Source organism: Pseudomonas sp. 7P_10.2_Bac1 (assembly GCF_025465935.1).
Lineage (GTDB): Bacteria > Pseudomonadota > Gammaproteobacteria > Pseudomonadales > Pseudomonadaceae > Aquipseudomonas.
The window spans coordinates 1-57,671 of sequence record NZ_JANLNV010000075.1 but is presented as its reverse complement, the minus strand read 5'-3'; the positions used below and the strand labels follow the sequence as shown (position 1 = coordinate 57,671).

Here is a 57,671-nt window from a genome sequence, read left to right as displayed (position 1 = left end):
ATTGGTTTTTTCGCTGATAGTCGGTGCGTAACCGACGATCTCGTAATCGGTCTTGTCGTTCACTCCGTACAAACGCGCTGCAAGACTCAGCCATTGGTCAGGAGCAACGATCAGCGGGTGGCTGATGCCGATTGAAAAGCGGTCATTCTCGCGGTGCGGTTTGAGTACGAATCCATCACTGGTGGCAATGCGGGTAGCCGGGTCACTGCGATACCGCGTGCCATACAGGCTCAACTGCGTGCCTTCGGCATTCAGGTACTGGCTGTAATCAAGACGGTAGTAGTGTTCCTTGTCATGACCCGGCGGGAACAACCCGCTCAAGGTCAGTTGTTCGGCCATAGCGGTTTGCGAGTTGCTGCTCACGCCGAGCAACGCCTGAGTGCTGTCGCGACTGCTTTCAACGAGGCTCATGCTGGTGGTGAACGGTTTGCGGCTGGCCGTTATGTGCATGGTTGCCGCACCATCGGTGGTGCCCGGAGGCGGTACTTGCGCCTGCAATGTCACACCCGGAATCCGGCTCATCAAGGTGGCATAGCGGTCAAAGGTTTTACGGGTCAACGGGCGCTCGCCTTTGAGTTTGTCGACCAGCTCATCAATAAACCCTTTGACCCGTCCGACATCACCGTCGACGTGATAATCACGGATATACCCTTCAACCAGCACCACACGCACCAGGCCTTGATCGAACTTCTGCGGGGGCAAAAAGGCATACGACAACAAGTAGCCATCGGCCTGGTAGCGCTGAGTGATTTTTCGCGTCGCTTCAATCAACTCACTGAGGGTGATTTCACGCCCCAGCAACGGTTGGTACGCCGCGCCCAATGTTTGCAACGGGTACACCGTGCCGCCTTCAACCTGCAATTTGCGGATGGTCAACCGGGTGCTCATCAATAGAGGCTGGGGCTGTGCTGCCCCCGGTTTGGGCAGTTGCAGCGCCGGGGTTGAGGGTCGATAGGCATCCACCGGCAAGTTGGGCGCAGGCAGCGATTGCAGAGTTTCGTTGCTGTTGAGATAGCGCGGTAGAGGCTCGGCACTGACATAAGGGGTCAAGGCCAATAACAACAGAGGGATATAGGTTCTCATAGGGCACTCCGTGTTCAACGACAGCGAGTTAACGGCCTGGCCATGCCCTCTCGCGATCAACACGGCGCTAACAGCAGCCCTACAATCTGAACCTGTAGAAAACGAGAGATTGAAGCCAATCTCTCGTTCCAACCCAGCGTAGGTGTTGTTGGTAAGGCCATCGTGCCGGCCAGGTGCAGTATCGTCAGTTTTTCTTGCCTACGTTGCCCAGCCCACCAATCACACCTCCCACCAGCCCCGCTCCCGAACTAGCGCCCGCGCCTGCATTTGCGCCTGCTCCAGCACTGGGGGTGACGATGCCCGCCCCCACTCCGACACCCGCTCCAACTCCCACTGCGCCACCGAGCAAGCCCCCGCCTTCTGCGTTACCTGAACTGGCGCCGGTCACTGTCCCCACGACACCACCGACCGTGCTGGCAACGCCGCCCACCAGGCCGCCCACACCTCCCGCGGCGGCGCCGGTACCTGCGCCAGTTGCCGGGTTCACATAACCGCCCGCCTTGTCGGCCACTCCTCCCACACCCACCAGCGCGCCACCGACCAGCGTGGTCACCGGATTTTGATCACCAGCCGTAGTCACTTTGTTGCCGACACCTGTGACTACGCCACCCACCTTATTCAGAAGGCCGTCTACCGGCGCCCCCAGACCAGCAGCTGTTCCCACTTGCCCCGTGGTTTTTTCCACCAGCGAAATAACCGGCACCAGGGCCTTGTCATTGACCCCTCCTGTCACTTTGCCCAACTGGCCAGAAGTGACATTGGTGGTCAAGGTGTTGCCCAGCATGGTGACCGTCGTCCCGACCTTGTCGACCAGACCGCCCGCCACATCGGTGACCTTGCCGGCGACGCCCCCCGCAATCGGGATCTGGCTGATCGGCGTGTTATCCAGCAACCCGCTGGCGCCCTGTCCCAAAGAGGACACACCTTTACCGACATCCGACACCGCGTTAGTTGCACCCGCCACGGTGATACCCAAGGAGTTCTTATCGGTACCGAGGGTACCCAGGCCATGGGTCAAACCATCGCTGACGGACGTCACGGCATCACCGGTATGGATTACCAGACCGCCCGCGGCCCCTACCACGGGAACGGTTGTGAGTGTGGTTCCCAGATCACTGACTGCGGAACCTGCGCCGCCAACCGCCGTACCGACCTGACTGATGACCTGGCCAGTGACCAGAGGCGTATTGCTCGCCCCGTTGTTGCCACCACCGTTGTTGCCACCGCCGTTATTACCGCCGCCGTTGTTGCCGCCACCGTTATTGCCACCGCCGTTGTTACCACCGTTGTCGCCACCGCCGTTATTACCACCGCCATCCGCACCGCCCGAGGCTGCGTCTGGCGTACTCGCTTGCACATGACTTTTAGAACCTCCACCGCCGCTATGGCAGCCGGCCAGGCTGACGGTCATTACCAACAAAAGGGCTGTACTGGTTTTCAACCACAATTGAGTGTTCATGATTCATTACCTTGCACCTGATTCGCCTGAGTTCGAACGCTCCCTGATCTCAGGTCAGAAATGCGTTCAGTCGTGGCTTACATCACAACGCCGGACCCGGTATTGAACCATTCACCACTTGGTATTAAGCCCTTGTATAAACAGGATTTGATGCGAATAAATAACTCTTAAAATCAATTAGTTAATTAAAACAAATTGGCACACTTACTAAAGTTTTAAGCCTAATTAACAGCAGGAGTGCTTATTCCACGACACTGAATTCAACCCGTGCGGTTTGCCCGCTTTCGTCAAGTACGCTCAATTCATAGCGACCCGAGTGTTCAAGCGTGGCAGTGAGCACTTCCCGGTGCGCGCTGTCGCCCAGCGGTGCGCCATTGAGGAACCACCAGCGCCGACCGTCGCCGCCCAACGCCGACAGTGTCAGGCGCAGTGAAGCCTGACTCGCCGCCGGGCGTTGCAGACGATCCCCTTCTCGAACACCCACAATCGACAATGCCGTGACCGAATTCGATGCCGGTGGCGGGCAGTTCGTTGAGGCCGCCGGCAAGCGCGCTTCACGTCGTTCGGCCCGTGGCAACCAAGGCTCAAGCGGGGCGGGCCACAAAGCGATTTCACGCGGTTGCGCACCGGGGCATTGCGGGCTCACACGCAGACCTTGCGCATCCACCCAAAAAGTTTCGCGCAAACCCACGCCCAACGGTTGATCGGCTGCGAGCAAGGTCGGCGGTGTCGTGTGGTCCAGGGTCCAGGCAAAACGCTGACGTCGGCAATTGGGGTCGTTCTTGTTCAACGGTTGCCCCAGAGGCCAACAAATCGCCGCCACCCCAACAGTGCTCGGCACCGGCGGTACGGGGGCGACAATCGCGCGCTGACTGTCGCGGTTACTCAATACGTCATGGACTTGCAGCATCAGTGGCGCCGCCGAGGCCAGCCCGAACTGCCCCGGCACAGGGGTGCCGTCCGGGCGACCGATCCACACGCCGATCAAGTACCGCGGCCCCACGCCAATCGCCAACGCATCACGAAAGCCATAACTGGTGCCGGTCTTCCACGCCAAAGCTGGACGCTGCACCAGCTCGGCCGAGGGGTCGCGGTCCGGGCGCGCCTGACCACTCAAGATGCGCCGGATAATCCACGCGGCGCCCGGCGAGAGCATGCGCCGTTCGACTAACTCATCCTGGGGTTGCAGGCGTAAATTGGCACTGTTGCCACCCCGCGCCAGCGCGCTGTAACCGCTGACCAAGTCTTCCAAGCGGCTGCCGGCGCCCCCCAGGATCAATGCCAGGTTGGGCTCGGCCAATGCCGGCAAGATCAGCGGGATGCCGCCATTGCGCAGGTCAGCGGCAAAGCGCTTCGGACCGTAGGCTTCGAGCAGTTGCACGGCGGGCAAATTCAGCGACAGCGCCAATGCCGAACTGGCCGACACCGCCCCGCTAAAGCCCATCGAGAAATTGCCCGGCCGGTAATCGCCATACCGCCGCGGTACGTCTTGCAGCAGCGACTCGGAATGGATCAGCCCGGCGTCCAGCGCCATGCCATACAAAAACGGTTTGAGGGTCGACCCCGGCGAGCGTATGGCACTGATCATGTCGACGTGGCCAAAGCGGCGGGCATCGTTAATGTCCACCGAGCCGAGGTAGGCGCGTACGGCCATGTTTTCGGTCTCAACCACAATGATCGCCGCCGAAGTATGCTCGGGCAGGCGCGCCCTCCAGCCCAGCAGCAAGTCTTCCAGGCGTCGTTGCAGATTGGCGTCCAAGGTGGTGCGGATCAGCGGCGGGCTGTGCGGGCGATTCAAGCGGCGCGCGAGCAACGGCGCCAGGCTCGGTTCCAGTCGCGGCGCGAGCAACAGCGGTTCTTCCAGCGCTTCATCCACAGCCCCTTGCGGCCACACCTGATACTCGGCCAGGCGCCGCAATACTTTGTCACGCGCAAACTGAGCGCGTTCGGGGTGGCGATCAGGCCGTAGCCGACTCGGCGCCTGCGGCAGCACGGCCAACAGCGCCGCTTCAGAACGCGTGAGGTGCTGCGGCGACTTGCCCAGGTACGCCCAACTGGCCGCCGCCACACCTTGCAACGTCCCGCCAAAAGGCGCGCGATTGAGGTAAAGACTCAGGATCTGGTCTTTCGACAGATGCCATTCAAGCTGCGCCGTGCGCCACAACTGGCGCACTTTGCCGGGCAATGTGCGTTCATGTGGATCAAGTAAACGGGCAACCTGCATCGACAAGGTGCTGCCCCCCGACAACACTCGCCCGCCACTGAGGTTTTGCCAGGCCGCCCGCCCCAGCGCCAGCGGGTTAACCCCCGGATGCCGGAAAAACCAGCGGTCTTCGTAGGTCAGCAACGCTTCAAGGTAATACGGCGACACCTCGTCCTTTTGCACGGGGTAACGCCACACGCCATTGGCATCGGCAAATCGCCACAATGGCGTGCCATCCTCGGCCAATACCACACGCGCCAGGTCATCCTTGGGCAGCGGCAACGGCCAGAGCCGGTCGGCCAGCCACAGCAACGCGATCACCAGCACCAGGCCGCAGGTGGCCCACAGCAAGCTTTTTCTAACCATTACTTATTACGCAACTTTGCACTCTGTCTGGTTGCCTAAGGGAGATCTCTGGCACAGTGGCCATCTTATTGATCGGGACATCCCCATGCACGTCGAAAGCTTTATTGGAAATCTGGGCCTGTGGTTGGGCACTGTCGTTCGCTGGATCGTCGAAAGCCTGAACGGCCTGTTCACCCTGATTACTCAAGCGGGCAGCAACTTTATCGATGGCATGGCGCGCGCCTTGGGCATGGACACCTCCATCGTCAGCATCGCTGTGCTGGTGCTCGGGCTGCTGTTTTTGTACAACGCCGTGCGCGCGTTTATGCGCGCCTCAATCATCGGCGGTGTGATCTGGCTACTGCTCGGGCTGTGGGTGTTGAGCTGGATCATTCATTAACTACACGCCATTCATATCCTGTGGGGGCGGGCTTGCTCGCGATGAGGTCACCGCGGCCTGCCTGATACACCTCGGCGGCTGTATCGCGAGCAAGACCGCTCCCACGAATATTCTTCGCTCTAGCGCCCTTTTATCACCATCTCACCCTGGGACTCGCCCACGGCCTGCCAGTTTGGTCGGTACATCGACTCCACTTGCGGCGGCGGCACACGGTAGGTGCCCGGCGTGACGGCACGCGCCAGGTACAGCAGATGCGTGGTGCCGTAGCCGTTGAGTTTCACTGCCGCTACGTAACGGTCATCGCGGTATTCCTGATGCTGCACGCTGGCGTATTGCATTGCGTCACGCCATTGCTTGACCTGTGAACTGGCGTTTTCAAGGCTGGCAGCACTCTGCCCCAGGTTCTGGTTTTCCAGTTCCAGGCCGGCTGGCAACAGATCGACCACCAATGCATCCGGCACCGCCTGTTTAGCCGTCACGGCCACGTGGACCAACACCAGATCACCGCTTTTCAGGGCCTTAATGTTCAGTGGCTCGCCATTCATGCCCAGGTAATCGCGGCGAATGGTCATGTTCTCGCCACCGGGCGCTGGCGCCTGCTGTGGATAACCCGAGAGGGTCAGCTGTTGATACACCGCGTCGCTGCCTTCATTGCGCAGCGTCAGCGGCGGAGTCAGCAGCGCACCATCGAGTTTGAGCCCAGACTGACGGTTGTTCAGCTGGCGGGTTTGATCGCCGCTGGTGAGCTGGGCCGTCCAGTTGCTTTCGGGCTGGATCAGCACATCACGCCCGGCCAGGAACAGCGAATTACGCTCCTGAGTCGACAACCAGCGGGTGCCCGCCAACAGATCCGACAGTTCAAACAGACGCTGCTCACGTTGACCTGCCATTAAGTTGTTTTCTTCCAGCAACGCCAGAATCAATGCCTGATCGCGCAGCGGGCTGCCGTAATCGCCCAACCATTGATTGCTCTGACGCTTGGCCGCCAACCCGGCCAACAGCGCCTGATCGGCACGCGGCTGGTCGCCCATCTTCTGCAGCGCAATCGACAGTTGCACCAGCGGCAAACCGGAACGCGCATCACTGCGACGCTCGAAAATGCTGCGCAAAGCTCCCAGTGGCGCTTGTTGGCTGCGAGCCAGAACCAACGCCGCATAGGCCTGCACGGCAAAGCGGGTGTGGTCGAGGTTATCGCTGTAATCGGCTTCGATCAGGTTGCGCTCCTGCACATAACGCAGCAGTCGCTCGTTGGCCTTTTTCAACGCATCGGCCGGCACGGCATAGCCTTGGTCACGAGCGCGCAACAGGAAGTCGGTGATATAGGCCGTCAGCCAATACTCTTCCTGCCCGTCTGCGCCCCACAAGCCGAAGCTGCCGTTGTAACGCTGCATGCCCAGCAGACGCTCGATACCGAGTTCGATTTTGCGTTTGCGCTCGGCATCCGGTTCTCCTTCAAGCCCCAAACGCTTGAGCAACGCGGCATCGGCATACAGCGCCGGATACAGGCCGCTGGTGGTTTGCTCGGAGCAACCATACGGATACGCCTTGAGCGCACGAATCTGTTCACCCAGGTTCAACGGCGGGCGGCTCGACAGGCTCAGCAAGGCTTCGCGCCCGGCCGGTTCAAAGGCCTGCAACTCGCCTTCCGGCAGGCTCCATGGCTGATCCTTGAGCACGGCGCGGTACTGCCTGAGCATCGCCGGATACGCCGGGCGTACGCCCAACGTCCACTCGCGGCTGAACGGCGGCAGGGTTTCGCCCGGCAGGTCCAGGCCGTTGACCGTGACCTTCACCACACCTGTGCCAAAACCGCCCAAGGCCTTGACCGGAATCTGCAAGGTGCTGCGCTGGCCGGGGCTCAGCGTGACGTGCTGGGCAGCATCGCCGAGCAGGCTGAGCTGGCCATCAACGTTGAGAGTGACGTCGAGTTTTTGCGGTTTGTCGGTCAGGTTGGACACGTCCAGCGCCAACCGTGTCTCGTCACCGCCAGCCAAAAAGCGCGGTGCCGCCAACTCGGCCACCAGCGGTGCGGCGACCACGGTTTTGGCCTGGGCCATGCCGTAGCGATCATCGGTCCAGGCTTGCGCCATCAAGCGCAGTTCGCCGTTGAAGTCCGGAATGTTGACGCTGATTTCACCTTGGCCCTGCTCATTCAAGGTGACCGGCGCACTTTGCAGCGCGACGATGTTGACGCTGGTGGCCGGGCGTTTACCGCCTTTTGCCAAGGCCGCGTCACCACCGAATGCCAGGCTGGCCAGGCGGCCCTGCCCGCCCTCGATCAATTGCCCGTAGATATCCAACTGATCAGCGCCGTAGGCCTTGCGCCCAAACAGGCTGGCGTATGGGTCCGGGGTCGCATAGTCAGTGATATTCAGCACCCCGACGTCCACCGCTGCCAGCAAGACGTGAGCCTGCTGGGGAATGCTGCCGTCGGCGTTTTTAGCCGTGACCTTCACCGTCAGCGGCTGCTTGGGGCGCATTTTTTCAGGCGCATCAAGGGTCAGGGCCAGCTTGCGCTGGGTGCGATCCAGCGGCAGGTGCAGCACGCCGACCGCACGTTTTGGCGTGATATTGGTTTTGCGCTCGCCGGGACGAATCACCAGCGCGCTGACATACAGATCGTGTCGCGCCCAGTTCGGGTCAAGTTTGAAATCGAAGGTTTTACCTTCTGCCGGGACTTCAATTTCTTCCCACCACAATGGGCCGTCGCTGCCTTCGACCAACAAGTAGCCTTTGCCCGCTGCGGGGGGTGTGACCGTGACTTTGGCGGTATCGCCGTCTTTATACGCCGCCTTGTCCAGCGCCAACTTGACCTGGTCCGGTCGCACAGCGCCACCCTCGGCGTTGTCCTGCGCACGATAACCGGCCCAGAAACGCAGGCTGCTGACCAACCCGGTTTGCGGGTCTTCGACTTCAACGCGGTAAGGGCCCCACTCCACCGGGAAGCTGACCTTGGCGGTTTCTCCGGCCTTGACGTTGACCGTTTCTTCGTTGAGGTTCAGAAACTTCTCGTTGTAGTGATAGCTCCAGCCGTCGCTGTCCGAGTAGTTCCAGTAGTAGTCGCGGCGCTCACGTACCAGGCGAACCTTGAGGTTTTGCGCCGCCAGTTTGTGGCCCTGATTGTCCGCCACCAGCAGTTCGAATTCGGCCGGCGCATCGCCGTCGGTTTCAGTGCCGTTGAACAGCCCGCGCACACCGGGCAAGCGGTCAGCAGGCCATACCGGTTGCACCAGACGCCGGGTAATCGGGCGACCGCCCGATTCCTGCAAGCTGGCCTGCACGATCAATTGCAGCGGCGACCGGGCTTCGCTCCACTGGCTCTCAATGCTGAGTGTTTCTTTGCCATTGGCGTTGAGCACGCTCTCGTCCAGTTCCAGGTCCTGGGTCAATTCCGGCTCGGTAACGGAACCGAACTGGTAGCCCGGCAAGGCACTCACGGCCTCACGCAACGGGCGCACATAGACCTGACCGCTCAAGCGATTACCCGCCGCCGGGGCGCCATACAGGTAACGACCATTGACCTGAATCTCGGCGGTTTGGTCCGGACGCAGCGGCTTGTCACTGCCTTTGAGTTCGAGCGCCATGCGCTCGGGTAAAAAGTCTTCAACCGAAAACTCATACAACTGCGGCTTGCCGTCACCCAGGTCGAAGACTAACTGCCAGCGACCGGTGGGGGCTTCGCTCGCCAATGGCAGGGCGTACTGATAGAAGCCCGAAGCATCCGGCTCCCAGACAATTTTGCGGCTGACTTGATCGTCCGGGCGGCGCACTTCTACGCTGACCGGCTGCGGCTTGACCGGCTTGCCGTCGCGATCACGCAGCAAGGCATTGAGCAGCACGGTTTCGCCCGGGCGGTACAGGTCACGCGGGCCGAACACAAAGAATTGCAACGGGTGCGCTTGCGGGCCACCGATGTCGAACTCGGCCAAATCCAGCGCAGCAGTGTTCAAACGCAACAAGCTGGTCTGATCGCCCTGGCGTGCTACCAACACATCAGCCTTGGGCGGCAAGGCCAGTTCGGCGTGGCCCTCTTTATCGGTTTTACCCTGGACCAGCATTTTGCCTTTACCGTCGAGCACCTGTAGCTCGACGTTGGCCAAGGCACTGCCGCCCTCCAACGCTTGGGTGAACACATCCAGGCGCTTCTGATAACGGTGTACGGAAAGGCCGATGTCACTGAGGGTGAATAAAGTGGCCGGGGTCGAATAGTTGTAGCTGCCTGACGCGGTCATCACCGCCAGGTACACGCCCGGCTGCTGCAACGGTTTGATTCCCGAGGTGGGCAAAATCACGGTTTCACGGGTGTTGCGTGCCGGGTTCAGGTCAAAGCGCCCGCCATAGACCAGTTCGGCCATACTCAACAGCTCTTTGGACTCGTAGCTTTGCAGGCTGCTGCTGGCGCCCCATTGGCTCAGAAAAGCCGGCAAGGATTCGGGCTTGATCCGAAAGAACTCCACGTCAACCTTATCGACGTTCAACGCGATAACCGGCAAGCCTTCGGCCAGACGCGTGGGCAGCAAGCTACCCCGGCTGGCAAAACCAACGGTCGGCTGCAGGTCACGGGTTTCCAGACGGCTGACGAACTCGCCAGCCAGGGTTGCGTCGGTGACGGCACGCAGGCCAGGGTCGACGGTCAGGATCAATTTGCGTTGCGGTTCCAGATGGCGCAGGTGCAGTTCCATCAGGTTATCGGACAGCTCCCAGGCGCCATCGACCTTGCCGGTCTTGGCATCGACCAGGTGCAGTTTTTCAGCGAAATTTTGCTTGGGGTCCAGCGGCACCGAGAAACTCACCGACAAAGTGCTGGCACCGTCCAACTGCACTTCAGAGACATCCACCACGTTCAACTCACGACCGGCATAGCGCTCAGCCAGCACCTTGGGGTCTTGCACTGGCTTGGCGGCCTGGGTGGCGGCGGCCGGCTTGGGCGTCTCGGGCTTGGAGGACGAAGAGGAATCACAAGCACTCAGCAGCGCCAGCGCGCAGGCCAGGAACAGTCCTTTGTTAAGCATGGTGTACTCATTGTTGTGGCAGTGAAGGGGCAACTATATAACAGCGTGGCGTTAACGGCAGACGCGCTGGTCGTAAAGGACCATTTTCCTAGGGCATAGTTCCTTTAGTCGCTACCAAATAATGAGGCTGCGACTACAGGTTTTGGCAAGGCGCAAGGAGGGTGAAGGCTGCTTCCGTTACAATGCCGGTCCCCAAAGGAGCCTGCATGTCTTTTCTGTTAGCCGACTGGCGCGACCGCCCGACCCATCGCCGGGTGTGGGCGCTGGCTGCGCCGATGATTTTGTCGAATATTTCCGTGCCGTTGGTGGCGCTGGTCGACAGCACCGTGATCGGTCATTTGCCCCACGCTCATCAATTGGGCGCGGTGGCGGTCGGCGCCAGCCTGTATATCTACCTGGCCTGGATGATGGGCTTTCTGCGCATGGGCACCACGGGCTTTTCCGCACAAGCCGCCGGGCGTAACGATGGCGCAGCGCTGCGGCAAATCCTGCTGCAAGGATTACTGTTGGCGCTCGGGCTTTCATTGTTTCTGGCTGTCATTGCGATCCCGTTCAGCGGCGTGGCGCTGAGTGTCATGCAGCCTTCTGCCGAGCTGCATGACATGACGCTGGCGTTCTTCCACAACCGTCTGTTTGGCCTGCCCGCCTCCCTGGCCAGTTATGCGCTGGTGGGCTGGTTTCTGGGCGCACAAAACGCGCGGGCACCGCTGGCGATTTTGCTCACTACCAACCTGATGAACATCGCCCTCAACCTGTGGTTTGTCCTCGGTCTGGACTGGGGCGTGGTCGGCTCCGCGCGGGCCTCGGTGATTGCCGAGTGGAGCGGCGCCCTGCTCGGTTTGTGGCTGACACGCGGCGCATTGCGGGCGTATCCGGGCAAGATGGCCTGGGCCGCGCTGCGCGTGTGGCACAACTGGAAACCGCTGCTGGGGGTTAACCGCGATATTTTTATCCGCAGCCTGCTGCTGCAATCGGTATTTTTTGCTATCACCGTGCAAGGTGCGCGTTTGGGCGATGCCACCGTGGCGGCAAACGCGCTGCTGCTCAATGGTCTGCTGCTGACAGCCCACGCGCTGGACGGTCTGGCCCACGCGGTCGAAGCGTTGTGCGGGCATGCCATCGGCGCCCGTGATCGAACGGCTTTGCGTCGCTCGATGGTGGTGGCGTGTGGTTGGTCGTTACTGGCCAGCGCGCTGTTTGCGTTGCTGTTTCTGTTCGGCGGGCATCTGTTTGTCGAGATGCAGACCGACATCCCAAGCGTGCGCGAAACAGCCTTCCAGTACTTGCCGTACCTGGCCGTGCTGCCGCTGATTGCGGTGTGGAGCTACTTGCTGGACGGTTTGTTTATCGGCGCCACCCGCGCCCTGGAAATGCGCAATGCAATGCTGGTGAGCGTAGTCATCGCCTTTCCCGTCGCCTGGGCCTTGCATGGTTACGGCAACCACGGGCTGTGGATAAGTTTCTTGCTGTTTATGGTGCTGCGCAGCGCGATTTTGGGGCTATACGCCACGCGAATCCGCTGGTTTACCCCATAACCCTGTAGGAGCGAGCTTGCCTCGCGATCTTTTAAAGGGTCAAAAGATCGCGAGACAAGATCGCTCCTGCAGGTCAGTTGAGTCTTATGAGGACAAGTAAGACGAACGCGTCAGCCCCAGGCGCAAGGCGTCGAGGAACTGGGTACGCTCTTTGGCGCTGATCTTGGCGCTGGCCACTTTGTCACGGTAGTGAGTCATCAACTCCTCGGGCGACAAGTGTACGTAGCGCAGCATGTCTTCGATGGTGTCGTGGGTCTCGATACCGGCGTGGTACACGCTGCCATCGGCTTTCTGGTAGATGTTCACCGAGTCGGTGTCACCGAACAGGTTGTGCATGTCACCCAGGATTTCCTGATAAGCACCCACCAGGAAGATACCCAGCAGGTAATCTTCGCCTTCGTTGAGCGCGTGTACCGGCAGGCTGGTTTCGATGCTCTGCTCGTCGACGTATTGCTTGATCTTGCCGTCGGAGTCGCAGGTCAGGTCTTGCAGCACAGCGCGGCGCAGCGGCTCTTCGTCAAGACGATGCAGCGGCAGGATCGGCAGCACTTGGCCAATCGCCCAGGTGTCCGGCAGGCTCTGGAAGACCGAGAAGTTGCAGATGTACTTGTCGGCCAGTTTGTCGTTGAGTTCGTCCAGCACCTGGCGGTGCGAACGCTGACGCGCTTTCAAGGAGTTGTGCAGGCGACGGCACACGGCGAAGTAGCACTGTTCGGCCAGGGCTTTTTCCGACAGGCTGATTTTGCCATCGGCGTACTGGGCCGCCACGTCGCTCATGTAGTGCGTCGCGCGCCAGTAGGTTTCGGTGACCATCTCGATGTCGGTCGGGCCCAGCAGATCCACCAGCCACTGCACAGTCTCGGGCAGGCTTTCTTTGTTTTCGATCTCTGGCACGTCGTCGTTGTGCTTCTCGACGTCGGTCACTTGCACCACCAGCATGGCGTGGTGTGCGGTCAGGGAACGGCCGCTTTCAGAGAAAATGTGCGGGTGCGGCAGGCCTTGTGCGTCGCAGAACTCTTTGAGCATGCCGACCACGACACCGGCGTAATCGTCCATGTCGTAGTTGATCGAACTGGCGTTGCGCGAGTGTGTGCCGTCGTAGTCAACGCCCAGACCGCCGCCCACGTCGATGTGGTCGACCGGCAGGCCGAGGTTGCGCAGTTCGCCGTAGTAGCGAATCGCTTCTTTGAAGCCGTGCTGGTAGTCCGCCAGGTTGGCGATCTGCGAGCCCATGTGGAAGTGCAGCAGGCGAATGCCCTGGTCCAGGCCGGCGCCACGGAAGCGCTCCACAACCGACAGCAGCTGCGCCGCCGACAAGCCGAACTTGGATTTCTCACCCCCGGTGTCAGCCCATTTGCTCGACGCCAGCGACGACAGGCGCACGCGCAGGCCAACCTGTGGCTTGACCTTGAGCGAGGCCGCTTCTTCGATCACCAGGTCTACTTCGGACTCTTTCTCGATCACGATGAACACGTTGTGACCGAGCTTCTGGCCCATCAAGGCCAGGCGAATGAATTCACGGTCCTTGTAACCGTTGCAGACGATGGTGCCGCCTTTGGGGGCCAGCGCCAGCACGGCCAGCAGCTCGGGCTTGGAGCCGGCTTCAAGGCCAATCGACACGTTCTGCGTGGCGATGATGTTTTCGATCACGGCTTCTTGCTGGTTCACCTTGATCGGGTACAACGCGGTGTACTGGCTCTGGTACTCCAGGCGCTCGATGTTGGCATCAAAAGCACCGGTCAGTTGGCGTACACGGTCCTGCAAAATATCTGGAAAACGCACCAGCAATGGCAAGGACAAGCCACTTTGGCGCAGTTCGTCGACTTGCTCGTACAGATCGATGGGCGAGCTGTTCGGGCCGTTCGGACGGACTTCTACGCGACCGGCTTCATTGATCGCGAAATACCCGGCCCCCCAATGGCGAATCCCGTAAACACTGCGGCTGTCCGCAACTGTCCATTGGCTGCCATCGTCTTTGCGTGTGCGTCGTACGGACATCGAAGTCCCCTATATAAGTCAAGTAGCCAAACCTGTGACCAGGTCGGCGCAGTCTAATGAGTAAAAATGACGATTAGTCTGCTCAGGGTAGACCCTGACAACAGCGCCGAGTTTAGAAACCCGCAATAACAGGCTCTGTGAAAACCATGGCGAGCAGCACTTGCCCGGCCCTTGGAGGCGGCAAGACAACTCAACGGTGGTTTTGACAGAGGCTGCTAGCCGCCGGACTTCTTGGCTTTGAAACCGTGCTTGACCAGTTCAGCCAGTAACAGCTCAACGTGGTCGCCCTGGATCTCGATGACGCCGTCTTTCAACGCTCCACCTGTGCCACAGCGTTTTTTCAACGTGGTGGCCAGTTCCTTGAGTGCGTCTTCGGCTAACGGCACGCCCGTGATGGTCGTCACCGTCTTGCCGCCACGGCCTTTGCTTTCGCGGCGCACGCGAGCAATGCCATCACCGGCAGGGATCAGGGTTTGTTTGCAGGTACAGGCGTCCACTGGCTGACGACAGTCTGGACAGTGACGACCTGCGTCGGTGGAAAATACCAGGCCACCCAGGGCGGCGAAGGATGCGGCTTTTTTGGCCACCGGCAATCCTCATATGGAGGACAAAAAATTGGCCGGTGCATGACGCGCTTGCGCCAAGGTGTACCGACCGCGAAGCCCCACTCTGGCAGGGGCAGCGCAACTCAAGCGCAAAAGCACCTGAGCCTGAAAAGGTCGCGCAGTGTAACGACAAAATCGCTGAGGCCCAATAGCCAATTGGCGCAATTTTTAAAGGTTTTTCCTGCTGCCATTGCAACCTCTGCGCAAGCGGGCCTGCTCGCGATGGCATCAGCGTCATTCGGGCTACTGGCCGCGTAGTTCGCATCGCGAGCAAGCCCGCCCCCACCTGTCAGGCGTGCGCCAGATAACGCCTCAACGCATCCAGTGAATCTGGGCAAAAAGGCTGCTGTTCACTCAGGCGCAAGGCCTCGGCCACCGGCATGAACAACGCCTGCTGAACCTCTTCGGGCTGCACCTGCAAAGGGCCATCCCAGACGCCAGAAAACACCCCGCACCACAGGTGGTTTTGCGGAGCCTCAAAGTAGAAGCGTTCGTGCGCCGTCAGCTCGATACCGCTGACGCCCAGCTCTTCGGCCAATTCACGGGTGGCGGACTGCGCGTAGGTTTCGTTCGCGCCGACCATGCCACCCGCTGCCACATCCCAGAACCCCGGATACAGCGCCTTGCTGAGGGTGCGTTGATGCACGCACAACTCACCGGCCGAGTTGAACAATAGAATGAACGTGCCACGCCCGATCAAGTTGCGCTCGCGCAATTGCTGGCGCGGCAAAGCGCCGAGCACGCGGTCGTCGCGGTCCACCCAGACCACCTGTTCGATATCAGAGGCTGCACGGTGCGCAGCCTCTAAAGTGGAGATTGCCATCCCTTAGCCCTGCGACAGCAATTGACGAAGGTCCATGACCGCCGCATTCGCCCGCGAGATGTAGTTGGCCATGACCAGCGAGTGGTTGGCCAGAATGCCAAAGCCGCTACCGTTGAGGATCATCGGGCTCCAGACCGGCTCTTGAGCGGCCTCCAGCTCACGAATAATCTGGCGCACGCTGACTGTGGCGTTCTTTTTCGCCAGCACATCGGCAAAATCGACTTCGATGGCGCGCAGCAGGTGCGACAGCGCCCAGGCCTGACCACGGGCTTCATAGAACACGTTGTCGATTTGCAGCCATGGGGTTTCAACGATTTCTTCATCCACCACCGGTACCTGGCCCGGCTCCAGGCTTTCGGTTTTCAGTGTGGTGTTGAGCTTGACCCGACCCACACTGGCCGACAAGCGCTGCGACAGCGAGCCCAGACGCGTCCCCACATCACCCAACCAGTTGTTCAGGTTGTCGGCACGGGCATAGAACAGGGCATTTTTCTGATTTGGATCGGACAAGCGCGCCTGATAGCGGCTCAGGGATTTGATCCCTTCCTGGTATTCAGACTCACTGGACGGCAGCATCCAGCTCTTGTTGTCGAAGTTGAAACGCGGCTCGGCCTTGGCCAGATCGGCGTCTTCGGCAGACTGCGACTGCGAACGTGCAAAGTCTTTGCGCAAGGCACGGGTCAAGTCACGTACCTGCACCAGCACGCCGTATTCCCAACTCGGGATGTTGTCCAGCAACACACCCGGCGGGAAGCGGTCGTTGGACAAGTAGCCGCCCGGCTTGTTGAGCAAGGTGCCGGCGACTGTCTTGAGGGTTTCAACGGTGGTGAAGCCCGGAACCATTTGCTGGCCGGTTTTTTCAGCCGCCAACTGAGCGTTTTTCTGCACCGGGAACAAGTCGGGTTCACGGCTCCAGTACCAGCCCAGCGCCAGGCAGACCACCACGTAAATACCCACCAGCATGGCGATCGAGCGGCTCAGCAGGATGCTTTTGAAATAGCCACGCGGCTTGGCTTGAGTGTCCCTGACCGTCTCGCGGGCGCTCTCGCCCTCTCGTTTTTTCCAGTCCAGCATGGCTATGTCCTTTCAGATGCTTGATTCAACGGTTCGACCACAACCCTACCTCATCGTGCCTTATTGCACGATTTTTAATCACGACTAAGCTGACTTGCTCCATCGCCGGGCCTTACTTGAGTTTCGGCACTATAAAACATGCGTGAAGCCACGCCTATGCAGGGGCGGCCAATGGCTAATATCGGTGTGGGCGAGCTTATTTCAAGGTGGGACAGGTTCAAGCCGGACACGCAGTGATAGCATGGAGCCAGCACTCGACTCCAGCATGCCCCTAACCCAGCGGCCAGGATATGACCGAGCAAGAAGACCTCAGCCACGAACGCCTGAAGCACCACTTTGCCCAGCGCGTTACGCATCAGGCCCACCAGATTCTGGAAATCTGGCAGCGCTTGCAGACTCAGGAATGGTCGGCCTCGGGGCTCGCCGAATTCAGCGAGGCCAACGGGCGCCTGCAGCGCTTTGCCGAGCGCTTCGAGCAACCCGAGCACCGCGAACTGGCCCAGGCCACCGACGAGGTGCTGCAACAGATCGCCGATAATCGCGGGCGCCTGAGCAGCCCGCTGATCAGTGATCTCAACCGGCTGATGCAACGTCTGTCACGCACCGGCCTGCGTCAGGGTGATCAACTGGCACACACTGCGCTGCCGCCACTGCGCAAGCCGGTCTACATCCTCCTGCAAGACCTGGAGCGCGCCCAGCGCCTGACCACGCAATTGGAGTTTTTTGAACTTCATGCCGTCGCCCTTTCCAGTCCCACCGCCTTTTATCGGGCCATGGCTGAGCGCCATCCGGCAGCCATCGTGATGGAGGTGGATTTCGCCGGCCCCAACCAGGGCCTGGCGTTGGCTGCAGAGGTCCAGGTCGGGCTTGAACAGAAACTGCCACTCTTGTTCTTCAGCCAGCATGAAACCGACACCCCCACCCGACTGGCCGCCGTGCGTGCCGGTGGTCAGGCATTTCTGACCGGCACCCTTGAAGTCTCCAGCCTCATGGAGAAGATCGAGGTACTGACCTGCGTGGCGCACTACGACCCTTACAAGGTGCTGATCATTGACGATTCACGGGCTCAGGCGTTGCACACCGAACGCCTGCTCAACACGGCGGGGATCATCACCCGCACGCTGACTAATCCGATCCAGACCATGGCTGAACTGGCGGATTTCCAGCCCGACCTGATCATCCTCGACATGTACATGCCCAGCTGTGTCGGCACCGAATTGGCCAAGGTCATCCGCCACAACGATCGCTATGTCAGCGTGCCGATCATTTATTTGTCGGCCGAAGACGATATGGACAAACAGCTTGATGCCATGAGCGAAGGCGGTGACGACTTCCTGACCAAGCCCATCCAACCACGCCACCTCATTACCACGGTGCGCAACCGCGCCGCCCGCGCCCGGCATTTAAAAGCGCGCATGGTGCGCGACAGCCTGACCGGCCTGTACAACCACACGCACATTCTGCAATTGCTCGAAGACTGCACCTTCCGCGCCCGCCGCGAAAATCGCCCTTTGAGCTTTGCGATGCTCGACCTCGACCATTTCAAACGGGTCAATGATTGCTACGGCCACCCCATGGGTGACCGCGTGATCAAAAGCTTGGCGTTGTACCTCAAGCAGCGCCTGCGCAAGACCGACTTTATAGGCCGCTATGGTGGCGAAGAGTTCGCGATTGTCATGCCCGACACTGACCTGGAGTCAGCCTTCCAGATCCTCAACCTGATACGTGAGCGCTTTTGCGAGATCCAGTACCCCGCCCAGCCGACCGATCTGTGCTGCACTTTCAGCGCTGGCGTGGTGCAACTGCACAGTGATTCCGACAACCTGAAGATGGCCTCACAGGCTGATGAAGCGTTGTACTTCGCGAAGAACAACGGCCGCAACCAGGTGCAGCGCTTCGCTCGATAAAGGCTAATAGCCACTATTTTAGTCGGGGCACTCCCGCTCGTCACATCGCTGTAACTTAAGTGCAATAACTTCAGCCGCTTCTCACTGCGTAGTAGGCAGAATCTCTTATGCGCCTGAAGTTGCTCACCAACCTCAACACCGTGCTGCTGGTCGCCGTGTGTCTCGCGTTAGGCGCTACCCTGTGGTGGTCGCAACAGGCCCTGGAACGCCCGTACCTGTTGATGGAGCGCTACTTGAGCCTCTCCCAGCACTTTCAGAATCAGGTGGCGCGCAACATTGAGGACTACCTGGCCAGCGGTGATGCCGTGCGTTTAAGCGAGGCCAACAGCGCGCTGGAGACCCTCAAACAGCAACTCGCTCCGTTGCCGCCCACGCTGGCAGACGCCGTGCGCCCCAGCCTTGAGAACCTCGACACCTTCAGTAATACCGAGCTGCTGGCAGCCGGCAAATTGGCAGGTGACCCGCAAGCCTTGCTGCTGCAAGCCGAACGCGAACTGGCGGCCAACCTGGAGCAACTCGGCCAATACGCCAGCGAAGCCAACACGGCTGATGCCGCCCACTATTTACCGCCCCTGCTCACTGCTTCTCTGCACCTGGCCAAGCTCTCGCTGAACCGCGACAAACTGGTCAGCAGTGGGCGCAGTGAGTTGGCGGGCGATGTCGAGCGCGAACTGGCCAGCATCCAGGCTCAAGCTCAACAGATCGACACCTTGCCGCTGCTCGGCGTCAGCAGCAAAAGCACTTCGGGCAATGACGATTTCGCAGCAATGATGGGGCTCGAAGCCAGCCAGAACACCCAGACCGAAGATGCCGGGGTCAATCTCAAGCGCGAACTGAACAACCTGCTAAGCCGTTATCCGGCCGAACTCAAACGCACCCAGGTGCAAATCGAACAACGCACCCAACTGAGCACCACTACGCACCGCAAACTCGACGCGGTGCAACAAGCCATTGCCGAGCTTGAGCCCGTGGTCCGCGCCCAGCACGGGCAGATTCAGGACGAAGTTCGGCTGATTCAAGGCCTGATGATTGCCTTGATCCTGCTGATTGCCCTGTTGATCGACACGCTGCAACGCAAGCTGGCGCGGGTCCTGACTTACCTGGCGCCGATGCTGTCGACTTGGGCTGAAGGCGACTTCAGTCGCGACATTGAACTGGGTAAAACCAATCGCGAACTGCATGACATCGAGGCGTCTTTGAATCGCCTGCGCGCTTACCTGGTGAACCTGGTGGGCACCATCCGCCTTAACGCGGAGCAAGTCGCGGGCAGCAGCCAGACCCTGGCGCAATTGAGCACCGACTTGCACGGCGGCGCCGAGCGCCAGGCAAGCGACACCGGACAAATCCGTGATGCACTGGGCGAATTGGAAGCGACCATTTCCCAAGTGGCGGGCGATGCCAGCCAGGCCGCCGACGCCAGTCGCAGCGCTGGCGCGGCAGTTGCCCAGGGCCAATTGGTGATCGGGCAAAGCCTCACCGGGCTGCACGCGCTGGTGGGCGAAGTGCAAGGCAACGCCCAGACAGTCGAGCGTCTGGCCGAAGAGTCGGCCACCATTGGCGGGGTTCTTACGGTGATTCGCTCCATCGCTGATCAAACCAACCTGTTAGCCCTGAACGCCGCCATTGAAGCTGCACGGGCCGGTGAAATGGGCCGGGGCTTTGCCGTGGTCGCCGAAGAGGTACGCTCCCTGGCGCAACGCACCGCAGGCGCGACCAGCGAAATCCAGAACCTGATTGCCGGGTTGCAACTGGCGGCGCGCCAATCGGTTGAAGGCATGCGCGCGCAAGTGGAACACGCTCAAGCCACCGCTCAGCAAGCCCAGGATGCCGACGGCGCGCTGGATGAAATTGTCGGCGCCATTACCACCATCTCCGACACGGCGGTGCGTATTGCTGATGTCACTGCACAACAAAGCGCGGCGGTGAGTGAGATCCGCGACCACAGTGAACGTATTCATCTGCTGGGCGACGATAACTTGCAACGTATCGGTATTGCCCGCAATCAAAGTCAGCAATTATTGGAACTGGGTGCAGAACTTAATACGGCGGTGCAAGCGTTCAGGGTATAAACCGTCAATAAAACCGCGTACCTGTTACTTCTGACAGTATCTATTGCTGTCGAGAGTGATATTAAATTCATGTCGTATTAAACAGACCTCATCGGCCTGTTTCCGATATGACATGAACAGGTGCGCCATGAGACAAACCATTCTTATATTGTTTGTTCTTTACTTGCCGCTCAGTGAAAGCGCAACACTGCAGATTGAAAACCAGTCGAGCTTTATTGCCGTCATAGTCGACTACCCTTCGGGTTACCCCTGTGCACCCGACCAGCAAAAAGTACGACCGTGCCTGATACCGCCGCTCTCAAGCACCGCATATGAAATGCCGGACTCGGATGCGTTGAACGCTGCCCTGCGTTTTATTTCCATGCCGGCAACGTTGGATGTGCCACTCAGCGAGTTGAAAAAACATGCGTTCAAAAGTACCAGTGATTTCACTTACCAACCCATTGGCCCGTTGAAATATGAACAAGTGCGGTGCGAGACACCTTTTAACGAAGGCATCAGCATTAACATCATTTTGGTCGGTGTCATGGACATGACGTGTGATAAAGGCACTGATCGACGCCTTTCATGGGTCTACAAACGTAACGACGTGGATTTGAAATTCATCATCAAAGACCTGCCTGCCAAACCACGTCTTCATCCTCTGTAGGCGAAATCGTGCTCGCAATCCATTGACGGTTGCGAGCAAAACATCGCCCTCTGCACGCTTGGCTTGCTCACTCCGATATCATGCCCGCAGGTTTTATCCGCGAGATCCTTATGCGCCGCCTGCTCTTGATGTTTTGCTTGCTCTTTACCCTACCGGCCATGGCCACGGGCCTGCTGGACGCCCGCCCCAGCGCAACCCTGGGGGCGATCAACAACAGTGCCGACTTTTTGCCGGTGCGCGAAGCCTTCAAGCTGAACCTGATCGACAGCACCCCCGAGACGATCAAACTGCGTTTCGTCCCAACCGAAGGGTATTACCTGTATCGGCATCGCTTTGCGTTCAAGGCCGAACCAGCGGATATCGCGCTGGGTACGCCGCAACTGCCGGCGGGTGAGCAAAAACACGATGAGTACTTTGGCGACGTAGAGGTCTATCACGGCATTCTGGACGTCGACATCCCGCGCCCGGCCAACGATCAACGCCCGTTTACCCTGGTGGTCAGCTATCAAGGCTGCGCCGACAAAGGGCTGTGCTACCCGCCTGAAACCGAGCGTTTTAACATCGACGGCATATCGGGGGCTGTCGCGGCCGCGAGTCCGAACACACCAGAAACACCGTGGAACTGGCGCGACCTGGCGCTGTTCTTTCTCGCCGGGCTGGGCCTGACCTTTACCCCTTGCGTACTGCCGATGCTGCCGATTCTGTCGGGCGTGGTGTTACGCGGCCAGGTCGGCGGCCTGCGCGGCTTTAGCCTGTCGCTGGCCTATGTGTTGCCGATGGCCGCATGCTTTGCGCTGTTGGGCGCGTTGATGGGGATGTTCGGCGCACAACTGAATTTGCAGGCCCGCCTGCAATCGGTCTGGGTGCTGGTGCCCTTTGCGCTGTTCTTCGCCATTTTTGCCCTGGCAATGTTTGGCGTCTTCGAACTCAAATTGCCGCAGGCCATCAGCAACCGCCTGGACCGTGTCGCCCATCGCACCCAGGGCGGTTCGTTGTGGGGCGCTGCGGTGTTGGGCGTAGTCTCCAGCCTGTTGGTATCGCCGTGTGTTTCGGCCCCGCTCGCCGGGGCATTGCTGTACATCAGCGCCAGCGGCGACGCGTTGGGCGGCGGCTTGAAGCTGTTCGCCCTCGGCCTGGGCATGGGGGCACCGCTATTGCTGGTAGCCACCGGCGGCGCGGCCTGGCTGCCGAAAAGCGGCCCGTGGCTGGTCACGGTGAAAAACGCCATCGGCGTGCTCTTGCTAGGGCTGGCGATCGGCTTGCTTAGCCGGGTCCTGCCGGGTCAGGTGACGTTGCTGCTGATCGGTGCACTGGCGGCGGGGGTCAGCCTGTTTCTCGGCACTCTGGAGTTTGTCTACAAAGCGCCTCGCCAACGGCTGGTGCAACTGCTGGGGCTGTTTTTGCTGGTGTATGCGCTGGCCTGCTGGTTCGGCGCATTAAGCGGCCAGAGTGATCCGTTCAACCCCATCGGCCGGTTACCGGCGACGCAGCCGACCGTCACGGGTGCCACTCAACCCTCAGCGCAATGGCAAACCGTCAGCACTGCGGCGCAACTCAACAGCGCCCTGGCCCAGGCCAAGGCCGCTGGCCAGCCGCTGTTGCTGGACTGGTACGCCGACTGGTGCATCAGTTGCAAAGTGCTTGAGCACGAGGTGCTGAACAACCCGCAAGTGCTGGACCGGCTCAAGGATTATCGGCTGGTACGCTTCGACATGACGGCCAGCAACGCCGAGCAACGCGCCCTGCTCGATCACTACCATTTGTTCGGCCCTCCGGCGCTGATGTTCTTCGACAAAAATGGCCTGGAAAAAAGTGACCAACGGGTCATTGGAGAGATCAACGCAGCGGACTTCGCCGAACGTGTCGCGAACGCGAATGACCAGATCTAGAGCCTTGGTCACAAACTTTTCGCGAACATCGGTCATCGTGTTGGCTTTTGCACACAACTGGACACTGATTCAGCTTTTCGGCATAGTCGCCCGGCACTGATGACTGCACACACATTACAAGGAACAGCAGATGGCGACTTTTCTGGTTCTGCACGGCCCCAACCTGAACCTGCTAGGCACCCGTGAACCGGGGGTTTACGGCGCGACTACCCTGGCGCAAATCAATCAGGATCTGGAACAACGGGCCCGCGAAGCCGGTCACCATTTGCTCTACCTGCAAAGTAATGCCGAGTATGAATTGATTGATCGAATCCATGCGGCCCGCGATGAAGGCGTGGATTTTATTCTGATCAATCCGGCGGCTTTTACCCACACCAGCGTGGCATTACGTGACGCGCTGCTGGCGGTGAGCATCCCATTCATCGAAGTGCATTTGTCCAACGTGCACAAACGCGAACCTTTCCGCCATCACTCCTACTTCTCCGACGTTGCGGTAGGTGTGATCTGCGGCCTTGGCGCCAGCGGTTATCGACTGGCCTTGGAGGCCGCCCTGGAACAGCTTGAACTGCAAGCTAAACGCCCCTGACCAACCCATTGGGAGTTGACGATTCATGGATATCCGTAAAGTTAAGAAACTGATCGAATTGCTGGAAGAGTCCGGCATCGACGAGCTGGAAATCAAAGAAGGCGAAGAGTCGGTACGCATCAGCCGCCACAGCAAGACCCCTGCTCAACAGTTCTACGCTCAAGCACCTGTCCAGCAAGCGCCTGCCGCGGCTCCAGTGGCTGTTGCACCGGTTGCCACCGTGACTGAAGCACCTGCTGCTGCAAAACTGAACGGCTTTGTGGTCAAGTCGCCAATGGTTGGCACCTTCTACCGCACCCCGGCTCCGACCTCGCCTGCCTTCGTTGAAGTGGGCCAGAGCGTTAAAGTCGGCGATACCATTTGCATCGTTGAAGCGATGAAAATGATGAACCACATCACCGCTGAAAAAGCCGGTGTCATTGAATCCATCCTGGTAGAAAACGGTCAGCCGGTTGAGTTCGACCAACCGCTGTTCACCATCGTTTGAACCACGGGGAGCCAACGATGTTGAAGCCTCAGAAGCTGGAAAAAGTCCTGATCGCCAACCGTGGCGAGATCGCCTTGCGCATCCTGCGGGCGTGCAAGGAACTGGGCATCAAGACCGTCGCGGTGTACTCCACTGCCGACAAGGAACTGATGCACCTGGGCCTGGCAGACGAAACCGTCTGCATTGGTCCAGCACCAGCCAACCTGTCTTATCTGCACATCCCGGCGATCATCGCGGCAGCCGAAGTGACTGGCGCCACGGCGATTCACCCGGGCTACGGCTTCTTGGCTGAAAACGCCGATTTCGCCGAACAAGTCGAGAAATCCGGTTTTGCCTTCATCGGCCCGAAAGCTGACACCATTCGCCTGATGGGCGACAAGGTATCGGCCAAGCACGCCATGATCGCAGCGGGCGTACCGACTGTTCCAGGTTCTGACGGCCCGCTGCCGGAAGACCCTGAAACCGCACTGCGTATTGGCCGTGAAGTCGGCTACCCGGTGATCATCAAGGCCGCTGGCGGCGGTGGTGGTCGTGGCATGCGCGTTGTGCACCGCGAAGAAGACCTGGTCGAAGCGGCCAAGCAGACCCGCGAAGAAGCCGGCGCCTGGTTCAGCAACCCGATGGTCTACCTGGAAAAATACCTGACCAACCCACGTCACGTGGAAGTTCAGGTTATTTCCGACGGCCAGGGTAACGCGATTCACTTGGGCGACCGCGATTGCTCGCTGCAACGTCGTCACCAGAAGGTTCTGGAAGAAGCGCCAGCACCGGGTATCGACGAAAAGGCTCGCCAGGAAGTTCTGGCACGCTGCGTTCAAGCGTGCGTCGACATCAACTACCGTGGTGCGGGTACTTTCGAGTTCCTGTACGAAAATGGTCGCTTCTACTTCATCGAGATGAACACTCGTGTGCAAGTGGAGCACCCGGTGTCCGAAATGGTCACTGGCATCGACATCGTTAAAGAGATGTTGAGCATCGCGGCAGGCAACAAGTTGTCCTTCACCCAGGCTGACGTGAACATTCACGGTCACTCGCTGGAATGCCGGATCAACGCTGAAGACCCGGCGACCTTCATGCCGAGCCCAGGCCTGGTCAAGCACTTCCACGCACCGGGCGGCAACGGCGTTCGTGTGGATTCGCACCTGTACAGCGGCTACAAGGTTCCGGCCAACTACGACTCGCTGATCGGCAAGCTGATCACCTGGGGCGCGACCCGTGATGAAGCCATGGCTCGCATGCGTAACGCGCTGGACGAAATCGTGGTCGACGGGATCAAAACCAACATCCCGCTGCACCGTGACCTGGTGAATGACGAAGGCTTCTGCGAAGGCGGCGTCAACATTCACTACCTGGAACACAAACTGGCTAACAAGTAAGTTTGTTTTCTGTACAACAAAGCCGCTTTCGAGCGGCTTTGTTGTGTCTGGGGTGCCAGTTTTTTGGGTACCTACTAAATTGATTCAGGCCGGGTAATAACCCCACCATGGAAACCACGCAGGGAAATTAACGCCATTAACATCAGGCGCACGATGAAAGATATTCGGAAGAACCCAATAAAAAGGGCCATCTTTTAGACGCAGTACTAGCTGCCCGTGAAGACTCAACGTAAATGCAGCCTCCACCTGGATCAGCACCCGATCTTCGGTCCAGGTGCCCAGGTATTGAAGACCATTGAAGTCGTAATGGTCACGGATATAGAAGCCAACCTTTTCTACATGAAACAGATGACGAACGTGTTTGGTGATTGGATTTACCTCAGTAAACGCCTCACCCACTACTCCGACTTTCAGGCTTGCACTGAGCTCCATACATGTCATCCAGAACATCCCACGAGCCGCCAAAAACCGTGAAGTTCACTCATAGAATGCAATCGGGAAGAGAATGGCCAGAATGCCGCTCTAGATATGTGGGAAATATCCACAAATTGGTTAAGACCCATATCAAAAACACGTGCGAGCGGACCTAAGACGCTCTGCGCATAAAACCTTTATGCGGTACACAAACCCGGTAGGAACTATGTGAGTACTCCGCGGGCTCGTTTGTGTCTACTTAAGTGCCCGGTCTATGCAGATGCGGGTCCTTACTCACCAGTCCAGTGAGTAACTGACGCTCAGCGTTCGCCCTTGGGCATTGGCATAAGGCGCTCGGGCATTGGCTTGGGCGAAGGCATTTTGGTAGGTGCGGTTGCTCAGGTTGTAAATACCGCCTTCCAGTCGCCCCACGGGCAGTTCGACCGAGCCCAGCAGGTCGACCAGGGTGTAGCCATCGATCTCACGGCCATTGCGGTCTTTGGCCGCCGCATCGTAGCTGGCCAGGCGCATGGCCTGCAGACGCAACGTGTAGACATCTTCGGTATAGCCCACAAACACGGTGGTCTTGGCTGGCGATACACGGGTTGCCGGCAAGTCGATCCATTTACCATTTTGCCGGGTTTCACCTTTGGCCCAGGCATAGGTGCCGCCCAGTGACCATCGGTCGGTCATGCGCCAGGTCAAATTGTTTTCGATGCCGCGTACACGTTCCTTCTGATTGATCAAGCGCAAGACACGGTCGTTGACATCGTAGAACTGCGTCACATCGGAGGTGTTTTCATAAATCGTGGTGTCGGCCTGCCATTTATCCCAATGACCCCGCCAGCCTAACTCGTAGCTGTTGACCTTGATCGCCTGGGCGTTAAGGCTCTGGATATTGAAGTTGCTCTGCACGTCACGCATAAAGCGTTGCAGGTCCGGCAGTGAAAAGCCCTGACTGAAGTTGGCGAACACGTCCTGATTACCACTCAAGTGGTAAACCGCGCCGAGGTTGTAGAGCGTAGCGCCATAGTTAAGCGTATCGCCGGGCAATACCGCACGTCTGCCGGTTTGCACTATTTCGCCATAGGCGATGCTGTCGGCAACTTTGCTCTCGACCCATTCACGGCGCACGCCCCCGCGCAGTGTCCAGTCGCCTATGTCCCAGGACATCTGCCCGAAAAGAGCCTTGGTGGTGGTGTTGATGTCCGGCCCCAGCTCAAACGTCTCGCCGGTTTTGCTGTAGACCAGGCCGTTGACGGCGTACTGATCGCCACGCTGGCGTGAGCGCTCATTGTCATAGTCAGCGCCCCACACCAGGTTGCCGGTCGCACTGCCGATAGATGGCAGTGCGCTGTCGATGGCCGCGCGCAAGCCATATACATCCTGCACGCTGTTGTTGTTCGAAATCCCGGCCTTGCCGCGCGACAGATCAGGAAAGAACAGCGCGTCGGAACGCCGCCAATAGCTTTCTATCTGCAAACCCTGACCATAAAAATCAGCATCTTGATAGTTGAGGTTGGCCGCCTGGGTGTGGGTGTAAGGCTGATCATCAAGTTCCAGGCCTTTAAGTGCGACAGCGTGCTGCCTGTTGCCCGGGTCCTTGGTGTACGCAGTGTCTTGCTGGTCTTTATAGTCCTGCAAAGACAGGTTTATTTTTTATCGGCATCCAGCGCATAACCGAAACGCCCCTGGAGGTTATAGGTTTCGGTGTCCATATTGCTGCCCTGGGAAGTGTCTTGCGGGATGCGCTTGCCATTACCATCGAACTGATCGTTACGCTGCACACCACCGGCCGAGACATACCAGTCCAGTGCATCCTTGCGCCCGGTGGCACTTTGAATAAGCTCGTAGGCGAAGCCCTTGGCATTGAGGTTATTGCCTGTGGTCATCCCCAGACGACTAGTGAAGGCGATGTCCTGCCCTGATTGCGCTTGGTAATGATGTTGATAATGCCGCCCGAAGCACCAGCGCCGTACACACTGCTAGCCCCCGACACCACCTCGATGCGCTCGATGCTGGAAGGTGAAATGCTGTTGAGTTGGCGAAAGTTGTCCCGCGTGGCGTTTTGCGAAACGCCGTCAATGAGCACCAATACATTGCGTCCGCGCAGGGTCTGCCCGAAGTTGCTCATCCCCCCGGACGACGGCGCAATACCGGGCACCAACTGGCCAAGAATATCGGATACACGGCGCCCCGCCCCGCTCTGCTCGCGTATTTGTTGCTCGTCAATGACTTGTACCGAGCCCGGGATCGACGCAATGGTTGCTTCGGTACGAGTGGCCGAAACCACCGTGGGCTGCATGTTCAGCGTACCGGGTGAGGTATCGTCTTCGGCCCATGCCGTGAGGCTAACGGAACTGAATGCCGCCATCAGCAAAGGAAGTGTGCTTCGAGTCATGGCCTGACCTCTGGTTAGTTATTGTGGTTAGCAGTCGGTAAAGCGTGAGATGACGTTGAAGCCCCGCGGACCCTGCAACACAAGGGATTTGTCTGACGCCCCACGGTATCGACATGACTGTCGAGCAGGCGCATCAGCAATGTCGGTTTTGTGAGTGGGGTGCCATGGGCGACCCTCTGTTCGAGCAGCGCGGTCGCGTGTGAATGTGCCGATCCGTCTTTTAGCCATGCCAGCAGATTCCAGCCTTCATCTACAGACTGCGCTTTCAACTCCAGAGGCGTGAGTTGAAAGCAGTTATTGCTGTAGCGTCGCGGCCGAAATCATCAAGGGTGGGTTCCTTCATAGAGCGATGGATCTCCTTATCCAGATAGAAAGCGAGGCGAGACTACGCCGCTCTCAAATCATCAGCAAATGACAATCATTACGATTTGAAACGCATTTTGAAGCGTCCTACAGATTTAGTTACCTTTGGATTTTGCCGAGGGACGATCACCGACATTCCCTTCGTCTGCCTGCGATCTGCCGTACTTATTTGCATACCACCCAGGCGCTCGCTCGCGTAAACTGGCGCGTTTCTCGCAGCCCTCCCGGTTGTACATTTCTCTTTTTCAAAGGTGCCCGCCATGCCTTGGCTGCAAGTACGCCTCGCCATCAGCCCGGAACAAGCCGAAACCTACGAAGACGCGTTCCTCGAAGTCGGTGCCGTTTCGGTCACGTTTATGGATGCCGAGGATCAACCGATCTTCGAACCTGAGCTCAACACCACCCCACTGTGGTCGCACACCCATTTGCTGGCTCTGTTCGAAGGCGGCACTGAAGCCGAACTGGTGCTGTCCCACTTGGAATTGCTGACCGGCTCACCATTGCCAGAGCACCACGCCGAGGTCATCGAAGACCAGGACTGGGAACGCAGCTGGATGGATAACTTCGAGCCAATGCGCTTTGGTCAGCGCCTGTGGATCGTCCCCAGCTGGCACGCGGCCCCGGAGCCTGACGCGGTGAACCTGCTGCTGGACCCGGGCCTGGCGTTTGGTACCGGCACTCACCCGACGACCGCGCTGTGCCTGGAATGGCTCGACGGCCAGGACCTCAAGGACTGCAACGTGCTGGACTTCGGCTGCGGCTCGGGCATTTTGGCCATCGCGGCACTGTTGCTGGGCGCCAAAGAGGCGGTCGGCACCGATATCGACGTGCAGGCACTGGAAGCATCACGCGACAACGCGGGCCGCAACAACATCGCGCCCGAGTTGTTCCCGCTGTATCTGCCCGAAGATTTGCCGCAGGTTCAGGCCGATGTGCTGGTCGCCAACATCCTGGCCGGCCCGCTGGTTTCTCTGGCTCCACAACTCTCGAGTCTGGTCAAACCTGGTGGCCGTCTGGCACTGTCCGGCATCCTCGCCGAACAAGGCGAAGAAGTGGCCGCTGCTTACGCTCAGGACTTTGATCTGGACCCTATCGCCAATCGCGATGGCTGGGTGCGCATCAGTGGTCGTCGGCGCTAGAATACAAGCCTGCTTAACCCGGATGGCCGCATGAGCGATAGCTTCGTAACACAGTGCCCGCATTGCCAAACCAGCTTCCGTGTCAGCCATTCTCAATTGAGCATGGCGCGCGGGGTAGTGCGCTGTGGCGCCTGCCTGCAAGTGTTCAATGCCGCACAGCAACTGTTGAATAAAGGCACTGAAACAGAGCAATTGCCTACAACTGTGCCGCCATTTGTTGCAGAACCAGCGGCCATTGAACCGCCCGCTCCACCCAAGGTCATCAGCCTGCCGCACTGGGATGCGGCCGAGCTGGACCTTGAGCACCTGGACCTGGACGTAGAACTGGCCAAGCTTGAAGAACGGGAGATTCAGCCCAGCAAAAGTTTTGGCCAGTCGCAAAAAGCCAAAACCAGTGCGCTGAGCGCTCGTCGCGATGCCGAAGAAAGCGAATGGTCAGGCAGCCTGTTCAGTGAATCCGCAGCAGAACGCGCCGAGACCTCAGCACTGGCGGTCAAAGTTGTCGAAGACGACATCGAACCGCCTGAAACCGGGCGCACCGAGCCTTCGCTGTCGCTGGATATCGACGAGCCCGACGATACCCCACCGCTCAGGCTGTCCAGGGATGACGAAGATGAGCCCGAGCTGCGCGGTGAGCATCTGTCTGCGATTGATGACGACGAGGACGAAACCCCAGGGCCCGCCGCTGTCCCCGTCAAGGACAAACGCAAGCGCAGCGAACCGGGCGTGCGCGAAGACGTATTGCTGGACCTGGAAGACGACCCGTTGCGTCTGGACTGGCAAAAACCCCGATCGCCGTGGGGCAAGCGGTTGCTATGGACGTTTCTGGTACTGCTCGCCGCTGTGGCACTGGCCGGGCAATACATTGCCTACCACTTCGACGAATTGGCTCGCCAGGATCAATATCGCCCGATCTTCCAGCAGATGTGCCCGGAATTTGGCTGCACTGTGCCTTCAAAGGTCGACATAGATCGCATCAAAAGCAGCAATCTGGTGGTGCGCAGCCATCCGGAATTCGCCGGGGCGCTGGTGGTGGACGCGATCCTCTACAACCGGGCCCCGTTTTCCCAGCCCTTCCCGCTACTGGAACTGCGCTTTGCCGACCTGAACGGCAAAATGATCGCCAGCCGCCGCTTCAAACCCGGCGAATACCTGAGCGGCGACTTGGCAGGCAAAGCTGAAATGCCGCCGCAAACCCCCATCCATATTGCCTTGGACATTCTGGATCCGGGCCCAAAAGCAGTGAATTACAGCTTGAGTTTTCATTCCCCGGAATGAGCGCGCTGCGCTTTGAGCGGCAAGCTAGAAACTAACTGCAGATTTTCTTCGTCTTGCAGCTTGAAGCTTGTAGCTGGTTAAAAGCTGGCTTTGCGCCTCCATTGTTCAAAAATCATCCAATTTCGTCTTTATCCGGTCATCGAGAGCGGGTATCATGCCAACCCTTTTTCGAACTCCCCAGATCCGGCCCCACAACAGGGAAGTCCTATGTCGGCGGTACGCATCGGCCCATACACATTGCAAAACGGTTTGATCCTTGCCCCTATGGCGGGTGTCACCGACCAACCCTTTCGTCAGCTTTGTCGACGGATGGGCGCGGGCCTGGTTGTGTCGGAAATGGTGACCAGCGACATGAGTCTCTGGAACAGCCGTAAATCGCGCCTGCGCATGATTCACGACGGTGATCCCGAGCCTCGCTCGGTGCAGATCGCCGGCGGTGACGCGCAAATGCTGGCAGATGCCGCCAGGGCCAATGTGGAGCTGGGCGCACAGATTATTGATATCAACATGGGTTGCCCGGCAAAAAAGGTCTGTAACAAGGCCGCCGGCTCCGCGTTACTGAAAGACGAAGCATTGGTGAACGAGATCCTGCAGGCCGTTGTGGCTGCAGTTGATGTGCCGGTCACCCTGAAGATCCGTACCGGCTGGGACCGGGACAACAAGAACGGCCTTACGGTGGCAAAAATCGCCGAACAGGCCGGGATTCAAGCGTTGGCCGTACACGGCAGAACCCGTGCGGACCTGTACACCGGCGAAGCCGAGTACGACACCATTGCCGCGATCAAGCAGGCAGTGTCGATACCGGTGTTTGCCAACGGCGACATCGATTCACCCCACAAAGCCCGGCACGTGCTGCACGCCACCGGTGCCGATGGACTGTTGATAGGCAGGGCGGCTCAAGGGCGGCCCTGGATTTTCCGCGAAGTGGACCACTTTCTGCGTACCGGCGAGTTGTTGCCAGCACCGAAAAGCCAGGAAGTGGAACGTATTCTGCTAGAACATCTGGCTGCGCTGCACACCTTCTATGGGGAGGTATTGGGGGTACGTATTGCCCGCAAGCACGTTGGTTGGTATCTCGCAACCTTGCCGGGCGCCAAGGAGTTTCGCGCCCACTTCAATCGTTTGGAAGATACGGAAGCACAATGCGCCAACGTTCAGGCGTTTTTCGCCGAACGACACAAGAGCCTGGGGACAGGGGACGAAGGATGGGTGGCCGCATGACGATGATGACCGAGACATTAGTGAGTGGAACAACGCCCGTGAGCGACAACGTCAATTTGAAACAGCACCTCAATACGCCGAGCGAAGAAGGCCAGACCCTTCGCGGGAGTGTCGAAAAGGCGCTGCACAATTATTTCGCCCATTTGGAGGGCGCTGAAGTCACGGACGTGTACAACCTGGTGCTTTCCGAAGTCGAGGCCCCTCTGCTCGAGTGCGTCATGAACTACGTCAAGGGCAACCAGACCAAAGCTTCAGAGATGCTGGGCCTCAATCGCGGCACTCTGCGCAAAAAGCTCAAACAATACGATCTGCTGTAAGCATTCAATCAAACCTGAAAGGCGTCCTGATAAAACAGGCCGCCTTTTTTGCTGACTCCTTTGCTTTTGATGGAAATCGAGATGACCGATCAGACTACCCGCCTGCCGATCCGCCGCGCTTTAATCAGCGTTTCCGATAAAACCGGAATCCTTGATTTCGCCCGTGAACTGGAAGCCCTCGGCGTCGAGATCCTGTCCACAGGCGGTACGTTCAAGCTGCTGCAAGACAACGGTGTTGCAGCCGTTGAAGTTGCCGATTACACCGGCTTCGCAGAAATGATGGACGGGCGGGTCAAGACCCTGCACCCGAAAATCCACGGCGGTATCCTCGGTCGTCGCGGCGTTGACGACGACATCATGAATGAACACGGCATCAAGCCAATCGACCTGGTCGCCGTTAACCTCTACCCGTTCGAAGCCACCATCAACAAGCCAGGCTGCGACCTGCCGACCGCGATCGAAAACATCGATATCGGCGGTCCGACCATGGTTCGCTCCGCGGCCAAGAACCACAAAGACGTGGCCATCGTTGTCAATGCCAGCGATTACGCCAACGTCCTGGAAAACCTCAAGGCCGGCGGCCTGACCTACGCACAGCGTTTCGACCTGATGCTCAAGGCGTTTGAACACACCGCCGCCTACGACGGCATGATCGCCAACTACATGGGCACTGTGAACCAGGCAGCTGAAACCCTCAGCACTGAAGGCCGCAGCCAGTTCCCGCGCACCTTCAACAGCCAGTTCATCAAGGCCCAGGAAATGCGCTACGGCGAGAACCCGCACCAGAGCGCGGCGTTCTACGTTGAAGCCAAGCCGGCTGAAGTCGGTATCGCCACCGCGACCCAACTGCAGGGCAAAGAGCTGTCGTTCAACAACGTGGCCGACACCGACGCCGCGCTGGAGTGCGTGAAGAGCTTCGTCAAACCGGCCTGCGTGATCGTCAAGCACGCCAACCCGTGTGGCGTGGCCGTCAGCCCGGACGACGAAGGCGGCATTCGCCAAGCCTACGAACTGGCTTACGCCACCGACACCGAGTCCGCGTTCGGCGGCATCATCGCTTTCAACCGTGAGCTGGACGCTGAAACAGCCAAGGCCATCGTTGATCGTCAGTTCGTTGAAGTGATCATCGCCCCATCGGTCAGCGAAGAAGCCCGCGCCATCGTGGCCGCCAAAGCCAACGTGCGCCTACTGGCTTGCGGCCAGTGGAACGCCGACCGCGCCCCGGCCTGGGACTTCAAACGTGTGAACGGCGGTCTGCTGGTACAAAGCCGCGACATCGAAATGATCGGCAGCGAAGACCTCAAGGTCGTGACCAAGCGCGCCCCCACCGAGCAAGAGATCCACGACCTGATCTTCGCCTGGAAAGTGGCCAAGTACGTGAAGTCCAACGCCATTGTCTACGCCAAGGGCCGTCAGACCATCGGTGTAGGCGCAGGCCAGATGAGCCGCGTAAACTCGGCCCGCATTGCCGCCATCAAGGCTGAGCACGCTGGCTTGCAGGTTCAGGGTGCCGTGATGGCATCGGACGCGTTCTTCCCGTTCCGTGACGGTATCGACAACGCTGCCAAGGCCGGTATCACTGCCGTGATCCAGCCAGGCGGCTCGATGCGTGACAACGAAGTGATCGCCGCCGCCGACGAAGCGGGCATTGCCATGGTGTTCACCGGTATGCGCCATTTCCGTCACTAACCAGACGACGGTCGTACTGAACCCGGCATCTGCTGCGTTGGAGCCGACCTCGATGATGCTCATTGCCAAGAAGCAACTCCGCGCATCGAGGTCGGCTCCGTCTTGTACATACCGGCTTCATTACAACCTCCTGAAGCGCTAAACGCTTTAGGTTCTAAACAGAATTCAGCGTCATCCGAGGTTTTTGAAATGAATGTTTTGATCATTGGCAGCGGTGGCCGTGAACACGCACTGGCCTGGAAAGTCGCTCAGGACCCGCGTGTCGCTAAAGTATTCGTTGCCCCAGGCAACGCTGGCACCGCGATTGAAGCCAAGTGCGAAAACGTTGCTATCGACGTGCTGGCCCTTGAGCAATTGGCTGACTTTGCCGAGAAGAATGTTTCCCTGACTATCGTGGGTCCGGAAGTCCCGCTGGTTGCCGGCGTGGTTGATCTGTTCCGTTCCCGTGGTCTGGACTGCTTCGGCCCAACCGCTGGCGCCGCTCAGTTGGAAGGCTCGAAAGCGTTCACCAAGGATTTCCTGGCACGCCACAAGATCCCAACCGCCGATTACCAGAACTTCACCGAGATCGAGCCAGCACTGGCTTACCTGCAAAAAGTCGGCGCGCCGATCGTGATCAAGGCCGACGGCCTGGCCGCCGGTAAAGGCGTGATCGTCGCCATGACCCTGGCTGAAGCCGAAGACGCCGTGCGCGATATGCTCGCCGGCAATGCGTTTGGCGAAGCCGGTTCGCGCGTAGTGATCGAAGAGTTCCTGGACGGCGAAGAAGCCAGCTTTATTGTGATGGTCGACGGCAAGAACGTATTGCCTATGGCCACCAGCCAGGACCACAAACGTGTAGGCGACGGTGATACCGGTCCGAACACTGGTGGCATGGGCGCTTATTCTCCTGCTCCGGTGGTCACCGCTGAGGTTCACCAGCGCGTGATGGACCAGGTGATCTGGCCGACCGTGCGTGGCATGGCTGAAGAAGGCAACGTCTACACCGGTTTCCTGTACGCAGGCCTGATGATCGACAAAGCCGGCAATCCGAAAGTGATCGAGTTCAACTGCCGCTTCGGCGACCCGGAAACCCAACCGGTGATGCTGCGTCTGCAATCGAGTCTGGTACTGCTGGTTGAAGCCGCACTGGCTCAAGCGCTGGACAAGGTTGAAGCGCAATGGGATCCACGTCCCAGTTTGGGCATTGTCCTGGCAGCAGGCGGCTATCCAGCAGACTACACTAAGGGCGCTGTTATCCACGGACTGGACGCTGCAGCAAAACTGGAAGGCAAAGTGTTCCACGCGGGCACCGCGCTCAATGCAACAGGCGAAGTGGTCACCTCTGGTGGTCGCGTGCTGTGCGCAACGGCAATGGGCGACACGGTTGAGGCGGCGCAAAAGCAAGCCTACAGCCTGGCCAAAGCTATCGAATGGGACGGCTGTTTCTACCGGCATGACATTGGCTACCGAGCCATTGCACGCGAACGCGGTGAGACTCAAAAATAGCTCTATCCATATGGATAGACAGGGATGCAATACCCTTGCCTAACTATTCCAGCGCCGCGCATAGTTACCGCCTTGCAACAATCTACGAAGGGACTTCACCGTGCGCTGGCTTAGGATCGCCATAGGAATTACCGTCAGCCTGCTGACAACCCTGCTCTGCCTGATGCCGGCGCATGCCGCATCAGGTGGAAACTGGTCTATGCTCTCCGACCCTCAAGGCGACCTGCAACTGAGCGACATTCGCTCAGGTCGACTGAACAGCCAATTCACCTCCATCGAACTGGAAAACATGGTCGCTGCCGAGCCCGGCGAAGCCCTGTGGCTGAAGTTTCGATTGCAACCCGACAAGCATGAACAAGTCCTGCGGGTATTCGCCCCGGACCTCTCACGCCTGGATTTATACGTTCTCGACGATCACCAACTGATCAACGAAGTAACCACCGGCAACACCCTGCCACAAAGCGAAAAACCACTGCCGAGCAGTGATTACCTGCTGCCGCTGCCCCAGAGCGATGCGCCTCTGGATGTTTACCTGCGCATGGTGTCTGAACACCAATTGCGCCCGCACATCACCCTCAGTACCGCCGTGGTGCTCGCCGCTGACCAAAGCACTCCCCTGCTCTACGGGTTACTGCTGGGTGGCATTGCCATGCTGGTTCTGCACAACCTGATCCGCTTTGCCTTCTCGCGCATGATCAGCAGCCTGTGGCTCGCGCTGTGCGAGACCTTGCTGCTGACCAGCTCGGCACTGTTCCTGAATCTGTTCAGCCCCTGGTTCCCGCAATGGCACGGCCTGCAAACGCCCGGTGCGTACCTGGCGCTGATTCTCACCGCACCTTGCGGGCTGATGTTCACCTACAGCTTCTTCTCCAGCCGTGGGTCACACCCGTTACACAAACTGTTGCTGATCGACATCCTGATCATTGGCCTGTGCGGCCTGATGCTCCTGTTCTTCGAGAGCCTGCCGCTGAACCTGACGACCTACCTGCTGGTCGCGCTGACCAGCCTGAGCATTCTGCTGGTATCCAGTTATCACTTGCAGCAGGGCTACCGACCTGCCCGTCTGTTTGTGGCCGCGATGGTCATTTTCAACATCGGCACCCTGCTGATTCTGCCCGCTCTGCTGGGGCTGACCCTGATCGCCCCTCAAGAGCTGGTGCTGGCCCTGATGGCGGTGGTGTGTGTCAGCGGTTTGATGATGGGCATTGCCTTGAGCGAGCGCACACGAGATATCACCGAAGACCAGCTCAGCATCAGTTGCGATCTGGCCGCCAGCAATGCCGAGGTCAATGCCAAGGCAGAATTCCTGTCCAAGATCAGTCACGAAATCCGCACGCCGATGAACGGTGTCCTGGGCATGACCGAGCTGCTGCTCGGGACGCCGCTGTCAGTCAAACAACGTGATTACGTGCAGACCATCCACAGTGCCGGTAACGAGCTGTTGACGCTGATTAACGAAATCCTCGACATCTCCAAACTGGAGTCGGGGCAGATCGAACTGGATGATGTGCAGTTCGACCTCAATGCACTGATCGACGACTGCCTGAGCATCTTCCGCACCAAGGCCGAACAGCAAAACGTCGAGCTCATCAGTTTTATCCAGCCGCAGGTGCCGCGGGTAATCAGCGGCGACCCGACGCGGTTGCGACAAACCTTGTTGAGCCTGCTTGAAAGCGCCCTGAAAAAAACCGACGAGGGCGAGATCCTGATCGTAGTCGCGCTGGAGGAGCGCAGCGACTCACCGCGCTTGCGCATCACGGTGCAAGACACCGGCCAGCCGATGGATGAACAAGAGCGTGAGGCGCTACTGCACGCCGAACTGCACAGCAAGAATTTCCTCGCTGCCACCCGCCTGGGCGGCCACCTGGGGTTGGTGATCGCACGTCAGCTGATCACCCTCATGGGCGGCGAATTCGGCATCAAGACAGGTCAAACCAAAGGCACCAGCTTCTGGCTGACCCTACCGATGGACCCGCAACTGCTCGAGCACCCGACCTCCGACCTGGACAGCCCGCTTAAAGGCGCCCGGGTGCTGGTGGTGGATGACAACGACACCTGCCGCAAAGTGCTGGTGCAGCAGTGTTCTGCATGGGGCCTGAATGTCAGTGCCGCCGCCTCGGGCAAAGAGGCGCTGGCCTTGCTGCGCACCAAGGCGCACCTGCGCGACTACTTCGACATCGTCCTGCTGGACCAGAACATGCCGGGCATGACTGGCATGCAACTGGCGGCCAAGATCAAAGAAGACCCAAGCCTCAATCACGACATTCTGTTGGTGATGCTCACCGGTATCAGCAATGCGCCGAGCAAGATCATTGCGCGCAACTGCGGCATCAAGCGCATCTTGGCCAAGCCGGTGGCGGGCTATACCCTCAAAACCACCCTGGCCGACGAGCTGACCCAGCGCAACAATGGCCTTGGCGTCACGCCGCCGCTGGGCAGCGGCCCGTCAGCACCGCTGAGTGTGCCCAGCAACTTCCGTATTCTGGTGGCCGAAGACAACAATATTTCGACCAAGGTCATTCGTGGCATGTTGAGCAAACTCGACTTGCACCCCGATACCGCCTCCAACGGAGAAGAAGCGCTGCGCGCCATGAAAGCGCAACGTTATGACCTGGTACTCATGGATTGCGAAATGCCGGTGCTGGACGGTTTTTCAGCGACCGAGCAGTTGCGAGCCTGGGAAGTCAGTCACCAGCGTGTGAGAACCCCGGTCGTTGCCCTGACCGCGCACATCCTCTCGGAACATAAAGAGCGCGCCCGCCAAGCTGGCATGGATGGCCACATGGCCAAGCCTGTCGAACTGTCGCAATTGCGCGAGCTGGTCGAGTTCTGGGTGGCGCAACGTGAACTTCGCCAATCCCAGGCGCAGACCTCGTAGGGTATCAGGCAAGCAGGCTTCAACTTTCAAGACCAAATGATCTCGAGGCAAGCTCGCTTGCAGCCTGTAGCGTTGTAGTCGCTGACGACGCAGCGGGCTGCGATACGGGCTGCAGGACCGCCTTCTGGCCCCTGCGCCTGTGTCTTTCTAGGCTGTTATGCAGCGTTGAATACAGGCCCGGAATGCTCATTTACGATCCGTACACTCCGTTTCCTCGCCTGTTTTCGCCTTGTCTGACCTTCGCTTGAAAACATTTCGTACACACCCTGACGCCGACCGACAGACCGCAAAACCCCTGATAGACTTTCGGCGACCTTATCTGAAATGAGCTCAGACCATGCTGCATGTTTTGTTCAGCGCGTACTTGAAGATGCTGGTGCTCTACAGCCCGTTCTTTGTACTGTCGTGTTTTATCAGCCTGACACGCGGCTACTCGAACAAAGAGCGTGGCCGCCTGGCGTGGAAAGTAGCGCTGGCAACGGTGATTTCCAGTGTCTTGCTCTACCTCTTTGGACGGGTGATTTTCAGTGTCTTTGGCATCACGGTAGATGCCTTTCGCATTGGCGCCGGCAGCGTGCTGTTCATCTCCGCGCTGGGCATGGCCCAAGGCAAGTCTGCTGTACAAAGTGACAACGTTCAGCAGGACGTGACCATTGTGCCGCTGACCATTCCAATCACCGTGGGTCCCGGCACCATTGGTGCGTTGCTGGTGATGGGCGTCAGCCAGCCCCACTGGGACGACAAGCTGATGGCCATTACCAGTATTGTCATGGCCAGCCTGACCGTCGGGCTGGTGCTGTACCTGTCCAACAGGATCGAACGCATTGTGGGCGAGCAAGGCCTGCAGATTATCAGCCGCTTGATGGGGCTATTCGTGTGCGCACTGGCGGCGCAAATCATCTTTACCGGGATAAAAGGCTATCTGGTGTCTTGAGCGGTCAATCCCTGCCCCGCTCAAGGTATTAATGGCTGAGCAATCTGAAAAAGTTTTCTTGCAGGCCTGCCAGTTGCTTCAAAACATCGTCCCGGTGTCTGTCGTAGTCTTTGCTAACCAGATAAAAGGCTGACCAACCCAAACCGACATCGAGCACATCGGTTTTACGAATAACACGCCCATCAAAGAGGATGTTTTTTACATCCCGTCGGGAGGTGACCTGCATCCCGGACACATAGATGTAGTTGCCTGCCTGCCGAGACTCACAGGGCACGAACTGATAGTAAGCAACAGCCCCGCTTCGGCTACGCCTCTCAAAAATATCCTGGGCGACGCTGTTTAGCCGCAAGGCTTCAATCGAGGCCTTGATCACCGTCCTCAGAGAAGCCTGCTTTACACCCTGCAAGTTGTGCAGGGCGGCCTCTTCCAGATCGGAGAAAACCACCTTGTGGGGTATTTCGGCCTCGAGCATCTCATCGTCGGGTTGCCAGCCTACGTCAACCAACGTATTGACGAACGCCTCAAACCAGCCTTTCACTTGATGCACTCGGTTAAAGCGCTTGTCGGCAGACAGTTGCGCCAAGGCCAGGCTGTTCATGATGTCTATTTGGTCTTGAGGCTCTACACCCGGCACAAACGCCACAACACTGCTGCCTGCAAGGAGCGCTCGACTACTCATCACGCGCGTCTTTCAACGTTGAGTTGCAGCAGCCCGAAAGAGGGTCAGGTGTGATCACCGCAGTGGGTAAGTCGAGGCTCATGATCCGTTTCACACCCTCAGCCCCCAGGCCATCTTTGACTTTGTCCCTGATCCAGCTGTACGCCAAGGTATCGAGTTCAGTCTCCGAGACTGACAGCGACATCGGGCCACTCACATCCTTGCCCGGGTACGGGTGCTCGAACAACAGATGGTCCAGGGCTCCACGCAGGCTAAAGCCCAGCTGGACATCAATCAGGTGTGCCTTGGGGCTGACCACGCAGACGTGTAGAAGAACGTCAGAAACCGGCCCGATCTTCAACGATGAGCCAGCTTGCGTCACCCTGAGCACCGAATCAAAAAATAGCTCTTGCGCAGGCGAGGGATGAGCCAATGCTTTCAATCCAAGGCGTATGGCCTCTTCCATCACTGGCCGATCAAAATGCGGGGCATGGGCAAATTGCTCCATCAGCAGCGACGTCGCATCAAGTGTTGCTCCGTCAGCAAGCTCCGGGCGTCTGGACAACGAAAAACGTGTGGCCCACTTCAACTCAGATCGCGCTTTGGTCAGCCGCTCGTCCCAGGCCATCGGATCAGAAAACTTGTTTGAGGTGAGGCTGGCATATAACTGCGCATATAACTGGCTGTTCAGGATATCCAGCTTAATTTGAGGGGGTAAATCCTTGGGCAACAGGACTAACTGCCCTGATACGACTGTGTATTCATAGTCGACTAGCATTTATCGCACTCCAACATTAACGTGCCTGATATGAAGCGGCACCCAGAGAGCACCGCCAACAAGGTCTCGACTACAACCCTGTTTAATTAAAGGCCAACTGACTGTTTGCCTACTTATCAGGACTTCTTCAGCGACATGAAGAAATCATCCTGCTCCTCACCCAACCATTCCAGAATCTTTGGTTCGGCGCGATTATAACTGTCGACATTGAGATTAATCATCGTTGCCGCTTTTTTAACTTTAAGGTTGGAGCTTTTCCACTTCCAGAACCAGGCCCCGCCTTCCAATGACCGGAACTCACACTCCAAACCGGCAAATACGGTAACGGGAATACCCTGACTGGACTCCAGGCACGGCACAATTTGAAAGCTGCCGACCTTGTCGCTCTTGCTGTTTTTGTCAAACAGCGTAATAAGCGCATCGTCACTTTTAATCATTTCAAACACATTTTTCAGCAAGGGCAAGATAGCCGCCGCATTATAACTCGCAACTTGCGCAATAATATCCAGGACCAAACTGTCCATGGTGACATTGACCGTGGATGTATCATGATCAACAAAGACAAAATTGGTAGAGAACCAACCACAGTTATTGATCGCTTTCCCGTAAGCTTGATACCAGCTCATCGGCTCATTTTTACGCGAAGCAATCGTATCGGCATACTTCTCCGCAAATTGCGTGCTGTACATAACCGCTTTGCGATTTTCGGGGGAAACGCCATCAGCAAAGGCGACCACTATAGGCGAATTAACCCCAATAAAACCCTCTTCTTGTGTCGTGTGATTAATCTGCGACGAAGCGGCTTTTATCCGCGCAAACCTTGGTTGAGCTTTAATCGGAAGATTATTAAAAAAAAGCTCTGCTTCATTTTGGCTCGGCAGTTGTTCCTTGACAAAATTCATTCTAAACACTCCATTTAAGTTAATGCCGGCTTTTCCTTGCCGGGCTAACAAAACTTAGACCGCGCTTCAGAACATTGCAAAACACAACCCCATTCCAAATATTACCAAGGCTCAAACACAGCCCTTCATCACAATAATTAAATTTATAAATATAAAGCGCACACGACAAACACTCTATTCAGACTTCCAAGTGAACACCTCTATTTGAAAGTTCCTACTCGATGTTTTGATATTTCACAAACACTTGATACTCGCAAAACAACAATGGCCCCGCAGGGCCATTCTTTTCAACGCCGCATAACCGAGCGCAGATACATTCCCTACAGAGCCCAGGGTCTGTACCACATGTTTTCGAGCGAAGGTTAGGCAAGGCGAAAACAGGCGAGGAAGCGGAGTTTACGGGTTGTAAATGAGCATTCCGAGCCTGTTTTCAACGCCGCATAACCGAGCGCAGATACATTCCTTACAGAGCCTAGGGTCTGTACCACATGTTTTCGAGCGAAGGTTAGGCAAGGCGAAAACAGGCGAGGAAGCGGAGTTTACGGGTTGTAAATGAGCATTCCGAGCCTGTTTTCAACGCCGCATAACCGAGCGCAGATACATGTGGTACAGAGCCTAGGGCTTTTGCCCATACCAGCGTGGTGTATAGACCCACTCAAAACCATCAGCACGCGCGAACGTGCACGTCGTGGACGAACCCACGATGACCATGGTGCGCATGTCGACCTGATCCGGCGTCAGCGCCCCCAAGGTGGTTACACGCAGGGTCTGGCCGGGGCGGCCGATATCTCGGCCTAACACCACCGGGGTTTGCGGTGTACGGTGACGGGCGACGATTTCCAGGGCCACGCCCAATTGCCAGGGCCGGGAGCGGGAAATCGGGTTATAGAACGCCAGTGCCAGGTCCGCCTGGGCGGCGAGATCGAGGCGTTTTTCGATGATGCTCCAGGGCTTGAGGTTGTCCGAAAGCGACATCACGCAGAAGTCGTGCCCCAGCGGCGCTCCCGCCTGAGCCGCGGTAGCCAGAGACGCAGAAACACCCGGCAAGATTTCCAGGTCAACGCTGTGCCACTGCGGATCTGAAGACTCGTGCAGGGCTTCCAGCACGGCCGCGGCCATGGCAAAGACCCCCGGGTCACCGGACGACACCACCACCACCGAGCGACCTTGGGCCGCCAATTCAAAGGCGTGCCGCGCGCGCTGCATCTCTTCACGGTTATCGGTGCAGTGCAGCACTTGGTCGGCACGAAACGGGCCGGCCATGCGCACATACGTCTCGTAGCCGAGGACATCATTGGCGCGGGCCAATTCGGCCTTCACCGCGGGCACCATCAGTTCAGCCGCGCCGGGCCCAAGGCCGATCACGGCCAAGCGGCCACGGGCACGACCTATTTGCAGCGGATCCAGCGGCGTATCGGCTACGCCCACCGTCAGGCCATTGGCGAGTTCACGCCAGGCGGCTGCCACAAGGGGCTCATTCGCGCAGACAAAACGCAATGGCACTGCCAGTTCGCTGGCCGCCTCGCGCAGGGCACTGCTGGCCATCAAGGCATCATCGGCCACCACGCACGCCAACGATTGCCAAGCCAGCTTCGCCTCATGCAAGGCGTCACGCATGGCCTGCGCCGACACGTCACGTTCGACTTTCAGCAGTACGGTGCGCGGATAGATCAGCAACTCGTTGGCTGACGGCTCGCGCTCGGCATGGCCCACGTGGATAGCCAGACGCGCCTGCTGGTCTTCGGGCAATTGCGCCTGCGCCAGCCAAGGCGCCTGGCCTTCAATGCGCACCGATTCACCGGCCAGCAAATCCGAGACAAAGCGTTTACCCAGTTCCAGATCGCCCAAGGCATAGCCGCTGGGCGGGTTCAACAGGCAGGTGCCAAAACGCAGCTCACCGCTGGTGGTGATGGCCGGAGCCACGCCCAAACCTGCAGCGATTTCCCGCGCCAGCTCATTCACCCCGCCCAGCCCGCCGAGCAGCGGCACAACGGCGCTGGCATCTTCGGCCACCGCGAGCACTGGCGGCTCGGCGCCTTTCTCCAGCAACAGCGGTGCAAGGGTGCGGATCACAATGCCTGCGGCGCAGAGCGCAATGATCGGCGTGTCTTGCTGATAAAGCTGACGCAGATTGGCGCCAAAGTCGCTATAAGTGCGGTCCGCGCCGTCAACACGATCCACCAGGCCATGAATCACGGCCTGTGGATAAAGCTGCTGGATGCGTCGCGCCGTGGCCAGGCTGCCATTGCCCAGAATCACAATGGCCGGGGCTGGGCGACTCATCCTTGCCACCGTTCGCCGGGCACGATGACCAGCGAGAAGTAAGGCGAAGACATCGGGTCCACCTCATTGAGCGGGACGATTTTCTGATTGCTCATGGTCGCGCGCTCGACGTACAGCGCCCGGTCAGCCAGGCCCAGTTCGGCCAGCACTTCCCGCACTTTGTGGAAGTTGCGACCCAACTTCATGATCACCGCCGCATCGGCGTCCGCCAACCGACGCTTGAGGTCATCGTGAGGCAGCACGCCCGACAGCACCGACAAGCTCTGATTGCGGTACACCAGCGGCACACCCAGCACCGACGCGCCACCGAGCATCGAACACACGCCAGGGATCACCTGCGCCTCAAAGCGCTCGGCCAGGCGGTCGTGCAAGTACATGTAAGAGCCGTAGAAGAACGGGTCACCTTCGCAAATGACTGCCACGTCGCGACCGGCTTGCAGGTGTTCGGCAACCTCGTTGGCCGCCTGATCATAAAAGTCGCTGATGATCTGCTCGTACGACAGCGGCTCGGGAAGCACTTCGGTGGTTACCGGGTACACCAGCGGCATCAAGGTTTGCGCGGCTTGCAGATGGGCCTCGATGATGCCGAAAGCGTTGCCTTTTTTGCCTTTGGCCACGAAATACGCCACCACAGGCGACTCGCGCAGCAGGCGCAGCGCTTTTACGGTGATCAACTCCGGATCGCCCGGGCCCACGCCCAAACCGATCAAACGTCCTGGTTGCGCCATTATTCGATCTCCGTCGCCAACGCGTTAACGGCAGCGGCAGCCATCGCGCTGCCGCCACGACGGCCCTGCATCACCACGAACGGTATGCCACGGCTGTCTGCGGCGAGCATGGCCTTGGACTCGGCGGCTCCGACGAAACCCACCGGGAAGCCGAGGATCAACGCCGGTTTAGGGGCCCCGGCGTCGATCATTTCCAGCAGATAAAACAGTGCCGTCGGCGCGTTGCCAATCACCACCACGCTACCTGCCAGGTACGGGCGCCACAGTTCCAGGGCGACGGCAGAGCGGGTGTTGCCTTTCTCCAGCGCCAGCTCGGCCACGCCCTCGTCTTTAAGCGTGCAAATCACCTGATTATTGGCCGGCAAACGCGTGCGGGTAACGCCTTCAAGCACCATGCGCGCATCACACAAGATCGGCGCGCCAGCGGCCAGCGCATCGCGCCCGGCCTTGCCGGCACCCGGCGAGAAGCACAAATCGTCGACGGCATCGACCATCCCGCATGCATGAATCACCCGAACGGCCAGTTTTTCGAGGTCCGCCGGAATGCGTTCGAGGTTGGCCTCGTCACGGATTATGGCGAACGAATTGCGATAGATCTCTTGACCGTCGCGGATGTAATCAATCATCGGTGTTGCTCCGTTGGCGGGCTTCAAGCCAAGCACCTGCCGCTTCAATAGTAAGGTTGCGCTCGCGCAGAACACCGAAACCGGCATGTTCTGGTGCGCGTAAATAAAGGTCGTAATGACCGGGCGCCACGGCCAGCAAGGTGACCGGCGCCACGTGGGCCGCCGCGCAGGAACGCTGGCAGCCCGTCAGGTGAATCGTCTGCGGCTGTGATAACAGCCCCGCAAGTTGGCGCGCATCCTGTTTAGTGTCCGCCAGCCCCTTGGCGCAGGCACTGGAACCGGTGCAGGCAACCAGATGCGCCAGCGGGTTATGCGCATCGCAGAGCAAGCCCAATGCGTGCAGCCGCTGAGTCACCAGCGGCGCTTGCTCGGCCCGGACATCTGGCAGCAGCACGCTTTGCCATGGGGTAAACCGCAAGGTGCCATTGCCATATTGGCTGGCCAGTTGCGCCAAGCCGCTGAGCATCGCCGCATCCAGGCGCCCCAAAGCAGGCGCGGCCCCCACAAAGACGCGCCCGGGTTCTCGCTGTGGATAAGTGCCCAGCGGACTGTGCGCGGCCGAAACGTCGCGTCGCCATGCGTTCACCGGAACAATCGACACCGAGCTGCGCAACGCCAGCCGCTCGACAAAATCAGCGACAGTGCAGTCGTTGAACAGATGACGCAAGCGTGTTTGCTCGGGGCGCGCCCTATCCAGAAACAGCGTCAGAACCGCCATCACCAGTTCATGACCGTGCTCCAGTGGCACCGCCCCCAACGGCGCATCCTGCGCCGGGCAACCCGCCAGACCAAAGGCCAGCAGGGTTTGCCCGTTATCGGTGAAGGCCGACAACCATAAGTCGTGATGATGCTCCAGCATCGCCAGCGCTTCCCCGCCATCGAGTTGCACGGCGAATTTGGCCGACAACTCGGCAAAGCGTGGGGTGTTTTCAAGACTGGCGAGAATCTGCCGTGCCAGCGGCCAGGTATCGAGGGTTTGTCGCGGATCGATCCCAGCCGTTGGGCTGAGCATCAGGTTGCGCACATCATCACTGGCCGCATTCGCCGGCCCAAGGCCTGCCGCCATTAACGGCTCAATCAGCGCCGCATGTTCAGGGCCGACCCCGCGAATCTGCAGGTTGCTGCGATTGGTCACTTCAATCACACCGCTGGCATAGCGCTGCGCCACATCTGCCACGGCGTACGCTTGTTGGGCCGTGATCACGCCGCCAGCCAGCTTGACCCGGCAAATGCCGCCGTCCATCGCCTGGACGATGCGCAGTAACCCCGGGCACCCTGTCGGGCGTACCAGTGGCGTGGCGGAGAGTTCAGATGGCAGGGGCAAGTGTCGGTCCAGGGCAGGCAATGCGCTATTGCAGGTCGCGCATTATGCCTGCTTTGAGCAACGTCATGAAAAGCTTGCCGGACGGAATGCCAGATCCTGGTACTGGATCAAGCTTATCTGCGCCGATCCTTTGGGCAGGCGCTGCCACTGGCAGGCTCAAGGCGCGCTATCATGCGCGCTGCCCCGAACAGGCGGGCAGACGACTCTATCGGCGTTCAACAAGAGGATTGGCATGTCGCCCTGGCTAACAGTTGTGGGAATTGGTGAAGACGGCTTCAGCGGCCTGGGCAAAAATGCCCGGCGTGCCCTCTTGGGTGCGACGCGAGTCGTGGGCGGGCAACGCCAGCTGGACTTGCTCCCCGCGTGCATCCGCGCCGAACGCCAGGCATGGCCAAGCCCCTTCTCCCTGGCGCCGGTGCAGACACTGCGCGGCGAGCCGGTGTGCGTGCTGGCCAGCGGCGATCCGATGCTGTTCGGGGTCGGCGCGAGTCTGGCGCGGGTCGTCCCGCACGAAGAAATGCTCGTATTGCCTTCGCCGTCGTCTTTCTCACTGGCCGCGGCGCGCCTGGGCTGGGCCCTGCAAGACGTCGTGACACTCTCCGTGGTAGCCCGCCCCGTGGCCGCGCTCAATGCTCACCTGCACAGCGGCGTTCGCCTGCTGGTGCTGAGCAATGACGGCAGCAGCCCGGCCTCAGTCGCAGCGCTCTTGCGTGAACGCGGCTTCGGCCCGAGCCGTTTGTGTGTGCTGGAACACCTGGGCGGCCCGGCTGAACGGCGCATCGAAGCCAGTGCCGAAGACTGGAACGACCCCACGATTGCCGCCCTGAACCTGATCGCCATCGAATGCATCGCCTCCCCGCACGCCCAGCCGCTGTCACGCGTGGGCGGGCTGCCCGACAGCGCCTTCAAGCATGACGGGCAACTGACCAAACGCGACGTGCGCGCCATCACCCTGGCCCGCCTCGCGCCCCTGCCCGGCCAATTGTTGTGGGACGTGGGTGCGGGCAGCGGTTCGATTGGCATTGAGTGGATGCGCACCTACCCGAGCTGCCGCGCCCTGGCCATCGAAGCGGACAGCGGCCGCCAGCAACTGATCGAGCACAACCGCGATGCATTGGGTGTACCCGGCCTGCAGTTGATCCGCGGCAAGGCACCGCAAGCGCTGGCAGGGCTTGAGCGCCCAGACGCGATTTTCATTGGCGGCGGCGTGACCCGCGAAGGCGTCCTCGACACCTGCTGGCAACAACTCAAGCCCGGCGGGCGCCTGGTAGCCAATGCCGTCACCCTGCAAAGCGAGACGCTGCTAATGAGTTGGCGCGAGCGCCATGGCGGCGAGTTGACGCGAATTCATATTGCCCAGGCACAACCGCTGGGCGACTTCGACACGTGGCGCCAGGCGCTGCCGATTACCTTGTTAGAGATGACCAAGCCCTTCGATGCGTGACGAAACCGCCGAACAACCCGCGCCCCTGCGCAGCGGCCTGACCACGGGCAGTTGCGCCACCGCCACCAGCCTCGCAGCCGCACGCCTTTTGCTCAGTGGCGTGAGCCATGACGCCGTGCAAATCACCTTGCCCAAAGGCAAGGTTGTGACCATGCGCCTGGAGTTTTGCCGTCTGCACAGCGATGGCGCCGAAGCCGGCACCCTCAAGGATGCCGGCGACGATCCGGACGTCACCCACGGCGCGCTGTTGTACTCACGGGTGCGCCTGTTACCTGAAACAGGCGTGATATTCGTGGCCGGCCAAGGCGTCGGCACCGTCACCCGCCCCGGTCTGGTACTGCCGGTTGGGGAGCCGGCGATCAACCCGGTGCCGCGCAAAATGATCACCGATCACCTGCTGCAACTGGCCGCTGAACATCACTACAGCGGCGGTTTTGAAGTAACCGTCAACGTACGGGACGGCGAATCGCTGGCCCTCAAGACCATGAACCCGCGCCTGGGAATCCTTGGCGGGCTATCAATTCTCGGCACCAGCGGCATCGTCCGGCCGTTCTCCTGTGCGGCATACATCGCCTCGATCCACCAAGGCATCGACGTGGCCAAGACCAACGGCTACCTGCACATCGCCGCCTGCACCGGCAATGCCAGCGAAGACACCATGCGCCGCGTGTACAACCTGCCGGAGATCGCGTTGATCGAAATGGGTGACTTCGTGGGCGCGGTGCTTAAACACCTGCGCAAAGTCCCTGTGGATAAGTTGAGCCTGTGCGGCGGCTTCGGAAAAATCAGCAAATTGGCCGCCGGCCATATGGACCTGCACAGCCGTCACTCCAGTATCGACCTGCCGCAACTGGCCGAGTGGGCGGCGGCCATTGGCGCTGACGACGCACTGCAAGCTGCCATTCGCCAAGCCAACACCAGCCAACAGGCATTGGCCATGGCCAGCGCGCAAGGTATCGCCCTGGGTGACGCGGTATGCCAGCACGCGCTGAATTTTGCCCGCAGTGTGGTGCCCGCACAGGTGCAGGTTGAAGTCTTTGCCATCGACCGTCAGGGCGCGATTGTCGGCCACGCAGGTGCTTTCGCATGAAACGCATTCTAGTACTCGGCGGCGTCACCGAAGCCTTGGCCATTGCCCGAACGCTGGGCCCGCAGCACGTTTACAGCCTGGCCGGGGTAGGACGCGTGCCCACCGATTTGCGCTGCGAAGTGCGGGTTGGCGGTTACGGTGGCGCGCAGGGGTTGGCCAATTACCTTCGCGAACAGGGCATCGACGTGCTGCTCGACGCCACTCACCCCTACGCCGCACAAATCAGCCAGAACGCCGCCCGGGCCGCAGCCCTCAGCGGTATTCCATACTGGGCATTGCGGCGCCCTGCGTGGGTGCCTCAAGCGGGCGATGACTGGCGCGAAGTGGCCGACTGGGCCGAGTTGGTAGACGCCCTGAAACCCTTTCAGCGCCCGCTGTTCACCTTGGGCCGTGAACCGCTGGAACACCTGCACGAAATCCCCGATCACCAGTTCTGGACCTTACGCGCGCTGGACGTCTACCCCGGCAATGCACGGTGCGACGTCATCGGCGCCCGCGGGCCTTTTCTGATCGAAGACGAACGTACACTTTTTGATCAACGTGGCATCGACGTCCTCATCAGCAAAAACAGCGGCAGCAGCGCCACCGAGCCCAAACTGGAAGTCGCCCGTGAACGGGGAGTACCGGTGTTGATTCTTAAACGCCCGGAGTTGCCCGAGGTTGACCGGGTCTTTGGGACGGTGGAGGAGGTGTTAGAGGGGCTAAACCAGAAACAGATTGTCTAGGCGCTCGCGCTAAAGCCCAGAACGTGCAATCAACATCAGAGCCAAAAGCCCCTTGCTGCTTAACGCGACATTTCGCCACACAACTAGCCTTTTTACTTACGCAGGCCATTCAGGCTAAATAGCCCGCTGATCGCTTCACTCATGGAATGTGTCATGTCCCGACAACGGTTTGCATTTGCCTGGATCGCCTGCTTTGCAGTGCTGTTCAACATGCTCGCCATGTCAATGGGCGGGGCCATGGCGGCGACCAGCAGTGAGCCGAGCGAACAGGTGGTGTGGAGCAGTTTCTGCACCTCCACCGGCACCAAGATGGTGGCCGTGTCACTGGGTAAGTTTGACGCCGCCGACAGCCAGAAAGACGATCACTCCAACATGCAGCATTGTTGGTGCTGCTCTGGCTCCGCGCCCCTGGTGGCATTACCTGCGCATATTCCCTCGCTGTATTTTGCCGCGATCGAACGTGGCCACAGCCAGATCCCCGATCACCTCAAACGCCCCACCCCGCGCCAGCAATGGCCGAGCCTCAACCCCCGCGCTTCGCCCCTGGCCTGATTCACCTTCGCAACCCTTTTGCGTTTTGAATCATTCCGGAGAATGAACATGCTGAACCTGTCACTGTTCAAGCGCGCCGTTATTGCGGCGGCGTTGTTGTTGCCTGCCTGTTTTGCCAACGCCCACGAATACAAAAGCGGTGATCTGCTCATCACTCACCCGTGGTCGCAAGAGCTACCGCCCAACGCGCCCACCGTGGCCGCGTACTTTGTGATCCATAACAACGGCAGCACCGCCGACCGCCTGCTCAGCGCCGACACCCCGATTGCTGGGGGCGCCGAGCTGCACCAGCACGTGATGCAGGGCGACCTGATGAAGATGCAGCCGGTGAATGACGTCGTCGTTGCCCCCGGTGGCACGGTGACCTTCGGCCCCATGGCGTACCACGTGATGCTGGTCGACATTAAAGATCGCAGCCTGCTGCAAGACGGCAAACGCTTCCCGCTGACCCTGCATTTCGAAAAAGCGGGTGATCTACCGGTTGAGGTCACGGTGCAAAAACAGCCCCCTGAAGACAACATGGCACACATGCACGCTCACTAAAGACTGCGGTTTTTGAGCTCCATGCGCGCCCCTCGCGCCAGGCACTCCATGTCGCAGATTCGCGGCAGTTGGTTGAGCCTGTTTGCCATGCTGATGATTTTTATCGGCCCGCTGATTTCCCAAGCGGTGCCGATGAATCATCACGGCTCCATGTCGATGCCTATGTCCATGGAAATGGGCATGGACATGTCTATGCACGGCGAACACGCCGAGCATCACGCGCCATCTGCCGAGCACCATGCGCTGTGGGAAAAATGCGGCTACTGCACACTATTGTTCAGTTGCCCGGCGCTGCCTCATACCGCTGACATTGCCCTCTTCGATTCACCCCACCTTAAAAGCTATCTGCCACGGCCCACACGGTTGGGGCATGCGCAACAACCGATCTTCCCCGGCGCGCGCGCGCGGGCGCCCCCGGTATTCGTTTAAGCACGTTCACAACCTCTTGAACCTGGTCGACCTGCGGGCGCTGCTTTAGAGCGCCGCAGGCCGTCGGCCGTGTTGTTTTCGCTTGAATACTGGAATGCCTATGTCCCGCTTTACTGCTGCCTCCCGTTTGTCTCATGCCCAGACAGGCCTGCCGTTTGCCTTGAGCACCTTGTGCTGTGCCTTGCTGGCTCCCGCCGCCATGGCTGCCGAGACGGTTGACGAGCACGCTGCGCACACCAATGAGATCAGCCCGCTGGTGATTACAGCCGTTGCACCCAGCTCGCCGCTGACCATCGTCACGGACCCCAAGGACCCGCGCCAGCCTGTACCTGCCAGCGATGGCGGGGATTATTTGAAGACCATCCCGGGCTTCGCCCTGATCCGTAATGGCGGCACCAACGGCGAGCCGATTTTGCGTGGCATGTTTGGTTCACGGCTGAACATCCTCACCAACGGCGGCCAGATGCTCGGCGCCTGCCCCGGCCGCATGGACACGCCAACCTCCTATATCGCCCCTGAAACCTACGACAAACTGACCGTCATCAAAGGCCCGCAAAGCGTGCAGTGGGGGCCGGGTTCGTCGGCGGGCACGGTGCTGTTCGACCGTGAGCCCGAGCATTTTGGCGAGTTGGGCTCACGCATCAACGCCAGCGTGCTGGCAGGCTCCAACGGCCGTTTCGACAAAACCCTGGATGCCGCTGTCGGTGGTCCGCAGGGCTACTTGCGAGTGATCGGCAACACCGCCCATGCCGATGACTACAAAGACGGCCGTGGCCACACCGTGCCCTCGCGCTATGACAAATGGAACGGCGATGTCGCACTGGGCTGGACCCCAGACGCCGACACCCTGCTCGAACTCACCGCCGGCAAGGGCGACGGCGAAGCGCGCTCGGCCGGGCGAGGCATGGACGGCAGCCAGTACAAGCGCGAAAGCCTGGGCCTGCGCTTCGAAAAGTCCAATATCGGCGACGTACTCGACAAGCTCGAAGCGCAGGTTTACTACAACTACGCCGACCACGTGATGGACAACTACACCCTGCGTACGCCATCCGGCACCGGCATGATGGCTGGCCCCATGGGCGTCAACGTCGACCGCCGCACCCTCGGCGCGCGCATCAAAGCCACCTGGCGCTGGGCAGATGTGCAGTTGATCAGCGGCATTGATGCCCAGACCAACGAACACCGCACCCGCTCCGGCATGGGCATCGACACCTACAAGGATCAACACTGGACCAAGGACGCCGATTTCCACAACTACGGCGCTTTTGGCGAGTTGACCTGGTACGCCGCCGAGCGTGATCGGGTGATCACCGGCGCCCGCCTGGACCGCGCCTCGGCCAAGGATTATCGCGCCCGGCTGGGCTCGGGAATGATGAGCACGCCCAACCCGACCCTGGATAAAACCCGCGCTGACACCCTGCCCAGCGGCTTCGTGCGGTATGAGCATGACATGGCCAACAGCCCGACCACGGTCTATGCCGGTCTAGGCCATGTGCAGCGCTTCCCGGACTACTGGGAACTGTTTTCGCCCAAGTCCGGCCCGGCCGGTTCGGTGAACGCGTTTGACGCGATCAAGCCAGAAAAGACCACTCAGCTCGACGTCGGCATGCAGTACAAAACCCAGGACCTGGAAGCCTGGGTCTCGGCCTACGCGGGCGTGATTCACGACTACATCCTGTTTGACTATGCGCAGAACAGCTCCCAGGCGCAGAACATCAACGCCCGCATCATGGGCGGCGAACTCGGCGCGGCGTATCAACTGACCGACCACTGGAAAGCCGATGCGACCCTGGCCTACGCCTGGGGCAAGAACACCACCGACGGCAAGGCCCTGCCGCAAATGCCGCCACTGGACACCCGCCTGGGGCTGACTTACAGCCAGGACGACTGGAGCGCCGGCGCCCTGTGGCGCGTGGTGGCACGCCAGGATCGGATCGACCGCAACGCGGGCAACGTGGTCGGCAAAGACTACGGCAAGAGCGCCGGTTTTGGCGTGTTCTCGTTGAATGGCGCGTACCGCATCAACAAAAACGTCAAGGTCAGTGCGGGGGTCGACAACCTGCTGGACAAGACCTACAGCGAGCACCTGAACATGGCGGGCAATGCCGGTTTTGGCTACCCGGCGAACGACCCGACACCCATCAACGAGCCGGGCCGCACGCTCTGGACCAAGGTTGATGTGAGTTTCTAACAGTACCTTCCCCTGTAGGAGCGAGCTCGTCTCGCGATCTTTTAAAAATCAAAAGATCGCGAGGCAAGCTCGCTCCTACTCCTGATGAATTCTTTGCGGAGCCGCTCCTGATGAGCCAACCCACACCGTCGTTTTACAACCTGGCCTGGCGCTGGCATTTCTATGCCGGGCTGTTTGTCGCGCCGTTCATGATTCTGCTGGCCCTGACCGGGATTATTTACCTGTTCAAGCCTCAGCTTGATCCCTTGCTCTACGATCACCTGATCAACGTCAGCCCCGGCCATCACCGCCTCAGTGCCGACGATCAACTCCAGCGCGTGCAGGCCCGTTATCCACAGGGCCATATCAGCCAGTACCTGCCGCCAATCAACCCTGAGCGCAGCGCGCAATTTGTGCTCAGCAACGCTGGGCGCCAGCTCAATGTGTTTATCAACCCGTACAGCGGCGAAGTGCTGGGTGAGCAAGACGCCAAGCTCAACCTGCAAGCCGTGGCGCGCGCCCTGCATGGCGAGTTGATGATCGGCACCCTCGGCGACCGACTGGTGGAGCTTGCCGCTGGCTGGGGCGTGGTGCTGGTAGTGTCCGGTTTGTACCTGTGGTGGCCACGCGGGCAATCTGCCGCGGGTATTTTGTGGCCGCGCTTCAGCCGCCGCGGCCGGGTGTTGTGGCGCGACCTGCATGCGGTCACCGGGTTCTGGGGCGCAGCCTTGCTGTTGTTCATGCTGATCAGCGGCATGACCTGGACCGGCTTCTGGGGCAAGCAATACGCCGAGCTGTGGAACCAGTTCCCCGCCGCCATGTGGAACAACGTGCCCCAATCGGACGTTGAAGCCCGCACCCTCAACAACGCCGCCCGCCAGACTGTGCCTTGGGCCATGGAAAACACGCCGATGCCGGTTTCCGGCGCACATGCCGAGCACATGGCGCACGCAGGCCATGCCTCTGGCCCGGCGGCGCCCGGCATCACCCTGCAACAGGTGGTCGATACTGCCAACGCGCGCAAGGTCGAGCCCGGCTACAGCATTACCCTGCCGACCACAGCGCAAGGCGTATTTACCATCGCCGTGTTCGCCGACGACCCGCGCAATGACGCCACCCTGCACGTCGATCAATACACCGGCGAAGTACTGGCCGATGTGCGTTGGCAGCATTACAGCAACGTCGCCCGCGCCACGGAAATGGGCGTGATGCTGCACGAAGGCAAGCTGTTCGGCTCACTCAATCAGATCGCGATTTTGCTGATCTGCCTGATGATTCTGCTGAGTTCGGTCAGCGGCCTGGTGATCTGGTGGAAGCGCCGTCCCGCAGGCGGGTTGGGCGTACCGCCGCTGCGCCACGATTTGCCGACCTGGAAGACCGGCATCGTGATCATCCTCGCCTTGGCGGTGGTTTTCCCGCTGGTGGGCGCCTCACTGATTGGCGTCTGGTTGCTGGATCGACTACTGCTGCTGGTGCGCTCAAAACCGCATCATGAGCCGCTTTCATAGCAGGCATGAAACATCCGAGATGCGCGAAGCAGAGATATGTGGATACTGGCGCGCCAGTATCACGAGCAAAATTATTGTTATAAAGTAACAAAACGATTTAAGCTCGTTCACCCCGCCGCCAGGAGGCAGCGGGTACATCTCCAGAAAAAAGCGATTCTCGACCTCGATGAACAAGTACCTGCTTTCCAGTCTTTGCCTGTTGGCAATCAACAGCGCGCACGCAGATGACACTGCGTCGTCGCTGATGTTGCCAGCCGCCACGATCACTGCACCCGAGGTCGATGCCGAAAGCGTCGACCTCAAGACCGCCACCACCGCCGGTTCGCGCCTGAACCTCAGTAGCCTCGAAACCCCGGCCAGTGTCGAAAGCCTGACCGGCGCGCAGATCCGCGCACGAGGCGACCGCAGTGTGCAGGACGCCGTGACCCGCACCACCGGCATCAGCTTCACCGGTTCGCCGGGCAACGGTGGCTCGGCCTACTCGGCGCGCGGCTTTGACGGCCCGGGCTCGGTCATGCAGCTCTACGATGGCACCCGCATGTACAGCGGCGCAGGTACGGTAACGTTCCCGGTGGATGACTGGTCGGTAGAGCGTATCGACGTGCTGCGCGGCCCGGCGTCGGTGCTGTATGGCGAAGGCGCGACCGGCGCGGTGATCAACGTGATCCCGAAAAAGCCGTTCAGCGGCGAGATCGAAAACCATATCCGCGTGGGCTATGGCTCATACGACACCCAGCAGCAGGCACTGGACAGCGGCGGCTCGCTGACCGACACCCTGAGCTACCGGTTGAACATCAACCACACCCAGAGCAACGGCTGGATCGACCACGGCGATTCCGAAAACACCTTCATCAGCGCCGCCCTGCGCTGGCAGGCCACCGACGATCTGGCGTTCACCCTGAGCCACGACTACGGCGACCAGGAGCCACAGAACGATTTCGGCGTGCCGTTGATCAATGGCCGCTACCACAAAGGCTTGCGCGACAAGGACTACAACGTCAGCGACGCCAAACTGCACTACAACGACCAATGGACGCGCCTGAACAGCGAATGGCGGATCAACGACAACCTGACCGCTACCAACGAGCTGTATTACCTCAAGGCCCAGCGCCGCTGGCAGAACGCCGAGAACCACGCGTGGGATGAAGCCAGCCAAACCCTGTTGCGCAGCGGCTATTTCAGCATCAAGCATGAGCAGGAACAGGTTGGCGACCGCCAGACCTTCGCTCTCAGCCACGACCTGTTCGGCCTCAAGAGCAAAACGCTGGTGGGCATGGACTACAACCGTATCCACTTCAATCTGCACAGCAACTCGCCGTATGACGATGTCGACGAGAACGGCCAGCCGATCGACCTCTACCACCCGGACCGTGGCCAGTGGCAGAGTGCGTCGCCTTACCGCGACCAGTTCACCAGCACCACGCAGCAGTTCTCGCTGTTCGCAGAAAACCGCACCGAGCTGACCGATCAACTGTCGCTGGTCACCGGTGTGCGCCGCGACATGGTGCACCTGGACCGCGATGATTTCTCGGTGGACAACGTCACCACCCGCTCCGACCGCAGCTTGTCGGCCAACAGCTGGAAAGTCGGCCTGGTCTACGAATTGACCCCGGACACCTCGGTCTACGCCCAGCAAGCCACCAGCGTCGATGGCGTCGGAGGCTTGATCAGCCTGAACCAGAACCAGCAGAACTTTGGCCTGGCCCATGCTCGCCAGACCGAAGTCGGCTTCAAACAGATGTTCTGGGACCAGCGCGGCGAGTGGACATTGGCGGCGTATCACATCGTCAAGAAGGACTTGCTGACCACCGACCCAGCTGACGTTACGCGCACGTTGCAAGTGGGCGAGCAGTCGTCCAAAGGCCTGGAAGCCAGCCTTGATTTGCAATTGCCTGACCGCTGGCAGCTCCAAGCCAACGCGGCCGTGGTGCGGGCCCAGTACGACAAATTCGATCAAGGCGGTGTGTCATACAAAGGCAACCGCCCGACCGAAGTCCCGCGTCGCACTGCCAACCTGTGGTTGAGCAAAGCCATTACTGACGACGTGAATGCCGGCGCGGGCGTGCGTTATGTCGACGCGCGTTACGCCGACATCGCTAACACCGCCGAGCTGCCGAGCTACACCGTGGTCGATGCGACAGTCAGCTGGAAAGCCCTGCCAAAAACCACCTTGGGTCTGCGGGTAAATAATTTGTTCAACCGCCAGTACGCCTTAAGCCAATACAATGACGGCCAACAATGGATCATGGGTGAACCGCGGTCGGTCTTCGTAACGGCGGATTACACCTT

41 protein-coding genes and 2 pseudogenes (1 of these 43 running past the window's edge) are annotated in these 57,671 nt (G+C 59.4%); 26 read left to right on the top strand and 17 right to left on the bottom strand.

What is annotated here, in order from left to right; translation table 11 throughout:
- The 3 genes from NTD86_RS15505 to pbpC all read right to left on the bottom strand — a co-directional run.
- On the bottom strand, window positions 1-1,083 hold the 5' portion of the coding sequence (locus NTD86_RS15505; RefSeq protein ID WP_262203462.1) for a ShlB/FhaC/HecB family hemolysin secretion/activation protein. The gene continues 600 nt to the left of window position 1, outside the view; 1,083 of the gene's 1,683 nt are visible here — the first part of the coding sequence; its start codon is at window positions 1,081-1,083; its stop codon lies beyond the left edge, outside the window.
- A gap of 184 nt (window positions 1,084-1,267) precedes the next feature.
- Window positions 1,268-2,542 carry a collagen-like triple helix repeat-containing protein gene (locus tag NTD86_RS15500; protein WP_262203460.1) on the bottom strand — a complete coding sequence of 425 codons (1,275 nt, stop codon included), beginning with the start codon at window positions 2,540-2,542 and terminating at the stop codon, window positions 1,268-1,270.
- A gap of 241 nt (window positions 2,543-2,783) precedes the next feature.
- On the bottom strand, window positions 2,784-5,111 hold the full coding sequence (gene pbpC, locus NTD86_RS15495; protein WP_262203459.1) for a peptidoglycan glycosyltransferase PbpC: 2,328 nt from the start codon (window positions 5,109-5,111) through the stop codon (window positions 2,784-2,786).
- A gap of 85 nt (window positions 5,112-5,196) precedes the next feature.
- Here pbpC and NTD86_RS15490 point away from each other — a divergent pair, with 85 nt between their 5' ends.
- Entirely contained in the window at window positions 5,197-5,490 is a 294-nt protein-coding gene (locus tag NTD86_RS15490) for a hypothetical protein (RefSeq protein ID WP_262203458.1), read from the top strand.
- 119 nt (window positions 5,491-5,609) lie between these two features.
- On the opposite strand, the gene NTD86_RS15485 is transcribed toward NTD86_RS15490, so the two are convergent.
- The gene (locus NTD86_RS15485; RefSeq protein ID WP_262203457.1) at window positions 5,610-10,502 is read right to left on the bottom strand and encodes an alpha-2-macroglobulin family protein; all 4,893 of its coding nucleotides are present in this window, start codon (window positions 10,500-10,502) and stop codon (window positions 5,610-5,612) included.
- A 206-nt stretch (window positions 10,503-10,708) separates the two neighbouring features.
- Between NTD86_RS15485 and NTD86_RS15480 the strand changes: the two genes are divergently transcribed.
- Entirely contained in the window at window positions 10,709-12,037 is a 1,329-nt protein-coding gene (locus tag NTD86_RS15480; RefSeq protein ID WP_262203456.1) for an MATE family efflux transporter, read from the top strand.
- An 84-nt stretch (window positions 12,038-12,121) separates the two neighbouring features.
- Here NTD86_RS15480 and speA read toward each other — a convergent pair whose 3' ends face one another.
- The 4 genes from speA to NTD86_RS15460 all read right to left on the bottom strand — a co-directional run bounded on the left by speA (window position 12,122) and on the right by NTD86_RS15460 (window position 16,426).
- On the bottom strand, window positions 12,122-14,035 hold the full coding sequence (speA, locus tag NTD86_RS15475) for an arginine decarboxylase (protein WP_262203454.1): 1,914 nt from the start codon (window positions 14,033-14,035) through the stop codon (window positions 12,122-12,124).
- 215 nt (window positions 14,036-14,250) lie between these two features.
- Window positions 14,251-14,622 (bottom strand): translation initiation factor Sui1, encoded by a 372-nt coding sequence (locus NTD86_RS15470; protein ID WP_262203453.1) that lies wholly within the window; start codon window positions 14,620-14,622, stop codon window positions 14,251-14,253.
- Between the two features lie 307 nt (window positions 14,623-14,929).
- Entirely contained in the window at window positions 14,930-15,463 is a 534-nt protein-coding gene (locus NTD86_RS15465) for an NUDIX hydrolase (protein ID WP_262203451.1), read from the bottom strand.
- A gap of 3 nt (window positions 15,464-15,466) precedes the next feature.
- On the bottom strand, window positions 15,467-16,426 hold the full coding sequence (locus NTD86_RS15460) for a DUF2333 family protein (RefSeq protein WP_410016986.1): 960 nt from the start codon (window positions 16,424-16,426) through the stop codon (window positions 15,467-15,469).
- A 401-nt stretch (window positions 16,427-16,827) separates the two neighbouring features.
- Between NTD86_RS15460 and NTD86_RS15455 the strand changes: the two genes are divergently transcribed.
- The 7 genes from NTD86_RS15455 to accC all read left to right on the top strand — a co-directional run bounded on the left by NTD86_RS15455 (window position 16,828) and on the right by accC (window position 25,500).
- Complete coding sequence (locus NTD86_RS15455) at window positions 16,828-18,444, top strand: PleD family two-component system response regulator (RefSeq protein ID WP_262203449.1); 1,617 nt, start codon at window positions 16,828-16,830, stop codon at window positions 18,442-18,444.
- A 107-nt stretch (window positions 18,445-18,551) separates the two neighbouring features.
- On the top strand, window positions 18,552-20,513 hold the full coding sequence (locus NTD86_RS15450; RefSeq protein ID WP_262203447.1) for a methyl-accepting chemotaxis protein: 1,962 nt from the start codon (window positions 18,552-18,554) through the stop codon (window positions 20,511-20,513).
- Window positions 20,514-20,640: 127 nt separating this feature from the next.
- Window positions 20,641-21,162, top strand: a complete 522-nt coding sequence (locus tag NTD86_RS15445) for a hypothetical protein (protein ID WP_262203446.1) — start codon at window positions 20,641-20,643, stop codon at window positions 21,160-21,162.
- 110 nt (window positions 21,163-21,272) lie between these two features.
- Window positions 21,273-23,051: a protein-disulfide reductase DsbD gene (locus tag NTD86_RS15440; RefSeq protein WP_262203445.1), complete on the top strand. Its 1,779-nt coding sequence runs from the start codon at window positions 21,273-21,275 to the stop codon at window positions 23,049-23,051.
- Between the two features lie 130 nt (window positions 23,052-23,181).
- Window positions 23,182-23,637, top strand: coding sequence for a type II 3-dehydroquinate dehydratase (gene aroQ, locus NTD86_RS15435; RefSeq protein WP_019408789.1), 456 nt, complete (start codon window positions 23,182-23,184; stop codon window positions 23,635-23,637).
- A 25-nt stretch (window positions 23,638-23,662) separates the two neighbouring features.
- Complete coding sequence (gene accB / locus NTD86_RS15430; protein WP_262203444.1) at window positions 23,663-24,124, top strand: acetyl-CoA carboxylase biotin carboxyl carrier protein; 462 nt, start codon at window positions 23,663-23,665, stop codon at window positions 24,122-24,124.
- 17 nt (window positions 24,125-24,141) lie between these two features.
- Window positions 24,142-25,500: an acetyl-CoA carboxylase biotin carboxylase subunit gene (accC, locus tag NTD86_RS15425; RefSeq protein WP_262203443.1), complete on the top strand. Its 1,359-nt coding sequence runs from the start codon at window positions 24,142-24,144 to the stop codon at window positions 25,498-25,500.
- An 84-nt stretch (window positions 25,501-25,584) separates the two neighbouring features.
- On the opposite strand, the pseudogene NTD86_RS15420 reads toward accC, so the two are convergent.
- A pseudogene (locus tag NTD86_RS15420) lies at window positions 25,585-25,981 on the bottom strand (DUF6402 family protein); the annotation flags it as partial.
- A 227-nt stretch (window positions 25,982-26,208) separates the two neighbouring features.
- A pseudogene (locus NTD86_RS15415) lies at window positions 26,209-28,315 on the bottom strand (TonB-dependent receptor).
- Between the two features lie 623 nt (window positions 28,316-28,938).
- Here NTD86_RS15415 and prmA point away from each other — a divergent pair.
- The 8 genes from prmA to NTD86_RS15375 all read left to right on the top strand — a co-directional run bounded on the left by prmA (window position 28,939) and on the right by NTD86_RS15375 (window position 39,622).
- The gene (gene prmA / locus NTD86_RS15410) at window positions 28,939-29,817 is read left to right on the top strand and encodes a 50S ribosomal protein L11 methyltransferase (protein WP_262203442.1); all 879 of its coding nucleotides are present in this window, start codon (window positions 28,939-28,941) and stop codon (window positions 29,815-29,817) included.
- A gap of 30 nt (window positions 29,818-29,847) precedes the next feature.
- The gene (locus NTD86_RS15405; protein WP_262203441.1) at window positions 29,848-31,095 is read left to right on the top strand and encodes a DUF3426 domain-containing protein; all 1,248 of its coding nucleotides are present in this window, start codon (window positions 29,848-29,850) and stop codon (window positions 31,093-31,095) included.
- A 207-nt stretch (window positions 31,096-31,302) separates the two neighbouring features.
- A complete protein-coding gene (gene dusB / locus NTD86_RS15400; RefSeq protein ID WP_262203439.1) occupies window positions 31,303-32,316 on the top strand; it encodes a tRNA dihydrouridine synthase DusB in 1,014 nt (337 codons plus the stop codon).
- Window positions 32,313-32,633: a DNA-binding transcriptional regulator Fis gene (gene fis / locus NTD86_RS15395; RefSeq protein WP_019408796.1), complete on the top strand. Its 321-nt coding sequence runs from the start codon at window positions 32,313-32,315 to the stop codon at window positions 32,631-32,633. The genes dusB and fis overlap by 4 nt, the downstream gene beginning before the upstream one ends.
- An 81-nt stretch (window positions 32,634-32,714) precedes the next feature.
- Complete coding sequence (purH, locus tag NTD86_RS15390) at window positions 32,715-34,322, top strand: bifunctional phosphoribosylaminoimidazolecarboxamide formyltransferase/IMP cyclohydrolase (RefSeq protein WP_262203438.1); 1,608 nt, start codon at window positions 32,715-32,717, stop codon at window positions 34,320-34,322.
- Window positions 34,323-34,511: 189 nt separating this feature from the next.
- A complete protein-coding gene (purD, locus tag NTD86_RS15385; RefSeq protein ID WP_262203437.1) occupies window positions 34,512-35,810 on the top strand; it encodes a phosphoribosylamine--glycine ligase in 1,299 nt (432 codons plus the stop codon).
- 100 nt (window positions 35,811-35,910) lie between these two features.
- Entirely contained in the window at window positions 35,911-38,688 is a 2,778-nt protein-coding gene (locus NTD86_RS15380) for a hybrid sensor histidine kinase/response regulator (protein ID WP_262203436.1), read from the top strand.
- 337 nt (window positions 38,689-39,025) lie between these two features.
- Window positions 39,026-39,622, top strand: a complete 597-nt coding sequence (locus NTD86_RS15375; RefSeq protein ID WP_262203435.1) for a MarC family protein — start codon at window positions 39,026-39,028, stop codon at window positions 39,620-39,622.
- A 28-nt stretch (window positions 39,623-39,650) separates the two neighbouring features.
- On the opposite strand, the gene NTD86_RS15370 is transcribed toward NTD86_RS15375, so the two are convergent.
- The 7 genes from NTD86_RS15370 to cobG all read right to left on the bottom strand — a co-directional run bounded on the left by NTD86_RS15370 (window position 39,651) and on the right by cobG (window position 46,840).
- Window positions 39,651-40,220 carry a hypothetical protein gene (locus NTD86_RS15370; protein WP_262203434.1) on the bottom strand — a complete coding sequence of 190 codons (570 nt, stop codon included), beginning with the start codon at window positions 40,218-40,220 and terminating at the stop codon, window positions 39,651-39,653.
- A gap of 73 nt (window positions 40,221-40,293) precedes the next feature.
- Window positions 40,294-41,058, bottom strand: coding sequence for a hypothetical protein (locus tag NTD86_RS15365; protein ID WP_262203433.1), 765 nt, complete (start codon window positions 41,056-41,058; stop codon window positions 40,294-40,296).
- Between the two features lie 116 nt (window positions 41,059-41,174).
- Window positions 41,175-41,960 (bottom strand): hypothetical protein, encoded by a 786-nt coding sequence (locus NTD86_RS15360; RefSeq protein ID WP_262203432.1) that lies wholly within the window; start codon window positions 41,958-41,960, stop codon window positions 41,175-41,177.
- Between the two features lie 615 nt (window positions 41,961-42,575).
- Window positions 42,576-44,243, bottom strand: coding sequence for a precorrin-3B C(17)-methyltransferase (cobJ, locus tag NTD86_RS15355; RefSeq protein ID WP_262203431.1), 1,668 nt, complete (start codon window positions 44,241-44,243; stop codon window positions 42,576-42,578).
- A complete protein-coding gene (locus NTD86_RS15350) occupies window positions 44,240-44,971 on the bottom strand; it encodes a precorrin-2 C(20)-methyltransferase (protein ID WP_262203430.1) in 732 nt (243 codons plus the stop codon). Before NTD86_RS15350 ends, cobJ begins: the two co-directional genes overlap by 4 nt.
- Window positions 44,971-45,597: a precorrin-8X methylmutase gene (locus tag NTD86_RS15345; protein ID WP_262203428.1), complete on the bottom strand. Its 627-nt coding sequence runs from the start codon at window positions 45,595-45,597 to the stop codon at window positions 44,971-44,973. The genes NTD86_RS15350 and NTD86_RS15345 overlap by 1 nt, the downstream gene beginning before the upstream one ends.
- The gene (cobG, locus tag NTD86_RS15340; protein ID WP_262203546.1) at window positions 45,590-46,840 is read right to left on the bottom strand and encodes a precorrin-3B synthase; all 1,251 of its coding nucleotides are present in this window, start codon (window positions 46,838-46,840) and stop codon (window positions 45,590-45,592) included. The genes NTD86_RS15345 and cobG overlap by 8 nt, the downstream gene beginning before the upstream one ends.
- Window positions 46,841-47,153: 313 nt before the next feature.
- Between cobG and cbiE the strand changes: the two genes are divergently transcribed.
- From cbiE to NTD86_RS15295, 9 genes are all read left to right on the top strand, one after another.
- The gene (gene cbiE / locus NTD86_RS15335; protein WP_262203426.1) at window positions 47,154-48,365 is read left to right on the top strand and encodes a precorrin-6y C5,15-methyltransferase (decarboxylating) subunit CbiE; all 1,212 of its coding nucleotides are present in this window, start codon (window positions 47,154-47,156) and stop codon (window positions 48,363-48,365) included.
- Window positions 48,358-49,455, top strand: coding sequence for a cobalt-precorrin-5B (C(1))-methyltransferase (locus tag NTD86_RS15330; RefSeq protein WP_262203425.1), 1,098 nt, complete (start codon window positions 48,358-48,360; stop codon window positions 49,453-49,455). Before cbiE ends, NTD86_RS15330 begins: the two co-directional genes overlap by 8 nt.
- The gene (locus NTD86_RS15325; RefSeq protein WP_262203424.1) at window positions 49,452-50,180 is read left to right on the top strand and encodes a cobalt-precorrin-6A reductase; all 729 of its coding nucleotides are present in this window, start codon (window positions 49,452-49,454) and stop codon (window positions 50,178-50,180) included. Before NTD86_RS15330 ends, NTD86_RS15325 begins: the two co-directional genes overlap by 4 nt.
- Before the next feature lie 153 nt (window positions 50,181-50,333).
- Window positions 50,334-50,732, top strand: coding sequence for a DUF2946 domain-containing protein (locus tag NTD86_RS15320; protein ID WP_262203423.1), 399 nt, complete (start codon window positions 50,334-50,336; stop codon window positions 50,730-50,732).
- Between the two features lie 48 nt (window positions 50,733-50,780).
- Window positions 50,781-51,275 (top strand): copper chaperone PCu(A)C, encoded by a 495-nt coding sequence (locus tag NTD86_RS15315; protein WP_262203422.1) that lies wholly within the window; start codon window positions 50,781-50,783, stop codon window positions 51,273-51,275.
- Window positions 51,276-51,323: 48 nt separating this feature from the next.
- A complete protein-coding gene (locus NTD86_RS15310; protein WP_262203420.1) occupies window positions 51,324-51,704 on the top strand; it encodes a DUF2946 domain-containing protein in 381 nt (126 codons plus the stop codon).
- 100 nt (window positions 51,705-51,804) lie between these two features.
- Entirely contained in the window at window positions 51,805-53,895 is a 2,091-nt protein-coding gene (locus NTD86_RS15305; protein ID WP_262203419.1) for a TonB-dependent copper receptor, read from the top strand.
- A 110-nt stretch (window positions 53,896-54,005) separates the two neighbouring features.
- Complete coding sequence (locus NTD86_RS15300; RefSeq protein WP_262203417.1) at window positions 54,006-55,382, top strand: PepSY-associated TM helix domain-containing protein; 1,377 nt, start codon at window positions 54,006-54,008, stop codon at window positions 55,380-55,382.
- Window positions 55,383-55,548: 166 nt separating this feature from the next.
- Window positions 55,549-57,671 (top strand): TonB-dependent receptor (locus NTD86_RS15295; protein ID WP_262203416.1); only part of this gene is annotated, 2,123 nt, incomplete at its 3' end.

What these genes read in the sequence shown, in the direction of transcription:
- aroQ (WP_019408789.1), top strand. Translation starts at nt 23,182, where the DNA reads ATGGCGACTTTTCTGGTTCTGCACGGCCCCAACCTGAACCTGCTAGGC.
- NTD86_RS15305 (WP_262203419.1), top strand. Translation starts at nt 51,805, where the DNA reads ATGTCCCGCTTTACTGCTGCCTCCCGTTTGTCTCATGCCCAGACAGGC.
- NTD86_RS15455 (WP_262203449.1), top strand. Translation starts at nt 16,828, where the DNA reads ATGACCGAGCAAGAAGACCTCAGCCACGAACGCCTGAAGCACCACTTT.
- cbiE (WP_262203426.1), top strand. Translation starts at nt 47,154, where the DNA reads ATGTCGCCCTGGCTAACAGTTGTGGGAATTGGTGAAGACGGCTTCAGC.
- speA (WP_262203454.1), bottom strand. Translation starts at nt 14,035, where the DNA reads ATGTCCGTACGACGCACACGCAAAGACGATGGCAGCCAATGGACAGTT.
- NTD86_RS15445 (WP_262203446.1), top strand. Translation starts at nt 20,641, where the DNA reads ATGAGACAAACCATTCTTATATTGTTTGTTCTTTACTTGCCGCTCAGT.
- NTD86_RS15300 (WP_262203417.1), top strand. Translation starts at nt 54,006, where the DNA reads ATGAGCCAACCCACACCGTCGTTTTACAACCTGGCCTGGCGCTGGCAT.
- accB (WP_262203444.1), top strand. Translation starts at nt 23,663, where the DNA reads ATGGATATCCGTAAAGTTAAGAAACTGATCGAATTGCTGGAAGAGTCC.
- NTD86_RS15345 (WP_262203428.1), bottom strand. Translation starts at nt 45,597, where the DNA reads ATGATTGATTACATCCGCGACGGTCAAGAGATCTATCGCAATTCGTTC.
- NTD86_RS15485 (WP_262203457.1), bottom strand. Translation starts at nt 10,502, where the DNA reads ATGCTTAACAAAGGACTGTTCCTGGCCTGCGCGCTGGCGCTGCTGAGT.
- cobG (WP_262203546.1), bottom strand. Translation starts at nt 46,840, where the DNA reads ATGGACGGCGGCATTTGCCGGGTCAAGCTGGCTGGCGGCGTGATCACG.
- NTD86_RS15330 (WP_262203425.1), top strand. Translation starts at nt 48,358, where the DNA reads ATGCGTGACGAAACCGCCGAACAACCCGCGCCCCTGCGCAGCGGCCTG.
- prmA (WP_262203442.1), top strand. Translation starts at nt 28,939, where the DNA reads ATGCCTTGGCTGCAAGTACGCCTCGCCATCAGCCCGGAACAAGCCGAA.
- NTD86_RS15370 (WP_262203434.1), bottom strand. Translation starts at nt 40,220, where the DNA reads ATGAACAGCCTGGCCTTGGCGCAACTGTCTGCCGACAAGCGCTTTAAC.
- purH (WP_262203438.1), top strand. Translation starts at nt 32,715, where the DNA reads ATGACCGATCAGACTACCCGCCTGCCGATCCGCCGCGCTTTAATCAGC.
- NTD86_RS15320 (WP_262203423.1), top strand. Translation starts at nt 50,334, where the DNA reads ATGTCCCGACAACGGTTTGCATTTGCCTGGATCGCCTGCTTTGCAGTG.
- NTD86_RS15360 (WP_262203432.1), bottom strand. Translation starts at nt 41,960, where the DNA reads ATGAATTTTGTCAAGGAACAACTGCCGAGCCAAAATGAAGCAGAGCTT.
- dusB (WP_262203439.1), top strand. Translation starts at nt 31,303, where the DNA reads ATGTCGGCGGTACGCATCGGCCCATACACATTGCAAAACGGTTTGATC.
- NTD86_RS15440 (WP_262203445.1), top strand. Translation starts at nt 21,273, where the DNA reads ATGCGCCGCCTGCTCTTGATGTTTTGCTTGCTCTTTACCCTACCGGCC.
- cobJ (WP_262203431.1), bottom strand. Translation starts at nt 44,243, where the DNA reads ATGAGTCGCCCAGCCCCGGCCATTGTGATTCTGGGCAATGGCAGCCTG.
- NTD86_RS15315 (WP_262203422.1), top strand. Translation starts at nt 50,781, where the DNA reads ATGCTGAACCTGTCACTGTTCAAGCGCGCCGTTATTGCGGCGGCGTTG.
- NTD86_RS15405 (WP_262203441.1), top strand. Translation starts at nt 29,848, where the DNA reads ATGAGCGATAGCTTCGTAACACAGTGCCCGCATTGCCAAACCAGCTTC.
- purD (WP_262203437.1), top strand. Translation starts at nt 34,512, where the DNA reads ATGAATGTTTTGATCATTGGCAGCGGTGGCCGTGAACACGCACTGGCC.
- NTD86_RS15460 (WP_410016986.1), bottom strand. Translation starts at nt 16,426, where the DNA reads ATGCTGGTGGGTATTTACGTGGTGGTCTGCCTGGCGCTGGGCTGGTAC.
- NTD86_RS15450 (WP_262203447.1), top strand. Translation starts at nt 18,552, where the DNA reads ATGCGCCTGAAGTTGCTCACCAACCTCAACACCGTGCTGCTGGTCGCC.
- NTD86_RS15465 (WP_262203451.1), bottom strand. Translation starts at nt 15,463, where the DNA reads ATGGCAATCTCCACTTTAGAGGCTGCGCACCGTGCAGCCTCTGATATC.
- pbpC (WP_262203459.1), bottom strand. Translation starts at nt 5,111, where the DNA reads ATGGTTAGAAAAAGCTTGCTGTGGGCCACCTGCGGCCTGGTGCTGGTG.
- NTD86_RS15325 (WP_262203424.1), top strand. Translation starts at nt 49,452, where the DNA reads ATGAAACGCATTCTAGTACTCGGCGGCGTCACCGAAGCCTTGGCCATT.
- accC (WP_262203443.1), top strand. Translation starts at nt 24,142, where the DNA reads ATGTTGAAGCCTCAGAAGCTGGAAAAAGTCCTGATCGCCAACCGTGGC.
- NTD86_RS15500 (WP_262203460.1), bottom strand. Translation starts at nt 2,542, where the DNA reads ATGAACACTCAATTGTGGTTGAAAACCAGTACAGCCCTTTTGTTGGTA.
- NTD86_RS15490 (WP_262203458.1), top strand. Translation starts at nt 5,197, where the DNA reads ATGCACGTCGAAAGCTTTATTGGAAATCTGGGCCTGTGGTTGGGCACT.
- NTD86_RS15310 (WP_262203420.1), top strand. Translation starts at nt 51,324, where the DNA reads ATGTCGCAGATTCGCGGCAGTTGGTTGAGCCTGTTTGCCATGCTGATG.
- NTD86_RS15365 (WP_262203433.1), bottom strand. Translation starts at nt 41,058, where the DNA reads ATGCTAGTCGACTATGAATACACAGTCGTATCAGGGCAGTTAGTCCTG.
- NTD86_RS15480 (WP_262203456.1), top strand. Translation starts at nt 10,709, where the DNA reads ATGTCTTTTCTGTTAGCCGACTGGCGCGACCGCCCGACCCATCGCCGG.
- NTD86_RS15375 (WP_262203435.1), top strand. Translation starts at nt 39,026, where the DNA reads ATGCTGCATGTTTTGTTCAGCGCGTACTTGAAGATGCTGGTGCTCTAC.
- NTD86_RS15350 (WP_262203430.1), bottom strand. Translation starts at nt 44,971, where the DNA reads ATGGCGCAACCAGGACGTTTGATCGGTTTGGGCGTGGGCCCGGGCGAT.
- fis (WP_019408796.1), top strand. Translation starts at nt 32,313, where the DNA reads ATGACGATGATGACCGAGACATTAGTGAGTGGAACAACGCCCGTGAGC.